This is a genomic window from Herbidospora galbida, assembly GCF_005233835.1.
Classification (GTDB): domain Bacteria; phylum Actinomycetota; class Actinomycetes; order Streptosporangiales; family Streptosporangiaceae; genus Herbidospora; species Herbidospora galbida.
Window position 1 is genome coordinate 56,832 of record NZ_SZQA01000018.1, and the last position, 54,609, is coordinate 111,440.

Below are 54,609 nucleotides of genomic sequence, written 5' to 3' on the forward strand. Positions count from 1 at the left end.
AGGCGGCGATTCCGTCTAGTTTCTCCATGGCGATCACGCTAGGGAGATCCCTTCGCCCGATTGAGCCGGAAAGCCACCGTTTCGTCCGGGGGACAGCCTCATCCCGCCAGCCCACAATCTGGACATATCACCATAAAGTACCCTGGAAGGGTGACGATCAGTGAGCTGATGCTCGCCGTGGCGCACGACGACCTGGATCGCGCCCGTGCGGCACTGCGGCGCGAACCCGACCTGAACCGCGGCCGTGGCACCCTGCCGCTCTACCGCGCGGCCCAGCGAGGCAACGCCGCCATGGTGACGCTGCTGCTCGAACACGGCGCCGACCCGAACCAGGCCTCCCATGGCGAAGAGGAGGGCCTGCCCCTGTGCGCGGCGGCCTGCTGGAACCACGAGGAGGCGCTCCGCGCCCTGCTGGAGGGCGGCGCCGACCCCGACCTGATCGAGTGCGACGAGTGGACCCCGCTGATGTGGGCGGCCACCCTCGGCCACCTGGAGACCGCCGACCTGCTGCTCGACTTCGGCGCCGACCCCGACCTGTGCTCCCCTCTGGTGGCCGCCGCCCGGTTCGGGGCCTACGGAGTGGTGTGGAGCCTGCTGGAACACGGCGCCACTCCCCTGTACGAGGCCCTGGAGGTCGCCCGCGCCCTCGCCGCCCGGGACCTGGCCGAACTGACGGAGGGCTGCGATCCCCCGGCCGAGGTGTCGCTGGCGGCCGACGGCACCACCCTGGTGTCCATCCCCTCCCCCGAGGGCGACGAGGTCTCCCAGCGCGGCCACGCGGCCATCGCGACCCTTCTCGAAGACGCTCTCGGCGAGCGCCCGCCGGTCGAGGACCTGATGCGGCGCGCGGTCCCCTACCGGGACGTCGACGAGGACGGGGAGACCTGGTGGGCGGCCGTGCACGCCATCCAGCGCCGCGCCGACGACGAGACCTTCTCCTCGGCGGTCGCCCTGGTCGGCCGCGACGACCCGATGGAGCGCGACTTCGGCGTCGACGTCCTGTCCCAGTTCGGCTTCACCGCCGGCACCCGCCCCTACCTCGACCGGACCCTGCCGGTCCTCCGCGACCTGGCCGAACGGGAGGAGGACCCCCGGGTGATCGACTCGATCCTGCGCGCCCTCGGGCAGCAGGGAGACCCCCGGGTGCTGCCCGACGTGCTGGCGCTGATCGGACGGCCGGGCCGGGTGCACACGGTCCGCGATCCGGTCGCGCTGTCGGCCGTGCTGCCCGGCGAGGACAGAGACGGCCTGGCGGCGCTGATCACCCTGTCGCGGGACCCTTCCGCGGACGTCCGCGACTACGCGACGTTCGGCCTGGCCGCCCTCGACGCCGACAACGGCGACCTCCGGACGGCCCTCGCCGAGCGGCTGAGCGACCCCGACCTGGTCACGGCGGCGGAGGCGACGCGCGGCCTGGCGATCCGGGGCGACGACCGGGCGGTGCGAGGGGTGCACCGGGTGCTCTCGGAGAGCGAGGACGCGTACGCGCGCGACGTGGCGCTCCAGGCGGCGGGCACGCTGGGCCTGGACCTGTAAGGGTCACGGCCCCGACAGCGCGGGCGCCGCCGCTCTGAGGTCGGCCGCCAGGGCGAGGTCACCCTCGGCCTGCCACGTGTGGTCCGCTCCCCGGCCGCCGAGCACGAAACAGTATTCGGCTGCGTCGGCCCGCAGCGACAGGGCGACCTCCTGGCCCTCGTACGCGGAAGAAGGCGTGCCCGGAAGCAGGGGGAGGTGCCAGTCTCCTCCCCCGTCGCCGGTCAGGGTCAGGCGGATCGACCGGTCGCCGAGGTCCAGGCCGCTCAGGACGGCCGTCATGGGCAGCAGCCGGGCGCACAGGTCGGCCATCGGGTGGAGTTCCCCGGCCGTCGGCGTGGGGAGGTTCAGGCCTTCGGACACGGCGGTGTCGTGGGTGTGGATCCACGTCTCCAGGGCGCGGCCGAGGATCTGGTCGCCGACGGGCAGGGGCAGGCCGCCGGGGGTGACCATCCGCGCGGGATCGGCATCGGACAGGGCGTGGCACAGGGCGTCGGCCTGGTCGCGCCACGACCGGTGGGTCTCCAGCAGGGAGCGGGAGCGTTCGTGGTCGTGAACGGCCGCGGTCCGGGCCGTGGGCTCGTCGTCGGTGATCGGCGGGCCGTGGACGGGCGCGCCGACGGCCGCCGCGACCAGGCCGTCCTTGGCCATGAGGTGCCCGAGGAGCTCCTGGAGGTTCCAGCCTTCGACGATCTCCACGTCCCAGGCCGTCGCCGAGGCGAAGACGGCGTCCATGGCGGCCACCCGGCCCGCGTAGGGGCGGGCCCAGGAGACGCACGGCGCGGCCGGGCGGCGGCGGGCGGCGGACGTGGCGAGCAGGCGGGCCCGGCCGCCCGGCGGCGGGGCGATGGGGGCCTCGTCGAGCAGGTCGAGGTAGAGGCGGTCGAGGCTCACAGCGCCTCCTCGTTCAGCGTCTCGGCCAGGCGGCGCAGGGCCAGCCGGATGCGGGACTTGGCGGTCCCCTCCGGTACGCCGATCTCCACCGCCACCTCGCGATAGGTGCGGCCTCCGTAGTAGGCCAGCTCTATCACCTGGCGCAGGGCGTCGGGTAAGCCCACCACGGCCTCGCGCACCCGCTTGATCTCGTCGGCGGCCACGACGCCCTCTTCGAGGTCGTGGGGGCGTTCGAACAGGCGGGGGGCGAGGGCGCCGACGCGGCGGCGCTCCTCCGACCTGACGTGGTCGACCGAGCGCCGATGGGCGACGGTCGCCAGGAAGGTGCGCAGGCTGCCCCGTGACGGGTCGAAGCCCAGCGGCCGCTCCCAGAAGGTCGCGAAGACCTCCTGGGTGATGTCCTCTGCGGCGACCCGGTCGCGGGTCACGCGGAGCGCCAGACCGTAGAGCAGGGCGGAGAAGTGGTCGTACAACTCCCCCAGCGCGGACTCGTCGCCGCTGACGACCCGGCGGTGGAACAGGTGGTCGTCCACGGCGGCTCCCCCACTCGTCGACCCGAGCATCGCATTATTCGCCCGAGATGGTCAGATGGATGACATGAGCCATGAAGTGATGAATCAGGTGCCGCCGCTGTCCGGTCACGACGTGGCGGCCGACCCGGCGCTGGCGGCGGCGCTGGCCCGGGAGGGCGCCGACTGGGCCGAGGGCGAGCTGCGGCAGCTCGGCACCCTGGCGGGCACCGCGAAGGCGCAGGAGTGGGGGCGGCTGGCCAACGAGAACGAGCCGGTCCTGAGGACGCACGACCGCTATGGCCACCGGATCGACGAGGTGGAGTTCCACCCGGCGTGGCACGAGCTGATGACCGTCGCCGTCGAGCACGGGCTGCACGCCGCGCCCTGGACGATGGCCCGGCCGGGCGCCCACGTGGCGCGGGCGGCCAAGTTCTACGTGTGGTCGCAGGTCGAGGCGGGGCACGGGTGCCCGATCTCGATGACCTACGCCTCGGTGGCCGCGCTGCGGCACGCCCCGGCGCTCGCGGCCGAGTGGGAGCCCGCGCTCGCCTCCCGTACCTATGACTTCGGCCTTCGCCCCCTGGCCGACAAGCGCGGGGTGCTCGCCGGGATGGCCATGACCGAGAAGCAGGGCGGGAGCGACGTCCGGGCGAACCTGACGACCGCCGAGCCGCTCGGCGACGGGACCTATGCCCTGACCGGCCACAAGTGGTTCAATTCCGCGCCGATGTGCGACGTGTTCCTGGTGCTGGCCCAGGCGCCGGGCGGGCTCTCCTGCTTCCTGCTCCCCCGCGTGCTCCCCGACGGGACCCGCAACGCGATCAGGCTCATGCGGCTGAAGGACAAGCTCGGCAACCGGTCGAACGCCTCGGCCGAGGTCGAGTACGAGAACGCGGTGGCCTGGCTGGTCGGCGAGGAGGGGCGCGGGGTCCGGACGATCATCGAGATGGTCAACATGACCCGGCTCGACTGCGTGATCGGCTCGGCGGCGGGAATGCGGCTGGGGCTGACCCAGGCCGTCCACCACGCCCGGCACCGCACGGCGTTCGGCCGGCTGCTCATCGACCAGCCGCTGATGCGGAACGTGCTGGCCGACCTGGCGCTGGAGTCCGAGGCGGCGACGGTGCTGATGATGCGGCTCGCCGGGGCCACCGACCGGGCCGTGGCCGGTCAGGCGCAGGAGGGGATGTTCCGGCGGGTGGCGCTGGCGGCCGGGAAGTACTGGGTCTGCAAGCGCGCCGCCGGGCACGCCGCCGAGGCGCTCGAATGCCTGGGCGGCAACGGCTACGTCGAGGAGTCGGGGATGCCGCGGCTGTTCCGCGAGTCGCCGCTGAACGGCATCTGGGAGGGGTCGGGCAACGTCGCCGCGCTCGACCTGATGCGGGCGCTCACTCGCGAGCCCGAGGCGGCGGAGGCGTTCTTCACCGAGGTCGAGCTCGCCACCGACCCCCGGATCTCCGAATCGGTGAGCCGGGTCCGCAAGACGCTCGCCCACGCCACCGAGGCCGACGCTCGGCGGCTCGCCGAGGAGATGGCGCTGGTGCTGCAGGCCTCGCTGCTGATCAGGTTCGCCCCGGCGAGCGTGGCCGACGCGTTCTGCGCCTCGCGGCTCGGCGGCGGCTCGGGCCGCGCCTACGGCGCCCTGGGGCCCGGCCCCGACCTGGACGCCATCCTGGCCCGGATCTGAGTCACCGGACCGCTACCGGCCGGAAACACGGAGGAAACGGCCCGGCGCTCTCATGAAGGGGACTCACCGGAGGGTGAGGCGCACCTAGGGTTCCGCTCTTCGTGAGGCCTGGTCCGAGAGGTGCAGGCGGCCGCAAGGCCGTTCCACGGCGGGGGAAAAGCCCGGGAGACAGTCACGACGGCTGCCTCTCCACCTGAGGCTTTTCCCCGAAAAGGAGTGCCCGTGGGACACCTCCACAACAACTACGGCCCCGAGGCCCGCTCGGCCGTGGAGCGCGAGGCCGCGCTGCCCACGACCATGCACCAGCGCGAGATCGCGCGCGGCCTCGAACTCGGGCTGCGGGGGGCCGACTCGATCGTCGACCGGACCATCCCCACCTTCTCCCGGGGCGAGCTGCCGCACTTCGCCGGGATCAACACCTTCCTCAAGGCCCCGTACGTCGAGGACGTCCGCACCTGCGGCGACTACGACGTGGCGGTGATCGGCGCGCCGTTCGACGGCGGCACCACCTACCGGTCGGGGACCCGGTTCGGCCCCCAGGGCATCCGCAAGATCAGCGCCCTCTACGGCCCCTACAGCTTCGAGCTCGGCGTCGACCTGCGGGAATCCATCACGATCTGCGACCTGGGCGACATCTTCACCATCCCGGCCAACATCGAGAAGACCTTCGACCAGATCAGCAAGGGCGTCTCGCACGTCTACGCGTCGGGGGCGTTCCCGGTGGTGCTGGGCGGGGACCACTCGATCGGCTACCCGACCGTCCGGGCGGTGGCCGAGCACCACACCGGGAACGTCGGGATCATCCACTTCGACCGCCACGTCGACACCCAGGAGACCGACCTCGACGAGCGGATGCACACCACGCCCTGGTTCCACGCCACCGACCTGCCGAACGTGCCGCCGAAGAACCTCGTCCAGATCGGGATCGGCGGCTGGCAGGCGCCGAGGCCGGGCGTGAAGGTCGGCCGCGAGCGCGGCACCACGATCATGACCGTCACCGACTGCGTCGAGATGGGCATCGAGGCCGCCGCCGAGCGGGCCCTGGAGGTGGCCTGGGACGGGGCCGAGGCCGTGTGGCTGTCGTTCGACGTCGACTGCCTGGACGCCGCGTTCGTGCCCGGCACCGGCTGGCCCGAGCCGGGCGGCTTCCTGCCGCGCGAGGTGCTGAAGTTCATCCAGCTCATCGCCGACGCCCGGCCGCTGGCCGGCATCGAGGTGGTCGAGTGCGCGCCGCCCTACGACAACGCCGAGATCACCTCCCTCATCGCCACCCGCGTGATCTGCGACACCCTCGGGTGCCTGGTCCGCGCGGGTCACCTCCCCAAGAAGAAGGGAGCGGCGTGATGTTCCGTCGCGTGCTCTTGGTCTTGCTGCTCTGTACGGCCTGCGCCGCCGCCCCGGCCGAACAGGCCGCGCCGACGGCCGCCCCGATCACCCTCGGGTTCAGCGCCTGGCCCGGCTGGTTCCCCTGGCAGGTGGCCCAGGAACAGGGCCTGTTCGAGAAGAACGGGGTGACGGTCGAGCTGAAGTACTTCGACAGCTACACCGACTCCCTGAACGCCCTGGCGACCGGCACGATCGACGCCAACAGCCAGACCCTCAACGACACCCTGGCCTCGGTGGCCGGCGGCGCGCAGCAGAGCATCGTGCTGGTCAACGACAACTCGACCGGCAACGACCAGATCATCGCCGCCCCCGGGATCAAGACCCCGGCCGACCTCAAGGGCAAGACGGTGGCCGCCGAGCAGGGCACCGTCGACCACTACCTGCTGCTGCTCGCCCTGGAGAAGGCCGGCCTGTCGGAGGCCGACGTGAACTTCACCCCGATGCTCACCGACGCCGCCGCCGCGGCCTTCGTCGCGGGCCAGGTCGACGCGGTCGGCGCGTTCGCGCCGTTCACCTCGACGGCGCTGGAACGCGAGGGCAGCGCGGCCATCTCGACCTCGGCCGACTTCCCCGGCGCGATCCCCGACCACCTGGTGGTCACCCGCGACCTGCTCTCCCGCGACGAGAAGGCGGTCCAGGGCCTGGTGAACACGTGGTTCGACACGATCGAGTGGATCGGCGCGAACCGGGCGAAGGCCGTGGAGATCATGGCCAAGCGGGGCGGGGTGACGCCGGCGGAGTACGAGACGTACGACAAGGGCACCACGATCTTCACCCTCGACCAGAACCGGACCGCCTTCACCGGCGCGCTCGACCAGCAGGCGAAGCTGATCTCCGACTTCCTGGTCTCGACCAAACTCGTCGACGCGGCCCCGCCGCTCGAGGGCCTGTTCATATCCAAATTCGTGGAGGCCGTCCAGCCATGACCCTCGCCAACCGCCACCGCGTCCGCGTGACCTCGCCGGGAACCCCCGCCCGCGACCGCCGAGACACCGCCGGCACGACGAACCTTGCCGGGGACGACCGCAGCCGGGTGACGTCCCTGACCGGCGTGCCTGGTATGGCCCACGAGTTCGCCCCGGCCCTGCCGCCCGGGCCGGTGGCCAACGCGGCCCGCCAGGTGGTCGTGGCCGTGACCGACGGGTCGTGGCAGGTCGAGCCGTCGGGCGGGGTGAACGATGGCTGACGTGACGACGGGACGGAGCGGCCGTAGAAGCGGAGACGCCGCCGAGACGCCATTCGGCACATCGGCAGGTCGAACCGATGGGGTCATCCGGGATTTCCTGACCTCACCCCTCCCGGCGGGAGGTCGGTCATGGTGAGCGTGGAGTCGCCTCCGGTCGAGCGGGCCACCGCCCCCGCCCCCCGTGTGAAGCTGCTCAAAACAAAGGTCTCGCGCCGGACCGCCTGGATCCTGCGGGTCGCCTCGGTGGCGGTGCCGTTCGCCTTGTGGTGGGCGGTCAGCGGCTCGGGGGTCGTCCCCGACCGGTTCCTGCCCGCGCCCCCGCAGGTCTGGGCCGCCTTCACGGACATGGTCGCCAGCGGTGACCTGCAGAACGATCTCCTGGCCAGCCTCGGCCGGATCGGGGCCGGGTTCGGGCTGGCGGTCCTCGTCTCCGTCCCGCTGGGGTTCCTGATGGGGACGGTCGGCTGGGCGCAGCCCCTGTTCGAGCCGATCATCGGAATCCTCCGCTATCTCCCGGCCTCGGCGTTCATCCCGTTGCTGATCATCTGGCTGGGCATCGGGGAGACGTCCAAGATCGCGCTGCTGGTGCTGGGCGTGGTGTTCTTCAACACGCTCATGACCGCCGACGTCGTCAGGCAGGTCCCGAGGAGGCTGCTCGACGTCTCGGCCACCCTCGGGGCCGGGCGGGCGCGGGTCGCCGCGCGGGTGGTGTTCCCCCATTCCCTCCCCGGCATCCTGGACGCCCTCCGCGTCAACGCCGCCGTAGCCTACAACCTCGTCGTCGTGGCCGAGCTGATCGCGGCGACCTCCGGCCTGGGCTACCGGATCACCCGGGCCCAGCGGTTCCTCCAGACCGACAAGATCTTCGCCATCCTCATCGTCATCGGCCTCATCGGCCTGACCATCGACGTCACGCTCAGACTCGTCCGGGCCCGGGTCGGCAGGTGGTCGGTGTGAGCCTGCGCTTCGAGAGCGTGTCGATGGCGTACACGCCCGGCACCCCGGTGCTGGAAGACATCGACCTGGACATCGCGCCCGGCGAGTTCGTCACGATCGTCGGGGCCAGCGGCTCGGGGAAGTCGACCCTGTTGTCGCTGGTGGCGGGCCTGACGAAACCCACGAAGGGCCGGATCGCCCTCGACGGCCGGACCGTCGGGGGGCCGGGCCCCGACCGGGGCATGGCCTTCCAGTCGCCCAGCCTCTACCCGTGGCGCACGGTGGCGCAGAACGTCGCGTTCGGGCTGGAGACGCGGGGTTTCTCCCGTCAGGCCAGGAAGGAGCGCGTCGCCTGGCTCCTCGACGAGGTCGGCCTCACCGAACACGCCGGGAAACTGCCCGGGAGCCTGTCCGGCGGCCAGCAGCAGCGGGTCTCGATCGCGCGGGCGCTGGCCCGCTCCCCCAAGGTCCTGCTCCTCGACGAGCCGTTCGGGGCGCTGGACGTCCAGACGAAGGAGGACATGCAGCTGTTCATCCGCCAGGTCTGGCGGGATCTGGGCACCACGGTGGTCATGGTCACCCACGACGTGGAGGAGGCCGTCTTCCTCGGCCGGCGGGTGCTGGTGCTGGCCAGCGACCCCGGCCGGGTCGCCCGCGACCTGCGGGTCGAGCCGCTCGGCGAGGGCCTGGAGGTGAAGCGGAGCGCCGAGTTCCTGGCGGTCCGGGCGCAGGTGGAAGACCTGGTCCGGCGCGAACACCGTGCCCACCTGGCAGCCGCGCACGCCTGAGGCGTTATGTTCGTCGGTGGCATCACCGTTATCGAAGGGATATCGCTATGGCGACCACTCGTACCGCGACGACCCAGTGGAAGGGCGCGCTCCTCGACGGCTCCGGCTCGGTGTCGCTGGACACGTCCGGCGTCGGCACGTTCGACGTCAGCTGGCCGTCGCGCGCCGAGGCGGCCAACGGTAAGACCAGCCCTGAAGAGCTCATCGCGGCCGCGCACTCCTCGTGCTTCTCGATGGCCCTCTCGCACGGCCTCGCCCAGGCGGGCACCCCGCCGCAGACGGTCGAGACCAAGGCCGACGTGACCTTCCAGCCCGGCCAGGGCATCACCGGCATCGTCCTGTCGGTCAAGGCCCAGGTCCCCGGCATCACCGCCGAGGAGTTCCAGGCCGCCGCCGAGAACGCCAAGGCCAACTGCCCGGTCAGCAAGGCCCTCACCGGCACCGAGATCACCCTGAACGCCGAGCTCCTCAGCTAGGCCGTTCCGCTGAAGGCCCCCGTCCACAAGGCGGGGGCTTTCTCCTTTCCGTTACGGCTCCGCCCACCCCGGCCCCGCCCCCCGTGCCCGGCCCGCCCCGCGACCGGCGCCAACCGGCCGCTCCCGCTGCGACTCACGACGCCGGATCACGGCCAGAACCGGAACCGCAAGACCTGGCCCCGCACCTCGTGCACGGCGAACTCCGGCCGGAGCGCCTCCCGCAACGACCACCAGTCGACCCGGACGTTCCACTCGGCCCCCGCCCGGCCGAGGTCGAACTCCTCGTAGGTCTCGTTCTCCTCGTCGAGTGTGTAGGCCGCGAGCCGCCCCGAGGCGAAGTGGACACGACCCGTCCAGCTCCGCTCGGCAGGGTCTCCCGGATCGGCGTCCCAGAGCTCGTAGCGCAGGTGGAACGGGCCCGGGCCATATTGCGTCATCAGCAGACCGTTGCGGCCGGGGGTGAGCCAGCTCGGCCCCTCGTCCTGCTTCCACTCGATCTCCCAGACGCCGGGCTCGCCGGGAAGGTCGAGCGCTCCGAGGTCGGTCACCCCGTAGATGGAATCGAGCGGGACGACGTCGGATAATCCGGCGATCAGTCTCATCGCGCGAGGATGTCGTCGAGGTTGTAGGCCACCGGGACCTCCAGCTGCTCATAGGTGCACGACTCGGGTGTGCGGTCGGTGCGCCAGCGGCGGAACTGGGCCGTGTGCCGGAAGCGGACGCCCTCCATGTGGTCGTAGGCCACCTCGATCACCAGCTCGGGCCGCAGCGGGATGAACGACAGGTCCTTGTTGGCGTTCCACCGCGAGACCGCCCCGGGCAGGCGCTGGCCCTCGGGGCCGCCGCCGACCCCGGCCGACGCCCACTGCGCCCACTCGCCCCACGGATGCCCGGCGGGGTCGTCGACCTTGTAGGGCGCCAGTTCGGCCACCAGTTCCTCGCGCCGCTTCATCGGGAACGACGCCGACACCCCCACGTGGTGGAGCTTGCCGTCGTCGCCGTAGAGGCCCAGCAGCAGGGAGCCCACGATCGGGCCCGACTTGTGCTCGCGGTAGCCGGCCACCACCACGTCACAGGTGCGTTCGTGCTTGACCTTGAACATGACGCGTTTGTCCTGCTCGTAGGGCAGCCCGCCCGGCTTCACGATGATCCCGTCGAGCCCGGCGCCCTCGAACATCTCGAACCATTCGAGCGCCTGCTCGTGGTTGGTCGTGATCGGCGTGAGCCGGATCGAGTCGCCCGCCTTGGCGGTCGCCTCGACGAGCAGCCGCCGCCGCTCGGAGAACGGCCGGGCCATCAGGTCGTCGTCGCCCAGGGCCAGCAGGTCGAAGGCGATGAACGAGGCGGGCGTCGACTCCGCCAACAGCTTCACCCGCGAGGCGGCGGGGTGGATGCGCTGCTGGAGCTGGTCGAAGTCGAGGGCGGGGCCGCGCATGACCACGATCTCGCCGTCGAGCACGCACCGCTCGGGCAGCTCGCGCTTCACCGCCTCGATGAGCTCGGGGAAGTAACGGGTGAACGGGCGCTCGTTGCGGCTGCCGAGGAACACCGTGTCGCCGTCGCGGAACACGATGCACCGGAAGCCGTCCCATTTGGGCTCGTAGAACAGGGTGCCGTCCTGCTCGGGCATCTTCTTGACCGCCTTGGCCAGCATGGGCGAGACGGGCGGCCGGACGGGCAGGTCGAGCGCGGCGGGATCGGGCTCGGCCGCCTTGGCGTCTTTGGGCTCGCGCGTGGTCATCGAGCCTCCTCCTGGTGTGGGTCACGGACGTAGCGGCAGAACAGCGAGCCCTCCTCCTCCAGCACCCCGGCCAGCGCGAACCGGGTGTGGGAGGCGGTGCCGTTGAGCACGCGGGCGGCGTCGCCGCCGATCATCAGGGGGGAGACGGTCAGGCAGAGCTCGTCGACCAGAGAGGCCGCCGCGAGGTGGGCGTTGAGACGCGGGCCGCCCTCGCACAGGATGCGCCCGAGGCCGCGGGAGCGCAGCTCGCCGATCGCCTCGGCCAGGTCGACCCGCTGCTCCCCGGCCACGATCACGTCGGCGTGGCGGGCCGCCTCGGCCCTGCGGTCGGCGGGGGCCGACTCGGTGGTGATCACGATGGTGCGGGACTCGGGGGCGCACTCGGTGAACAGGGCGCCGCCGAGGTCGAGGTCGATCTTGCGGGTGATCACGGCCACCGGCGGGGCGGCGAAGCGGCCCTCGCGCAGCGGACGCCACGTGTCACGGGGCTTCGACGGGCCGTAGCCCTCTATGCGGACGGTCGCGCCGCCCGCCAGCACGACGTCGGCGAGGCCGCGCAGAACCATGAAGATCCGCCGGTCGCCCGGCGAGGACAGCCCCTTCGACAGGCCCTTCAGCCACGCGCCGCCGTCGGCGCTGGCCACCATGTTGAGGCGCAGCCACTCGGCCTGAGGGTAGGCGTAGACCGACGGGAGGTCGGGGTCGTCGGCCGGCTCGGGATGTATCTGGCGCACGTCCCCACCCTGTCACAGCGGTCCGACAAGCTGGGAGGGCCTCCCGGGAGTAACGGTTTGATGTCAAGCGGTCGCCGATTGTCAGGTTCGGTGTTGGATCGAACCAGATGTGGTCGGAGGGGGTTTTCGTGCCGCTTGTCGTGTTGATCGTGTGGTTGGTCGCCGCATCCGTCGGGGTCTACCTGCTCTACCTGTGGTTACGCGGCGGGGGCCTGCGTCAGCAGGCCACCAAGGTGACCCGGTTCCCCAAAGCGCTGATCTTCAGCCATCCGCTGCTGGCGGTGACCGGGCTGGGGTTGTGGGCGGCCTTCATGGTCACCAGGACCGGCGCCTACGCCTGGGGGTCGTTCGGCGCGCTGTGCGTGGTGGCGCTGCTGGGGTTCGTGATGTTCACCCGCTGGCTCGGCGGCGGCCGGCACGCGCGCGGGGCCGAGAACCACTTCCCCGTGGTGGCGGTGGGGCTCCACGGGCTGGCCGGGGTGAGCACGTTCGTGCTGGTCTTGCTGACGGCGGCCGAGCTGACCCGCTAGCGGCGGACCGCCCGCAGCACCCGGAACGACCGCGCCGCGACGTCGATGTCGGCCCCCGTGTGCCGGACGTCGGCGGGGGGCTGCGCGGTGCCGCCCGAGGCGGTGGCGGTGTCGAACAGGGACTTCCAGCTCACCGCGAAGTCACGCCCGGGGAGGGTGAACGTCAGGCTCTCGTGGTGGGCGTTGATCAGCAGCAGGAACGAGTCGTCGGTGATGCGCTCGCCGCGCGGGCCCGGCTCGCTGATCGCGTCGCCGTTGACGAACACGGCCACGGCCTTGGAGTAGCCGGCGTGCCAGTCGGAGTCGTCCATCTCCTTGCCCGCCGGGGTGAGCCACACGATGTCGCGGACCCCGTCGGACTGCTCGCGCCCGGAGAAGAAGCGGCGCCGCCGGAACACCGGGTGGTCGCGCCGGAAGGCGGCGATCTCCCGGACGAACCCGAGCAGCTCCGACTCGGTGTCGGCCAGCGACCAGTCGATCCAGGAGACCTCGTTGTCCTGGCAGTAGGCGTTGTTGTTGCCGCCCTGGGTGCGGCCGAACTCGTCGCCGGCGGTCAGCATCGGCACGCCCTGCGACAGGAACAGGGTGGCCAGGAAGTTGCGGCGCTGGCGGTGGCGCAGCGCGGTGACGTCGGGGTCGTCGGTGGGCCCCTCGACCCCGCAGTTCCAGGAGCGGTTGTCGTCGGAGCCGTCGCGGTTGCCCTCGAGGTTGTCGTCGTTGTGCTTGCGGTCGTAGGAGACCAGGTCGGCGAGGGTGAAGCCGTCGTGGGCGGTGACGAAGTTGATGCTGGCGATGGGGCGGCGGCCGGAGGTGGCGTACAGGTCGGAGGAACCGGTCAGCCGGGAGGCGAAGTCGGGCAGCGTGGCGGAGGAGCCGCGCCAGAAGTCGCGGACCGTGTCGCGGTATTTGCCGTTCCACTCGGTCCACAGGGGCGGGAAGTTGCCGACCTGGTAGCCGCCGGGGCCGACGTCCCACGGCTCGGCGATCAGCTTGACCTGGGAGATCACCGGGTCCTGCTGGATGAGATCGAAGAAGGCCGAGAGCCGGTCGACGTCGTGGAGCTCGCGGGCCAGCGCGGCGGCCAGGTCGAAGCGGAAGCCGTCGACGTGCATCTCCAGCACCCAGTAGCGCAGCGAGTCCATGATCAGCTGGAGGGCGTGCGGCGAGCGCACGTTCAGCGAGTTGCCGCAGCCGGTGTAGTCGAGGTGGTAGCGGCGGTCGGCGTCCTGGAGCCGGTAGTAGGAGTTGTTGTCGATGCCGCGGAAGCCCAGCGTGGGGCCCATGTGGTCGCCCTCGGCGGTGTGGTTGTAGACCACGTCGAGGATCACCTCGATGCCCGCGTCGTGGAGCGACTTGACCATGGCCTTGAACTCCAGCACCTGCTCGCCGCGCTGCCCCGAGGAGGAGTAGGCGTTGTGGGGCGCCAGATAGGCCATCGTGTTGTAGCCCCAGTAGTTGGTCAGCCCCCGGGCGACCAGGAAGTGCTCCGGTACGTACTGGTGGATCGGCAGCAGCTCGACCGCGGTGACGCCGATCGACTTCAGGTGGTCGACGACGGCCGGATGGGCCAGCCCCGCGTAGGTGCCCCGCTGGTCTTCGGGCACGTCGGGGTGGAGCCGGGTCAGCCCCTTCACGTGGGCCTCGTAGATGACCGTCTGGTGGTAGGGGATGCGGGGCGGCCGGTCGTTGCCCCAGTCGAAGAAGGGCGAGACGACGACGTTCTTCGGCATGAAGGGGCCGGAATCGCCGAGATTCAGCCGGCGGGGGTCGGCGAAGTCATAGGAGAACAGGGCCTCGTTCCATTTGACCTCGCCCTCGATCGCCTTGGCGTAGGGGTCGAGGAGGAGTTTCGAAGCGTTGCTCCGGTGGCCCTGGCGCGGGCTGTAGGGGCCGTGGACCCGGTAGCCGTAGCGCTGGCCCGGGGTGATTCCGGGCAGGTAGCCGTGCCAGACGAAGCCGTCCATCTCGGGGAGGTCGACGCGGGACTCCTCGCCCGCGTCGTCGAAGAGGCACAGCTCGACCCGCTCGGCCACTTCGCTGAACACCGAGAAATTGGTGCCCACACCATCCCAGGTGGCGCCGAGCGGATAAGGCTCTCCAGGCCAGACGTCGCGCATGCAGGTCCCATTCTCGCTTCCCGGGATTTTCCCTACCCGTTCATCCGATTTAACACAGGTGGGAGCCCAGCCCAACAGGAGCCGGGAACGCCACATGAATGGATCAACGGTCGCGGTCCTTCGAAGGCTGGACCCGCTTGGGCTCACCGGGCATCTTCGGGTAGTTGGGCGGATAGGGCAGGTCGCCCCGGCCGTCCTTCTCGTAGACCTCCAGGAGGCCCGTCAGGTCGCAGGCCACCTCGTCGATGGCCTCGTGGGGGTCGCCGACCTCGGCGAACCGCGCCGGCATGGTGCGGAGCGTGAAGTCGGCGGGGTCGCACGACTCCAGTTCCTCCCACGTCACCGGCGCCGAGACCTGCCCGTCGGGCCGGGCCCGCACCGAGTATGCCGCCACGACGGTCCGGTCGAGGGCGTTCTGGTTGAAGTCGATGAAGACGCGCTCGCCGCGCTCCTCCTTCCACCAGGCCGTGGTCGCCAGGTCGGGAATCCGTTTCTCGACCTCCCGGGCGAACCCGATTCCGGCGTATCTGACCTCGGTGAACGTCCATCGCTGCTGGACCCGGACCGAGATGTGGATCCCCCGGTTCCCGGACGTCTTCGGGAAGCCGATCAGGCCCAGATCGGCCAGCACCTCGCGGGCCGCGAACGCGACCTTGCGGGCCTCGGCGAAGCCCGTGCCGGGCTGCGGGTCGATGTCGATGCGCAGTTCGTCGGGGTGGTGGAGGTCGGGGACCCGGGCCGCCCACGGGTGGAAGTCGATCGTGCCCAGATTGGCGCACCAGGCGATGCCGGCCACCTCGGTCGGGCGGAACGCGTCTGCGGTGCGCCCGCTCGGGAAGTGGACCTCGGCGGTCTCCAGCCAGTCGGGGTGCTTGGGCATGCGCTTCTGGTAGATCGCGTCGGTCTGCACGCCGTCGGGGTGCCGTTTGATGTACGTCGGCCGGTCGCGGACCGCGCGCATGATGCCGTCGCCGACGCTCAGGTAGTACTCGACGAGGTCGCGCTTGGTGGCGCCGATGCCCGGGAAGTAGACCTTGTCGGGGTTGGTGACCTTGACGGTCCGTTCCCCGGCCTCGATTTCGATGAACGGCGAAGGCATGTTCGAACCCTACCCACCGGGAAGGTTCCACCCCTCTTGTGGGTTGGATCAGGTGGAATCCCGTCCAGAAAAGGCTGGTGGCTGATGAACAAGGTCATGAAGACGGACGCCGAGTGGCGCGCCCAGCTCAGCCCCGAGGAGTACCGGGTGCTGCGCCAGGCCGGCACCGAGCGGCCCTTCACCGGGGAGTACGTCGACACCAAGACCGAGGGCGTCTACTCCTGCCGCGCCTGCGGCGCGGAGCTGTTCACCTCGGACACCAAGTTCGAGTCGCACTGCGGCTGGCCCTCGTTCTACGAGCCCAGCGCGGGCGACCACGTGACCCTGATCGAGGATCGCAGCCTCGGCATGGTGCGGGTCGAGGTGCGCTGCGCCTCCTGCGACTCCCACCTGGGCCACGTCTTCCACGGTGAGGGCTACCCGACGCCCACCGACGACCGCTACTGCATCAACTCCGTCGCGCTCACGCTCAGGACTTCGGCTTCGGATAAGTGACCCGGCAGTCGTCGTCCTTCGGGCCGAGCACGTTGGCCAGCACCGGGTTGCCGTTGCCCCCGGTGCGGGCCTGCACGAACACCACCCGCTTCTTGACGCCGAGCTCCGCCAGATACTCCATCCCCCGCTCACAGAGCCGGAGCGAGACCGGGGAGTTGTCTTTCGAATCGGGTAAGTCGGTGTAGATGCGCAGGTAGGTGCCGGTGGTGCGGATGTCGGTGATGTGGCGGTGCGTCTCGTCGTCCCAGCGCTGGTCGAAGTAGGCGAGCGCGTCCTTGTCGGAGTACTTCGACTCCTTGCGCTTCGCCGCCTTCTTCTCGTCCTTCTCCGCCGGCGGCGGGGCCTGCGCCGCCGGGACGACCGACGCCGTCGTGGGCTCCTCGATCGAGGCGGTGCGTACGGGGGCCTGTTCCCCGCGCGCGGCCAGGAGAGGCACCACGACGGCCGTCACTCCGAGCCCCAGGCACGAGACACCGACGACCACTTCGGCCGTCCGAGATCGCGACCTGCGGCGTTTCCCCGTGGATCGTGCCATTTTCATCATTTGCCCACGAGTATGCCAAGAACTGAGGCTTACGGCAGGGCGTTGACCAGTTCGGCGATGGGTTTGCGCGATCCCGTGTAGAAGGGGATCTCCACCCGGGTGTGCTCACGGGCCTTGGCGCCACGCAGGTGACGCATGAGGTCGACGATGCGGTGCAGCTCGTCGGCCTCGAAGGCGAGCATCCACTCGTAGTCGTTCAACGCGAAGCAGGCGACCGTGTTGGCGCGGACGTCGGGGTAGTCGCGGGCCATCTGGCCGTGCTCGGCCAGCATCGCCCGGCGCTCGGAGTCGTCGAGCAGATACCACTCCAGCGACCGCACGAACGGGTAGACGCACACGAAGCCGCGCGGCTCCTCCTCGGCCAGGAACGCCGGGATGTGGGACTTGTTGAACTCGGCCGGGCGGTGCAGCGCCATCGCCGACCAGACCGGCTCGCTGGCCCGCCCGAGGGCGGTGCGGCGGAACCGGGCGTAGACCTCCTGGAGGTCTTCGGGGGTCGGGGCGTGCCACCAGAACATGAAGTCGGCGTCGGCGCGGAACCCGGCCACGTCGTAGGCGCCGCGGGTCACCACGTCTTTCTGCCCGAGCTGGTCGAGCAGCTCGGCCACCTCTTCGGCCACGGCGTCGCGTTCGGCCGGGAGGCCCTCGCGCAGCCGGAAGACCGACCACATGGTGTAGCGGATCACATTGTTGAGGTCACGCGCCTTGAGCCGCGGGGTGCCGTCCGTCATGCCGCCATTCTGCCCGGGGATCCAGGTGGTCGAGAATCCGGGAGGCCGCCGCGCGGGCGGTCGCGGCCGTGGCGGGGATGCCGACGCCGTCGTAGGCCGCGCCGCAGACGGCCAGGCCGGGGACCGCGGCCACGGCCGCGCGGATGCGGGCGACCCGGTCGTTGTGGCCGACCTCGTATTGCGGCAGGGCGCCGCCCCAGCGGGTGACCCGGGTGTCGGCCGGGAGGCCGCGTACCCCCATGATCTCGGTCATCTCGTTCATGGCCAGGGCGACCAGCTCGGTGTCGTCGCGCTGGAGCAGGCGCTCCTCGCCCAGGCGGCCGAGCGAGCAGCGGGCGAAGACGTAGCCGTGACCGGCCAGGTGGGGCCACTTCACGCTGGAGAAGGTGACCGCCTTCACCGCGCGGCCCTCGACCGGCGGGGTCAGGTAGCCGCTGCCCTCGGGGAGCCGCGGGAAGGCCTCGATGGGGTAGGCGAGGGTGACGATCGCCATGCTGGCGTAATCGATCCTGGCCAGTTCGGCGGCGGCCTTGGGGACCTCGCGTTCGAGGAGGCGGGCGGCCGGGGTCGCCGGCACGGCCACCACGACCGCGTCGGCGTCGAGGGCGTGCTCGTCGCGGGTGGGGCCGGTGGTCAGGCGCCAGCCGCCGGGCGTACGGGACAGCTCCCGCACCATCACCCCGGTGCGGACCTCGGCGCCGGACGCGGCGGCCAGCGCGGGCGGCAGGCTCCCCATCCCGTTCTTCAGCGACGTGAACACGTGCCCGGCGTTCTTGGGCGCGGCGCCGGCGATCTCGCGCGCGGCCCGCAGCAGCGACGCCTCGGACCGGGCCGCCGCGGCCACCGCCGGCATGGTCGCCTCCAGCGAGAGCCGGTCGGCGAACCCGGCGTAGACGCCGCCGAGCAGCGGCTCGACCAGCCGGTCGACCACCTCGTCGCCCATCCGCGCCCGGATGTAGGAGCCGACCGAGACGTCGGTGGTCACGAGGGTCGCGGGCAGCACCTGGTCGAGCGGCACCCGGGCCAGCCCCGCGGCGGACAGCACGCCCGAGCGGGCCAGCGCCACCAGATCGGACGGCACGCCCATGACCTGGCCCTTCGGCATCGGCCGCAGCTCGCCCCTGGACAGGATGGAGGCGCTGGTCGTGCCGGGATCGACCAGTTCATCGCCGAGCCCGGCCAGGCGGGCGAGCTCGACGCCCTCGGGGCGGCGGGCCAGCAGCGCCTCGGCGCCCGCGTCGACCGGCACCCCGGCCACCTCGGTGGCGACCAGCTTGCCACCGATCCGGCTCGCGCCGTCGAGCACGGTCACCCGCACGCGGTCGTTCCTCAGGTGCCATGCGGCGGCGAGACCGGCGATGCCGCCACCCACGACGACGACGTGAAAGCGCTCCATGAGCATCACCCTAAGGCCGTGACTGAGTCGTGACGCGCCGTCCAAAACCGTTCACGCGCGAAGAACGTCAATGGGTCATGAACACTTTGCGCTCACGCGCGGTACTGCCGCTTGTGATGGCGGCGTTCCTCCTGACGGCGTGTGGCGGCGGCGGCGAGTCGGCGAGCGGCGTCGCCGACATGCCGGCCTCGGCACCCTCGGTCGCGGGCGAGGAAGCCGCCGCCCCCGCCCCGGCGGCCCGGGAGAACCTCGCCGGCGGCTCCGACGAAGGAGATGCCAAGGCGGCCCCCGCGACCACCAATGTGACGGTCGCCCCCGCCGACCGGTCGATCATCTACACGGCCGAGATGACGGTCCGGGCCAAGGACGTGGCCGCCGCCGCCGAATCGGCCAAGCGCATGGTCACCGAGGCCGGCGGCTACGTCGCGGAGGAGCGCTCCAACTCCTTCGCCTCGCGGCAGGAGTCGCAGCTCACGTTCAAGATCCCGCCGGGTCAGTACCCCGGCACGCTGAGCCGCCTGGGCAAGGAACTCGGTGAGACCGAGTCGCTGCACCAGGGCACCCAGGACGTCACCGGCGAGGTCGCCGACGTCGCGGCCCGGGTGAAGTCGGCCGAGGCCGCGGTGGCGCAGTTCCGCACGCTGCTCGGCAAGGCCGAGAAGATCGGCGAGATCATGGACATCGAGCGGGAGATCCAGTCCCGCACCGCCGACCTGGAGGCCCTCCAGGCCCGGCAGAAGTCGCTGGCCGAGCAGACCGGCATGGCGACGGTGACGATCACCCTCGTCGGCCCGTCGGCGCCGCCGGTCGAGCCGGTGGAGGAGGAGACGGGCTTCCTGGCCGGTCTGAAGGCGGGCTGGACCGGCCTGAAGAACTTCGCCGAGGCCCTGTCGACGATCGTCGGCGCGCTGCTGCCGTGGCTGGTCGTGCTGGCCGTCCTGGCCGTGCTCGCGCTGCCGTGGTGGCGGCGGATGCGCCGGCGTCAGCAGCCGGTCCCGGCTCCCGTCGCGGCCTCGCCGGCGCGGGACGAGGAGCTAGTCGAAAAGGAATGACCTCCAGTGCGGTGGTCCGGCGTCGCGGGACTCGTACCAGCCCTGCTGGTTGCGGATCCGGGCGTCGGACCACAGCAGCACCCAGGAGGCGTGGCTCGGCATCAGGTGCCGGTCGGCCGGGTTGTAGACGACGAACTCCCTGGTCCCGAACGCGTCGAAGAAGAACCTGGGGAGCTCGAAGGAGATGTCGTACGACTCCCCGCCCTTCGCGTAGCGATACCCCTCGACCCCCCGCACCCCCGGCCGGTAGTCGGGCCAGACGGCGGTGAGCGCGTCGGGGTAGCCGCCGTGGTCGGCGTGCCGCTTCTCGACGGCGGCGATCATCTCGGCGGCGTTGGCGACGGCGGTGTCGCGGGCGTACGCCGTCAGCGGGCGGTTGAGCACGGCCTGCCCGGCCAGCGCGACCAGCGGCAGCGCCACGAAGTAGACGGGCGAGGGCCGCCGGGCGAGCACGGCCACCCACAGCACGAGCGCCCCCAGCCCCAGGAGCGGCCCCGACTCGGCCGCCGCGGCGGCCGAGACCGCCAGCGCGGTGATCGTCAGGGCGACCGTCTGGGCGACCCGCCAGAACCGGTTGCGCGGCCACACGAGCAGCGGGACCGAGGTGACCACGGCGAGCAGGCCCACCGCCCCGAAGATCTGCGCCAGCGTCGAGAGGGGCAGCGCCAGGGGATCGTGTCCGCCGGGCAGGAAGGGGGAGGCGATCAGCAGCAGGAGCAGCGCCGAGAGGAGGACGACCCGCATGGCCTCACCCTGTCAGCTCAGGGTCCTCGTCATGAAGACGCTGAGCGGATCGGGCCGGTAGTCGGCGAAGGGTTCGCAGTAGGTGAAGCCGAACTTCTCGTACAGGGACCTCGCCGGTGCGAAGAACTCGGCCGAGCCCGTCTCCAGGCTCAGCCGGGTGAAGCCCATGCGCGCCGCCTCGGCGATGAGGTGGCCGAGGAGCAGTGAGGCGACCCCGCTGCGCTTGCGCGCCGCGGCGGTCCGCATCGACTTCACCTCGGCGTGGACGTCGTCGAGCGCCTTGATCGCGCCGCATCCGACGATCACGCCCTCGTCGCGGACCGACCAGAAGGTCACCTCGGGGCGGCGCAGGCCGTCGAGGGCGAGGGCGTGCTTGCTCTCGGGCGGGGTGGTCGCCCGCATCTCCCGGATGTGCTCCTCCAGGAAGGCCGCGATCTCCGGCCCCGAGAGGTCGTCGACCACGATTCTCATCAGCGGGCGCTGAACTCGTGGACGAACTCGGTCAGCCGGGCCACCTGGCCGGGGTCGGTCGAGGGGAGCACGCCGTGGCCGAGGTTGAACACGTGGCCCTCGGCCACCCGCCCGGCCTCGATCACCCCGCGGGCCTGCTTCTCGACGACCTCCCACGGCGCCAGCAGGATCGCCGGGTCGAGGTTGCCCTGCAGCGCCTTGCCGGCGCCGACGCGCGTGGCCGCCTCGTCGAGCGGCACCCGCCAGTCGACCCCGACGACGTCGGCCCCGGCCTCGCCCATGACCGGCAGCAGCTCGCCGGTGCCCACCCCGAAGTGGATGCGCGGGACGCCGAGCTCTTCGAGCCCGGCGAAGATCTTCGAGGTGTACGGCAGCACGAACTCGCGGTAGTCGCGCGGCGCGACCGCCCCGACCCACGAGTCGAACAGCTGCAGCGCCGAGGCGCCCGCGTCGGCCTGCACCTTCAGCCAGGCCAGCGTGATGGTGGTCAGCCGGTCCATGAGCGCGTGCCAGAGCTCGGGGGCGCCGTACATCATGGCCTTGGTGTGGTCGTGGTTCTTCGAGGGCCCGCCCTCGATCAGGTAGGACGCGAGGGTGAACGGCCCGCCGGCGAACCCGATCAGCGGGGTCGCGCCGAGCTCCCTGACCAGTTCGGTCACGGCCTCGGTGATGTAGGGGACGTCGTCGGGCGACAGCGGGCGCAGCCGCCCGACCGCGGCCGCGTCGCGGATCGGGTCGGCGACGACGGGGCCCACGCCGGGCTTGATGTCGATGTCGATCCCGATGGCCTTGAGCGGCACCACGATGTCGCTGAAGAAGATGGCCGCGTCGACGCCGTAGCGGCGGACCGGCTGCATCGTGATCTCCACGACCAGGTCGGGGGTGGCGCACGCGGCGAGCATCTCGGTGCCCTCGCGGACCTTGCGGTATTCGGGCAGCGAACGCCCCGCCTGACGCATGAACCAGACGGGCGTGTGGGGCACTGGCTGGCGGCGGCAGGCCAGCAGGAAGGGCGACTCGGCCAGCTGGGGATTCACCCCACCAGAGTCCCACGCCCGGGCGTCGGTCCGTGCCAGGACCCCGGGTACAGGACCACCCAATGATCGGTATCGTTGGGCCCTCGCGACACCCCGGTCAAACGCCTCGCGAGCGCCGCTCTAGGCAAAGTGTTCGCCAAATGGGGCTCCGGCATCGATTCCAATACCACTTTCGAGACACGCCGAGCGCGATGCGGGGTTTTGTCGGCGCGACGTGCCACCGTCGGACGCACCGGTTCCGATGAAAGGGCGATGACTTCGATGTGGAGTTCCCCCGAACACCGCACTGAGCGCTGTGCCTCCTGCGACACCGAGCGCGAGTTCACGCAGCCGCCCTGCGAGGAGGGTCACGAGGTGTGCCCCGAGTGGTCGTGCGTGACCTGCGGGAGCGCCCTGTTCTTCGAGATAGGTTCACAACGCGCGCCACAGGCGGCCTCCGGCCGGCCGCGTCCCGTTCAGGCAGTGGCGGCGGCTTGATCACCACCGATGACCGCGACGACCACCCCCCTGCTCCGTCTCGTTCCGCGACCCGCCTCCGCGCCCGTCATGTCGATCGGTGACCGCCCGGGGCCGCCGGAGGCGTTCACCCGTGCCATGGCCACGCTGCGCCCCGCGACCGTGCGCCCCGAGATCGAGCTGGAGGACATCCCCGCGCCGCAGCGGCTGGCCCCCTATTCGGGCGCCGTGGGCGCGTCGGTCTACCGCGACGACGACGAACTGGCCATGGGCCGGCTCATCGTCCTGTTCGACCCCGACGGCCAGCGCGGCTGGGAGGGCCCGTTCCGGCTGGTGGCCTACGTGCGCGCCGACATGGAGCCGGAGATCACCTCTGACCCGTTGCTCGGCCCGGTGGCGTGGAGCTGGCTCACCGACGCGCTGGAGACCCACGGCGCCGGGTTCGCCGCCGCGGGAGGTACGGTTACCAGAGCGGTGTCGGAGGGTTTCGGGAACAAGGACAACGATCCCGTCACGACCGAGCTGGAACTGCGCGCGTCATGGTCGCCTCTGGACGAGGATCTTTCCGCGCACGTCGCCGCCTGGTGCGACCTGATGTGCATCGCCGCCGGGATACCTCCCCTGCCGCCCGATGTCACGGCCCTGCGGCCGAGACGCACCGATGAAGAGACAGACCGGAAGACCAGTACGTGACCGATGAGACAGCCGTTCAGCCTCTGCTGGAACCTCGCGAAGGGATCCCGCCCGTCATAGCGGAGGCCGCCGACCTCGCGGCGGCCGTGAGCGCTTTCGCGGGCGGGTCCGGCCCCGTGGCCGTCGACGCCGAGAGGGCGTCCGGCTACCGCTACAGCGGCCGGGCCTACCTCGTGCAACTCCGGCGATCGGGCAGTGGGAGCGCGCTCATCGACCCGATCGCCTGCCCCGACCTGTCGCAGCTCGACGCCGCCCTGTCGGGCGCCGAGGTCGTGCTCCACGCCGCGACGCAGGACCTGCCGTGCCTGGCCGAGATCGGCTTCCGGCCACGGCGGCTGTTCGACACCGAGCTGGCCGGCCGGCTGCTCGGCTACGAACGCGTCGGCCTCGGCACCATGGTCGAGGTCGTCTTGGGCTTCGGCCTGGTGAAGGGCCACTCGGCCGCCGACTGGTCGACCCGCCCGCTGCCCGAAGACTGGCTCCGCTACGCCGCCCTCGACGTCGAGGTCCTGATCGAGCTCCGCGACGCCCTGCACGCCGAGCTGACCGAGACCGGGAAGCTCGACTGGGCCATGGAGGAGTTCGCGGCCATCCTGACCGCCCCCACGGCTCCCCCGCGCACCGACCCGTGGCGCCGCACCAGCGGCATCCACCGCGTCCGCGCCCTGCGCGGCCTGGCGGTGGTCCGCGAGCTGTGGACCATCCGTGACGCATTGGCCCGCGAGACCGACCTGGCCCCGGGCCGGGTGCTGCCCGACTCGGCGATCGTCCAGGCGGCTCTCGACCTGCCCCGCACGACCAAGGGCCTGACCGAGATCGCCCCCTTCACCGGCCGCAGCGCCCGCCGCCACCTGCGCGAATGGCTGGCCGCCATCACCCGCGGCCGCACCATGCCCGAGTCGGAGCTGCCCCAGCCGCTGGGCCCGGGCGACGGCCCGCCCCCGGCGAACCGCTGGGCCGACCGCGACCCGGCGGCGGCCAAACGCCTCGCCGCCGCCCGCGCCGTGGTCGCCGCCCTGGCCGACGAACACCGCATGCCGACCGAGAACCTCCTCCAGCCCGACGCCGTCAGGCGTCTGACGTGGGAGCCCCCGGCCGACCTCGACGAAGACGCGATCTCCGACCGGCTCCGGGCGCTTGGGGCGCGCGAGTGGCAGATCGGGCTGGCGGCCCACCCGATGTCACGGGCGCTGCAGCGACTGGAGACCAAGGGCGAGATCTAAGGGTGCTGGTGGCGGGGTCTGCCCGTCACGGTTTCGGAGCCGGTGAAATAGGCCATCCAGCCGGTCGAATTGAAATAGAGCACGGTGACTCCTCTGCCATAAAAGTCCGTCTGCCAGTCAAAGGCCACGCCAGGATAGAGGGCCCGGCTGCCGCATAAAACGGCGCCCGCCGAAAGGCCCAGGAGGTCCTCCCCGAAGCAGCCGATGGAGCCGGGGCGACTGGTCGACGTGCACCTCCGAGTCGGCGAGCGTCCGATCTGATCGGCCGCGTCAGAGGGCCACCCGACCGCCGCCCGCGCCACGACATGACCTCGACGCGACATTCACCTTTCTGGGCGGACATCCATTCCTGCATTCGCCATTTTCTGATCCTTCGCAATGCCGGGCCGTTCTGTCGGTGCGGGGTGTTTCCATGTCTCTCAGCGCCGATCGGCGGAAACACACCCCCATGAAATGAGGATCAGTCATGCCCACGGGAAAGCATTGGCGAAAGGGCCACTACGTGAGCAACCCGCGCCGGAGGAAGCACGCCTCGGGGTGGGGCGTCGCCGCCGTCATCGCCCTCGTGGCGCTGGTGGTCGTCCAGGGCCGGACCGATGACGGCGATCAGGGCACCCAGCCGGGCTCCGTCATCCCCGCCTCCGCTCCCCCGGCCGACGGCGGGGCTCCGTGAGACCTCGCCTGCTCAAGCGACTTCCCGACTTCGGGTTGGGCACGCCCCAGACCGTCGGACAGTGGACGGCCTTCGCCATAGCCGTGGGCGTCACGGGCTGGCTGGCCTTCCGGCTGATCCTGGCCGTGATCGGATTCCTCCTCGACCACTGGTACCTGGCGCTTCTGCTCTCGCTGGTCCTGATCGGCACGACAGTCGCGTGGTGGCGACAGCGGGTGCGCGCCGAACAGATCCGCAGGAGGCGCCTCGGCCAGCTCCGGCTGACCCTGCCGCAGATCGACGGCATGCGACCGGTGGAGTTCGAACTCGCCGTCCGCGACCTCATGGATCGTGACGGCCTCACCGCCCGGCACACCGGCCGCAGAGGCGACAAGGCCGCCGACGTCATCGCCCGAGACGCCGGCGCCAGAACGATCGTGGTGCAGTGCAAGCACACCACCATGGGGCGCAGGGTCGGAGCCCCTGTCCTTTACGCGGTCAACGGCACCGCGGCCGCCCTCCACCGGGCCCAGCTCGCCGTGATCGTCACGAACGGCGGCTTCACCCGCGACGCACGGCAGACCGCCCGCGAGCTCGGCATCCATCTCGTCGGGCGCGACGACCTCGAACGATGGGCCACGCACGGCGTCGGCTTCCATCGTCTCCTCAGGCTGCGCGACCCCTCAGCCGACCGTGACGCCGTCCGATGGCCGTTCTCCGCCTGGCCGGCCGACAGATTCGGCGTCAAGCCATAGCGCTCGACCTATCGAATTTCGGGCGGCGCGAGCCGCCCGAAGCCTCGGCTATGACCTGACCCAGACCGCCGTGTCCGGCGGCAGGCCGCCCTCCAGCGGCCCGCTCGCCAGGATGACCTCCCCCTCCACCGGCAGCGTCTGCGCCGACAGGTTGACCACGCACGTGAACCCCTCGCCCCGGGTGAAGGCGATCACGTCGTCGCCCCGGTCGAGCCAGGCGAAGGCGCCCCCGCGCGGGCGCGCCGCGATGGCCCGCTTGTAGAGGTTCAGCGTCGAGCCGGGGTCGGCCTGCTGGGCTTCCACGGTCAACCCGCCCCAGTTCGTCGGCTGGGGCAGCCAGGTCGACTCCGCTTCGGTGAAGCCGTAGGGCTTGGCCGTGCCGGACCACGGGATCGGCACGCGGCAGCCGTCGCGGCCCAGGCGGGCGCCCCCGGTGCGGTGGAAGACCGGGTCGTCGCGGAAGGCGTCGGGGATGTCGATGACCTCCGGGAGGCCGAGTTCCTCGCCCTGGTAGACGTAGGAGGAGCCGGGAAGCGCGAGCAGCAGCAGGGCCGCGGCGCGGGCGCGGCGGGTGCCCAGGGCGACGTCCACGTCGAGGTCGCGGCTGGCCAGGGGGCCGCCGCCGTAGCGGGTCACCGGGCGGACCACGTCGTGGTTGCTGATCACCCAGGGGGCGACCACGTCTGATTCGGCGGCCAGGCCGATCGAGGTGGTGATGGTGTGCTTGAGGGCGGCGGCGTCCCAGGCGGTCTGGAACAGGAAGAAGTTGAAGGCCTGGGGCATGCCGCCGGGGCGGAAGTAGGGCTCCAGGTGGGTGATCTCGGTGCCCCAGAACTCGCCGACGGCCGTGCGTTCGCCGGGGAAGACGTCGGGCGAGTAGGAGTCGAGGATCGCCCGCCACGACGCGTAGTGGCCGATGAGCTCGGGGCGGTGGAACCAGGGCGAGGGGCGGTCGGAGGGCGCCGGGTCGGGGACGCTCGGCAGTTCGGGGTCTTTGAACAGGCCGTGGGCGACGTCGACGCGCAGGCCCGCGACGCCCCGGTCGAGCCAGAAGCGGATGACCTTCTCGAACATCGCCGGGACGGCCGGGTTGCGCCAGTTCCAGTCGGGCTGGGAGGAGTCGAACAGGTGCAGGTACCACTGGCCGTCGGCGACCTGCGTCCAGGCGGGGCCGCCGAAGATCGACTGCCAGTTGTTGGGCTCGTCGCGGAACATGAACAGGTCGCGCTCGGGGCTGCCCGGACCGGCCTCCAGGGCCGCCTGGAACGCCGGGTGGGCCGACGAGCAGTGGTTCGGGACGATGTCGACGATCACCCGGATGCCGTGGGTGGCCGCCGCGGCGACGAAGGCGTCGAAGTCGGCGAGGGTGCCGAAGCGGGGGTCGACGTCGCAGTAGTCGGCGACGTCGTAGCCGCCGTCGGCCAGCGGCGAGGGGTAGAAGGGCGAGAACCAGACGGCCTCGACGCCCAGATCGGCCAGATAGGGCAGCCGGGCCAGGGCTCCGGCGAAGTCGCCGGTGCCGTCGCCGCTGCCGTCGGCGAAGCTCCGGGGGTAGACCTGGTAGACGACGGCGTCACGCCACCACTGACTCAACACGCACTCCCTTTTTGCTGGTCGTTTGCCTAGTTAACCAGACCCCTTGCGTTCCCGGACGGAAGCGACGTACCGTGCGGAAAGCGCTTTCCACTGAAGGAGGACCGCATGGCCGAGCTTGGCGTGGTGATGAACGGGGTCACCGGGCGGATGGGATACCGGCAGCATCTGGTGCGGTCGGTGCTGGCGATCAACGCCGAGGGCGGGGTGGTGCTCGCCGACGGCTCGAAGGTCAGGCTGCGGCCGGTGCTGGTCGGGCGGAGCGAGGCCAAGCTCAAGGAGCTGGCCGCCAAGCACGACGTCGCCGACTGGACCACCGACCTCGACGCCGCCCTGGCCGACCCCGCGAACACGATCTATTTCGACGCGCAGATCACGCAGGCGCGCGTCGAGGCGACGAAGAAGGCGATCGCGGCCGGCAAGCACGTCTACTGCGAGAAGCCGACCGCCGAGACCTCGGCCGAGGCGCTCGAACTGGCCGCCACCGCCGAGGCCGCCGGGGTGAAGAACGGCGTCGTCCAGGACAAGCTGTTCCTGCCGGGCCTGCTGAAGCTGAAGCGGCTCATCGACGGCGGGTTCTTCGGGCGGATCCTGTCGATCCGGGGCGAGTTCGGCTACTGGGTGTTCGAGGGCGACTGGCAGGCCGCGCAGCGTCCGTCGTGGAACTACCGCGCCGAAGACGGCGGCGGGATCGTGCTCGACATGTTCCCCCACTGGGCCTACGTGCTGGAGAACCTGTTCGGCTCGGTGACCTCGGTCTACGCCCACGTCACGACGCACATCCCCGAGCGGTGGGACGAGCGCGGGCAGGCGTACCGGGCGAGCGCCGACGACGCCGCCTACGCGGTGTTCGAGCTCGACGGCGGCGCGGTCGCGCAGATCAACTCGTCGTGGGCGGTGCGGGTGAACCGCGACGAACTGGTGGAGTTCCAGGTCGACGGCACTCACGGCAGCGCGGTCGCCGGGTTGCGCGACTGCCGCGTACAGCACCGCAGCGCCACCCCCAAGCCGGTCTGGAACCCCGACCTGCCCGCGACGGCCCGGTTCCGCGACGGCTGGCAGGAGGTCCCCGACAACGCCGAGTTCGACAACGGCTTCAAGGTCCAGTGGGAGCGGTTCGTCCGCCACGTGGCCGACGACGAGCCGTTCCCCTACACGCTGCGCTCCGGGGCGCGCGGCGTCCTGCTCGCGGAGCTGGGCCTGAAGTCGGCGGCCGAGGGCCGCCGCATGGCGGTGTCGTCGTGAAGACCTTCAAGAGCCGGGTCGTGTACGCCGCCGCGCACGTCGTGGCCGATCCCCTCGCCGACAACACGCCCGGCAGTCCCGCCAAGGTCGACTGGGAGGCGACCCTGCGCTTCCGCAGGCACCTGTGGTCGCACGGCTTCCGCGTCGCCGACGCCATGGACACCGCCCAGCGCAACGCCGGCCTCGACTGGGCGGCGACGAAAGAGCTGATCAGGCTGAGCGCGGCCGAGGCCCCCGACCTGGTGGCCTGCGGCGCCGGCACCGACCAGCTGACCGGCCCGGCCGACCTGACCGACATCCTCGGCGCCTACCTGGAGCAGATCGCCACCGTCCAGGAGGCCGGGGCGGGCGTGATCATCATGGCGTCGCGCCAGCTGGCGGCGGCCGCCCGGCACCCGGAGGACTACCACCGGGTCTACGGCCGCCTGCTGGCCGAGGTCGACCGCCCGGCGATCCTCCACTGGCTCGGCGAGATGTTCGACCCCAACCTGGCGGGCTACTGGGGTTCCCGGGACGTCGAGAAGGCGACCGCCGAGTTCCTGACCCTGGTGAGGGAGAACGCCGCCAAGATCGAAGGGGTGAAGGTCTCGCTGCTCGACGAGGCCCACGAGGTGGCCCTGCGCGCCGCGCTGCCGGAGGGGGTGCGCCTCTACACGGGCGACGACTTCAACTACCCGTCCCTCATCAAGTCGGGCTCCCACGCCCTGCTGGGCATCTTCGACGCCATCGCCCCTGTGGCCTCGGCGGCCCTGACCGCCCTGGACGACGGCGACCTCGACGCCTACGACCGCATCCTGGCCCCCACGGTCGACCTGTCCCGGAAGATCTTCGAAGCTCCCACCTTCCACTACAAGACGGGCATCGTCTTCCTGGCCTGGCTCAACGGCCACCAGGACGCCTTCGTGATGGTCAACGGCGCCCAGTCGGCGCGCTCCCTCCCCCACCTCCGCGAGGTGCACCGCCTGGCCGCCCGCGCCGGGCTGATCGCCGACCCCGACCTGGCCGCCGCCCGCATGCGCTCTCTTGAGGCGGTGTACGGCCGGTGAGCCTGTCACTGAACCAGTGGACGACGAAGCGCTGGACCGTCCGCGAGGCGGTCGACGGCTGTGCCCGGCACGGTCTGGAGGCCATCGGCCTGTGGCGGCAGAACGTCGCCGAACAGGGCCTGGAGGCGTCGGCGAAGCTGGTGCGCGACGCGGGCCTGCGGGTCTCCTCCCTGTGCCGGGGCGGCTTCCTGACCGGCGACGACGCCCTCGACGACAACCGCCGCGCCATCGACGAGGCGGCCGCGTTGAACGCGTCGTGCCTGGTCATGGTGGTCGGCGGCCTCCCGGGCGTGGTCCCCGGCGAACCTCTGGGCCGGTTCTCGCGCGACCTGCCCGCCGCGCGGGCGAAGGTCGCGGAGTCACTGGAGGTCCTCGCCCCCTACGCCGCCGAGGCGGGGGTACGCCTGGCGCTCGAACCCCTCCATCCCATGTACTGCGCCGACCGGGCCGTGCTGTCGACCCTGCGGCAGGCCAACGACCTGGCCGAGCCGTTCGCCAACGTCGGGGTGGTGGTCGACACCTTCCACGTGTGGTGGGACCCGGAGGTCCTCACCGAGATCGCCCGCGCCAAGATCTTCAGCTACCAGGTCTGCGACTTCCTGGTCCCGCTCCCGGCCGACGTCCTGCTGGGCCGGGGCATGATGGGCGACGGCGTGATCGACTTCGGCCCGCTGACCGAGGCGGTCGGCGCGGCCGGCTACGACGGCGACGTCGAGGTCGAGATCTTCAACGCCGACGTCTGGGCGCGCGACCCCGACGAGGTCGTGGCCGAGATGATCACCCGCTACGAACGACTGATCGCACCCACTCCCGCGCCCCGGGGATGACCTCGTCGAGGGGTTCGACCTCGGGGTGCCAGGCCTTCTCCCACTCCAGGGAGAGCCACCCCGGATAACCCCGGAGCAGGTCGCCGACCACGTCCAGTGGCACCTCCCCCAGTCCCATGGGCCGGGGCGTGGTGCCGGCGGCGTCCTTGATCTGGACGTAGGCGAGGTGCGGCCGCAGGGCCTCGTACGTGGCGGCGGGCTCCTCGCCGTTCCGCCAGGGATGCAGGACGTCCCAGATCGCCCCGGCGGCCTCGGGCCGCCCGAAGCGGTCGAGCAGCGCCCCCACGGCGGCCCCGGTGGCCATGTGGTCGTGCGTCTCGACGAGCACGCGCGCCCGGGTCTCGCCTGCGACCGCGTCGAGCCGCCGCAGCGCGGCCTCGACGTCTGAGCCGCCGGGGAAGACCCGCACCCCGAGCGCCCCGAACCGATCGGCCAGCACGAGCTGCTCCCGCAGCGCGGCGATCACCGGCCCGTCCGGCCCGGACTCGGCGATCCGGACGTATCCGCAGATCGAGACGGCCTCCAGACCCGCGTCGCGCGGATCGAGGTCCAGCGGCATGTCCTCGTGCAGCCGCAGCTCCAGCCCGTCGACCCCGTGCCGGACCGCCAGTTCGACCGCCTCGGCGAGGGAGGAGCCCGGCAGCCCGAGCGTGCTGACCGCGAACCTCATCGGGCCCGCACGCTTTCCCTGATCACGACCTCGCCCTCGACGTGGACGACCGACGGCCCGGCCTCCTCCGACAGCGCCAGTTCCACGGCCCGTGCCCCCATCTCGGCCAGTGGCAGCCGGACCGTCGTCAGGGCCGGGACCAGGTCGCGCAGGGTCGCGATGTCGTCGAACCCGGCCAGCGACACGTCGTCGGGCACCCGGATCCCCCGGTCGCGGAAGGCCGCCAGCGCGCCCACCGCCATCACGTCGTTGACCGCGAACACGCACGTCACCCCGGGGTCGATCGACAGGGCGGCGCCGTAGCCGCCGTCGCGGTCGAAGGGGCCGTGGATGATCTGCGGCGAGAGGCCGGGCAGCGCCCCGGCGAAGCCCTCGCACCGCTCGACGGCGGTGATCAGGCGCGGCGGGCCGGCCAGGACGGCGAACTCCCGGTGGCCCATCGCGTGCAGGGCCTCCGCCAGGGCGGCGGCGCCCGCCCGGTTGGCCACGGCGACGGTGTCGGCGCCGAGGAGGTCCTGCCCGACGACCGCGACCCGGCCGCCCCCGGCCCGGTAGCGGTCGAGTTCGGCGCGCAGGCCGGCGGCCGAGGGGTCGTCCATCCGCGAGCCGGCCAGGATCACCGCCCTGGCGCGCTGCGCCCCCAGAGAGGACACGTAGGCGATCTCCTTGGCGGGGTCGCGGTGGGTCGTGCCGACCATGACGACCATCCCGTGGTCTTCGGCCGCCTTCACCGCCCCGTCGGCGATGGCCGCGAAGTAGGGGTCGACCAGGTCGTGGACGACCAGGCCGATCACGTTCCCGGCCCCGCGCGCGAGCGTCTGGGCCGCCACGTTGGTGCGGTAGCCCAGTTCGGCCGCCGCCTGCTCGACCTTGGCCCGGAGCCCGGCGCCGACCTGGCGGGCGCTCCCGTTCAGGACGCGCGAGGCGGTCGCGAGGGACACCCCGGCGTGTCGTGCGACGTCTTCCAGCGTGACCACGAAGAATCCTCCCGGAAAGCGATTTCCCAGTATGCCGCACATCCGGCTAGTTACTCGCGAGTAGCATTAGGGTGTCAGCCCACGCAGATAGGGAGATACCGTGCCCGCGTCACGTGAAGTCGTCTTCGTCGACGGCGTTCGCACGCCGTTCGGCAAGTCGGGCCCGAAGGGCCTCTACGCCGAGACCAGGGCGGACGATCTGGTCGTCCGCGTCATCCGCGAACTGCTGCGCCGCAACCCGTCGCTGCCGCCCGAGCGCGTCGACGAGGTCGCCGTCGCGGCCACCACCCAGATCGGCGACCAGGGCCTCACGATCGGCCGGTCGGCCGCGATCCTGGCGGGCCTGCCCAAGACCGTCCCCGGCTACGCCGTCGACCGCATGTGCGCGGGCGCGATGACCGCCGTGACGACCGTGGCGGGCGGGATCTCCTTCGGCGCCTACGACGTCGCCATCGCCGGCGGCGTGGAGCACATGGGCCGCCACCCGATGGGCGAGGGGGTCGACCCCAACCCGCGTTTCCTTTCGGAGCAGCTGGTCGACGGCTCCGCCCTGGTCATGGGCATGACGGCGGAGAACCTCCACGACCGCTACCCCGAGATCACCAAGCAGCGGGCCGACGCCTACGCCGTGCTCTCGCAGGAGCGCGCCGCCAAGGCCTACGCCGACGGGGTGATCCAGCCCGACCTGGTGCCGATGGCCACCCGGAAGGCCGCCGAGGGCTGGGGCCTGGCCACGGCCGACGAGGCCATGCGGCCCGGCACCTCCATGGAGGGCCTGGCCAGGCTCAAGACCCCCTTCCGCCCCCACGGCAACGTGACGGCGGGCAACGCCTCCGGCATCAACGACGGCGCCACCGGCTGCATCGTCGCCGCCGAGGACGTCGCGGCCGAGCTCGGGCTGACCGGGCGGATGCGCCTGGTGTCCTACGCCTTCGCGGGCGTCGACCCCGAGCTGATGGGCGTCGGGCCGATCCCCTCGACCGAGCGGGCGCTGCGGCTGGCGGGGCTGTCGATCGGCGACATCGGGCTGTTCGAGATCAACGAGGCGTTCGCGGTCCAGGTGCTGGCCTTCCTCGACCACTTCGGCATCGCCGACGACGACCCCCGGGTGAACCCCTACGGCGGCGCGATCGCCTACGGCCACCCGCTCGCGTCGAGCGGCGTGCGGCTGATGACCCAGCTGTCGCGCAGCATGGCCGAGCACCCCGAGGTCCGCTACGGCATCACCACCATGTGCGTCGGCCTCGGCATGGGCGGCACCGTCATCTGGGAGAACCTGGCATGAGCGAACTCGTCACCCACGCGCTGGTCCGCGACGTCGAGCTCCCCTACGGCGCCGGCACGATGGCGCTGATCACCCTCGACAACGGCGAAGACCACACCAAGCCGAACACGTTCGGCGAGGGCGGCCTCAACGAGCTGCGCAACGCCCTCGACGCGATCGAGAAGCGCACCGACCTGACCGCCGTCGGCGTCACCGGCAAGCCGTTCATCTTCGCCGTGGGGGCCGACCTCAAGGAGGCCTCCACCATCTCCGGCCGGGAGCAGGCCCACCTCGTCGGGCAGCTCGGCCACGCCGTGTTCCGGCGGCTCGGGGAGCTGGCGATCCCCTCGTTCGCGTTCGTGAACGGCGCCGCGATGGGCGGCGGCCTGGAGCTGGCGTTGCACTGCACCTACCGGACGATCTCCGCCGGGGTCCCCGCGGTCGCCTTCCCCGAGTGCTTCCTCGGGCTGGTGCCGGGCTGGGGCGGGACCTACCTGACGCCCCGGCTGATCGGGCCCGAGAAGGCGATCAAGCTGATCGTCGAGAACCCGCTGTCGCAGAACCGCATGATCAAGGGGCCGGAGGCCTACGGGCTGGGGCTCGCCGACGCCCTGTTCGAGCCGGCCGACTTCCTGGAGGAGTCGCTGCGCTGGGCCGCCAGGGTGGTCAACGGCGACGTCGTGGTCGACCGGCCGGGGCACGAGGCCGCCGACTGGGCGCCCGTCGTGGCGCAGGCCCGTCAGCTGGTCGACCTGAAGCTCCGGGGGGCGGCGCCGGCTCCGTACCGGGCTCTGGAGCTCATCGAGAAGGCCCGCACGAGCGACCGCGACACCGGTTTCGCGGCCGAGGACGACGTGCTGGCCGACCTCATCATGAGCGACGAGCTGCGCGCCGGGCTCTACGCCTTCGACCTGACGCAGCGGCGGGCCAAGAAGCCGGCCGGGGTGCCCGAGGTGCCGGGCCGCGCGATCACCAAGATCGGTGTGGTCGGCGCCGGGCTGATGGCCTCGCAGTTCGCGCTGCTGTTCGCGCGGCGCCTGCAGGTGCCGGTCGTGCTGACCGACCTCGACCAGGAACGCGTCGACATGGGCGTCGGTCACGTCCACCGGGAGGTCGACGCGCTCCGGGCCAAGGGCCGCGTCACCGCCGACCAGGCCACCCGGCTCAAGAAGCTGGTCACCGGGTCGATGACCAAGGAGGCGTTCGCCGACGCCGACTTCGTCATCGAGGCGGTGTTCGAGGACCTGAAGGTCAAGCAGAAGGTGTTCGCCGAGGTCGAGGAGGTCGTCTCCGACACCTGCGTGCTGGCGACCAACACCTCTTCTCTGTCGGTCACCGAGATGGCCTCGCAGCTGCGCCACCCCGAGCGGCTCGTCGGCTTCCACTTCTTCAACCCGGTCGCGGTCATGCCGCTGCTGGAGATCGTGCGCGGCGACGCGACCGACGACGTGACCGTGGCGACCGCGTTCACGGCGGCCAAGCAGCTGCGCAAGTCGGCGGTGCTGGTCAAGGACGCGCCCGCGTTCGTGGTCAACCGGCTGCTCACCCGGTTCATGGGCGAGGTGCTGGCCTCGGTCGACAGCGGCACCTCGGCCGACGTCGCCGACCACGCGCTCGACGGGCTCGGCCTGCCGATGACGCCGTTCACGCTGCTCAAGCTGGTCGGCCCGGCGGTCGCGCTGCACGTCGCCGAGACGATGAACGCCGCCTACCCCGAGCGCTTCCCGGTCTCGGCCGCGCTGGCCACGATGGTGTCCACCGGCGGCGACACGCTCCACCCGGGCCGGGGGTTCGTCTCGAACGAGCAGGAGGTGCGGGAGCGGGCGCTGCGCGGGCTGGCGGAGGAGATCCGCATCATGCTCGACGAGGGGGTCGTCTCCGCGCCGCAGGACATCGACCTGTGCCTGATCCTGGGCGCGGGCTGGCCGTTCCACCTGGGGGGCATCACGCCCTACCTCGACCGGACCGGCGTCTCCGAGGCGGTCAACGGAGCCCGGTTCCTCCCCTAGGCTCCCGTGATGTGCGCGAACTGATGCTCGGAATCGGCCTCGGCCTCGGCGCCGGGGTCGCCCCGGGCGCGCTGCTCGGCCTGGTCATCACCGCGAGCCTTCGCGGGGGTTTCCCGGCCGGGCTGCGCATGGCGTGCGTGCCGCTGCTCTCCGACCTGCCCGTCGTGGTGCTCTCGATCGTGCTCGCGGGCGCGCTCCCCTCGGGCCTGCTGCGGGGTCTGTCGATCGCCGGGGGTCTGTACGTCGTCTACCTCGGCGCCGAGGCCGTCATGGCGGCCCGCACGGCCGTCGTCCCGGCCCCCGGCGAGAAGGTGCCCTCGCAGGTCGGCAAGGGCGTGCTGGTCAACCTGACCAACCCGCACCCGTGGCTGTTCTGGATCACCGTGGGCGGGCCGCTCGTCGTGGCCGCCTGGGAGAAGGGCGTCGGCCCGGCCGCCGCGTTCATGATCGGCTTCTACCTGCTCCTCGTCGGCGCGAAGGTGGTCTTGGCGGGTCTCGTCGCCGCCGGGCGGCACCGGCTCGGCCCGCGCGCCTACCGCGCGACCCTGGCCGCGAGCGGGTTGCTGCTGGCCGGGGCCGGGGTGTGGCTGGTGGTCCAAGGCGTGACCGGGTAGCCGCTGGGCAGAGAAAGACGATGTTCGATGCCGTGGACCAGCTCCTCGACTGGCTGACCAACCAGAGCCCCCTCCTCGTCGCCACCGTCACCCTCTTGTACGTCGCGCTCGAAGGCATGCTGCTCATCGGCGTGATCGTGCCCGGCGACCTGTCGTTGATCATCGCCGGAACCACGGTCGACAGCATCCCCGAAGTCCCGCTGGTGGTCGCGGGCGGCCTGGGCGGGGTCGCGGTGAGCGCGTTCTCGGGCCACTGGATCGGCAGCCACTTCGGTCCGCGCGTACGGGCGAGCAGGCTGGGCCGGTGGGTCGGCGACGAGAAGTGGAAGCAGGCCGAAGAGCTGCTCCAGGGCACCGGCTGGCTGATCGCGCTGACCTATTTCGTGCCGGGCCTGAACGCGCTGACCCCGGTCTTGGCCGGGATCCTGAACATGCCGCGCCGCCGGTTCGGCTTCTGGGCCATGATCGGCGGCGCGATCTGGGTGGTCGGCTACGTGTCCCTCGGCGCGCTCGCCGGTGAGGCGGCCCGCCAGAACGAGGGGCTCATCATGCCGATCGCGGCCGGGGTCGCGGTGGTCGCGGCCACGATCGGCTTCGTCGTCAGGCGCGTGGTCGAGCGCCGTTAGTACTCGATTAGTACTCGATCGAGGCGCGGCGGCGCAGCGCGTCGGCCAGCTCGCCCGCCAGGTCGATCGCGGTCAGCCCGGCGTCGGCCAGGATCTTCGGCCGCTTGGCGTGGTCGAGGAACTCCTGGGCCAGCCCGAAGTTGCGCACCGGCACGTCGATGTCGTGGTCGCGCAGCAGCCGCGAGACGGCGTCGCCGACCGCGCCCACGCGCCCGTTGTCCTCCACCACCGCGACCAGCTTGTGGGCGGCGGCCAGCAGCGTCAGCGACTCGTCGAGCGGCTTGACCCAGCGCGGGTCGACGACCGTGACGGAGATGCCCTGGGCGGCCAGCAGCCCGGCGGCGTCGAGGCTGACCTCGGCCATCGGGCCGACCGCGACGATGAGCACGTCGGGCTCGCCCTCGCCCTCGCGCAGCAGCTCCATCGAGCCGATCTCGCCGATCGCCTCGACCTCTTTGACCAGGGCGCCCTTGGGGAAGCGCACCACGGTCGGGCCGTCGGTGACCCGCAGCGCCTCGCCGAGCAGCTCGCGCAGCCGGGTGGCGTCGCGCGGCACCGCGACCTGGATGCCGGGCACGACCTGGAGGATCGACAGGTCCCACATGCCGTTGTGGCTGGCGCCGTCGTCGCCGGTCACGCCGGCCCGGTCGAGCACCACGGTCACCGGGAGGCGGTGCAGGGCGACGTCCATGAGCAGCTGGTCGAAGGCGCGGTTGAGGAAGGTCGCGTAGATCGCGACGACCGGCTTCAGGCCGCCGACGCACAGGCCCGCCGCGCTGGTCAGGGCGTGCTGCTCGGCGATGCCGACGTCGAAGATGCGGTCGGGGTAGAGGGCGGCGAAGTCGGCCAGGCCGGTCGGGTGGAGCATCGCGGCGGTGATGGCGACGACGTCGGGCCGCTCGGCGCCGATGCGGACCATCTCCTCGCTGAACACGTTGGTCCAGCCGAGCTGCTTGGGCCGCTCCTCGCCGGTGACGATGTCGAACGGCTGCGGCGCGTGGAAGCAGTCTTCGTCGTGGTTCTCGGCCGGCTCGTAGCCCTGGCCCTTCTTCGTCACGACGTGGACGATGACCGGCCCGCCGTAGGACTTGGCCTTGCGGAGCGCGGTCTCCATCGCGGGCTCGTCGTGGCCGTCGATCGGGCCGACGTATTTGATGCCGAGGTCTTCGAACATGACCTGCGGGGCCAGGACGTCTTTGAGGCCCTTCTTGATGCCGTGGAGGGTGTCGTAGAGGACCGGCACGTTGCCGAACTTGTCTTTGACGAACTCCAGGACCTGCTCGTAGCTCTGGGTGACGCGCAGCTTGGCCAGGTGGGTGGCCAGGCCGCCGATCGTCGGGGAGTAGGAGCGGCCGTTGTCGTTGACCACGATGACCAGGGGCAGGTCTTTGGTCAGCGCGATGTTGTTGAGCGCCTCCCAGGCCATGCCGCCGGTGAGGGCGCCGTCGCCGATGACGGCGACGACGTGGCGGTCGCTCCCGGACAGGCGGAAACCCTTGGCGATGCCGTCGCCCCAGGACAGGGCGGTGGAGGCGTGGGAGTTCTCGACGATGTCGTGGGGCGACTCGGCCTGGCTCGGGTAGCCCGACAGGCCGCCCTCCTGGCGCAGGCCGTCGAACTGGTCGGCCCGGCCGGTCAGCATCTTGTGGACGTAGGACTGGTGCCCGGTGTCCCAGACGATGCGGTCGTGGGGGGAGTCGAAGACCCGGTGGAGCGCGATCGTCAGCTCGACCACCCCGAGGTTGGGACCCAGGTGACCACCTGCCTTCGAGTTCGCGACGGAGCGGACCAGAAGGTCACGGATCTCCTCGGCGAGCCGGGGCAGCTCGCTCGCGTCGAGTGCTTTGAGGTCGGTCGGTCCGCTCAGGGACTCCAGAAGGCCCACTGCGATTCCTTTCCCGTTCGCCGTCGAACAGTAGGAGTGTAGTTCGACAGTGCCCGGCTTCCTGCCCCAAGGGCGGGGGAATCCCTTTACGCGTGGTTGGCTTGTCCCCTACTCTCCTGAATTCGTGCGAAAAATCATTCCCTTACTCCTCGCGGGCTTGGTAGCGCCACTGCTGGCGCCCGGAACGGTCCACGCACGGCCTGTTCCTACCGGTCTGTCCGCTCTCACGAAGAACCCTATCTACTCGTCCGGCAAGCTGCCGGTGCGGTCGTGTCCGGAATACTCCACGACGATCGAGGACTTCCTGACCGCGCAGAACTACCTGCGCGAGGGCGCCGAGTGCCTCGACGCCACCTGGACGTCCTTCTTCAAGAAGGCCAAGCTCCCGTTCCGCAAGCCGGGCATGGAGTTCATCAGCAAGCCGACCAAGACCCGTGCGTGCGGGAACATGGACGGCTTCTGGGGCGGCGCCTACTGCCAGGACACGCAGGGCCTCGTGGTCCTCGTCGACGGCTGGATGCTCGAGTACGAGGGCACCCCCTTCCTCTTCTATGTGCTGGCGCACGAGTACGGCCACCACGTGCAGCAGCGGTCGGGCATCATCAAGGCCCACTACAAGCTGATGCCGAAGAGCACGAAGGCGGCCTACAAGTGGCACGCCCGCCTGGAGCTGCAGGCCGACTGCCTCTCCGGGGCGTTCCTGCGCAGCATCTGGGCCTCCACCGGGCGCGACTCCCATGACTGGCAGCAGCTCCTGACGTACATCAAGGAGGACATGGGGGACCCCACGCACGGCGGCGGCAAGAGCCGGGCGGCGTGGACCGACCGCGGCTTCAAGGCGGGTTCGCCCAGCGTGTGCAACACCTATAAGGCTCCGGCCTCACAGGTGGCCTGACCTGCGGTGCGGCGGTCATCCACGGGGGGTGGCCGCCGTAAATATCCGTATTTACCCGACTTTACTCGTCATTAAGACCTGCAATATGGTCTGCAGACCATGCGAAAACCCCTGATCGCACTGGCCTCCGGCGCGCTCTCCGTCCTCGTCGTGACGGGCTCCGCCGCTCAGGCCACCTCCTCCCCCCCGCCCTTGGCCGCCGCGCCGTCGGCCGCGACCGCCCAGGCCCCGCTGGCCGCGCCGGCCGCCGCGAAGCGCGTGTTCCCCACGGTGCTGACGAAGAACCGGCTCTACCGGTCGGGCGCCGTCGACTCGTTCACGTGCTCGCCCGGCGAGCCACGCCGGGGCAGCGCGAACTCCCTCAAGACCTACCTGCTCAAGGTCGCCCGCTGTGTGAACGGGATGTACGCCCGCCAGTTCAGGGCGGCCGGTCTGGGCACGTACCGGGTCCCGAAGATCATCATCCGGGCCAGCGGCACCAAGACGCCGTGCGGCAAGCTCACCAACACCTACACCGCCCACTACTGCCCGTCGTCGCAGACGATCTACCAGTTCCTCCCGAAGGCCACGATCCGCAACCCGTGGGGCCTGACGCTGGCCAAGACCATGGCCCACGAGATCGGCCACCACGCCCAGCAGCGCGCCGGCATCGTGCCGGCGTTCAACCGGCTCTACGCGCAGGCCCGCACCAAGACGGCCCGCAACTACCTGAGCCACCGGGTCGAGCAGCAGGCCGAGTGCATGGCCGGCGTCTTCCTCGGGGCGACGCAGGAGAGCCTGCCGGTCATCTTCGAAGAGTGGGACCAGGTCGTCGACTGGGCCGCCAAGCACGCCTCGGACACCGTCCACGGCAAGGGCCGCAACCAGGCCTTCTGGCTGGAGCGCGGCTTCGACTCGCAGTCGTTCCTGTCGTGCAACACCTGGACCGCCCCCAACGCGCGGGTCGCCTAGTCCTCCCCAAACGGACGATCCGGTACGGGAAGCGAGACGCGGGCGGCCGAAGGCCGTCCGCGTCTCGCGCTGTGAACCTGCCACCGAAAGCAGGTTGTCTATCCTGGGGAGATGACCGCGATGGCGCCCTCCCGTACCGAACCGGATCTGTCCTTCCTGCTCGACCACACCAGCCATGTGCTGCGGACCCGGATGGCGGCGGCGCTGGCCGAGATCGGGCTGACCGCCCGGATGCACTGCGTGCTGGTGCACGCCCTCGAAGAGGAGCGCACCCAGATCCAGCTCGCCGAGATCGGCGACATGGACAAGACCACGATGGTGGTCACCGTCGACGCCCTGGAACAGGCCGGCCTGGCCGAGCGGCGGCCGTCGAGCACCGACCGCCGGGCCCGGATCATCGCGGTCACCGACAAGGGAGCCGAGGTCGCCGCGCAGAGCCAGCGCATCGCCGACCGCGTCCACCGCGAGACCCTCGACGCCCTCTCCGCGGAGGAGGGGCGGACCCTCGTCGGGCTGCTGACCCGGCTGACCGAAGGACATCTCGCCACCCCCGTCGAAGCGCCGCAGGGCGCCCGGCGCGCACGCCAGCGCGCCAAGTAGGTCCGCAAGGGATCGTCTACAACAAAACTATCTGCTACGGTCGCTTCCGTTCCCCCCGAACAGGAGACGACCATGTCCCGTTGGCCCGCGTTGGCGGTCCTGTCGACCGCCATGCTGATGACCATCCTCGACGGCAGCATCGTGACCGTGGCGCTGCCCGCCATCCAGCACGACCTCGGCTTCTCCTCGGCCGCCCTGAGCTGGACCGTCAACGCCTACCTGATCCCCTTCGGCGGACTGCTGCTGCTGTCCGGACGACTCGGCGACCTGATCGGCCGCAAGCGCGTGTTCCTGGCCGGCAACGCGGTCTTCGTCGCGGCCTCGCTGCCGGCCGGGCTGGCCGGCACCCCCGAACTGCTGATCGCCGCCCGGTTCCTGCAGGGCGCGGGCAGCGCGCTGGCCTCCTCGGTCGTGCTGGGCATCCTGGTGACGCTGTTCACCGACCCCGCCGAACGGGCCAAGGCGATCGGGGTGTTCAGCTTCACCGGCGCGGCCGGGGCCTCGATCGGGCAGGTGCTCGGCGGGGTGCTCACCGACGCCCTCGACTGGCACTGGATCTTCTTCATCAACGTGCCGATCGGGCTGGCCACGATCGCGCTCGCGGTCAGGGCGCTGCCCGCCGAGCGCGGCACCGGCCTGTCCGCCGGGGCCGACGTCGCCGGAGCGGTGCTGGTCACCGCCGGGCTGATGCTGGGCGTCTACACCGTGGTCGGGACCGAGGGCCACGGCGCCGGGCAGACCCTCGCCTACGGCGGGCTGTCGGTCGCGCTGCTGGCCGGGTTCTTCGCCCGCCAGGCGACCGCGCGCACCCCGCTGATGCCGCTGCGGGTGTTCCGGTCGAGGAACGTGTCGGGCGCGAACGCGGTGCAGATCCTCGCGCTGTCGGCCATGTTCTCGTTCCAGATCCTGGTCGCCCTCTACATGCAGCGGGTCCTCGGCTACGGCGCCCTGGCGACCGGCCTGGCCATGCTGCCGGCCGCCGTGGCCATCGGCGGGGTGTCGCTGTTCGTCTCGGCCCGGCTCAACAACCGCTACGGCGCGCGGACCGTGCTGCTCGCCGGGCTGGTCCTGCTGGTGGCCGCGATGGGCTGGCTGACCCGCGTGCCGGTCGACGCCGACTACGTCACCGACCTGCTGCCGGTGATGCTGCTCATCGCCGGGGGCGGGCTGGTGCTGCCGGCCCTGACCAACCTCGGGATGTCGGACGCCCGCGACGACGACGCCGGGCTGGCCTCGGGCCTGTTCAACACGACCCAGCAGATCGGCATGGCCCTCGGCGTGGCGGTGCTGTCGACGCTGGCGGCGGGCCGCACCGAGGGCCTGCTGGCCGGGGGCGCGGCGGAGGCGGTCGCGCTGACCGAGGGCTACCGGCTGGCGTTCACGGTGTCGGCGGGGCTGCTCGCGGTGGCCTTCGCGGTGGCCGTCGCGGTGCTGCGCCCGGTCAGACGCTCATCCGCGCGAGCACCTCGAGCGGGTCGGCGAGTACCTTCGTGAAGGCCAGCTCGGCGGCCCCGACCAGCGTCGCGTCGTCGCCGAGCTCGGAGGTGCGCAGCCGCAGGGTCTCCCGCAGCGCGGGATGGGTGGCCAGGTTGAGGCGGCTGCGGACCTGCGCGGCCGAGCCGAGATAGATCTCGCGCAGGGTGCCGCCGAAGATGACGACCTCGGGGTTGAAGACGTTCACCAGGTTGGCGACGCCGATGCCCAGCCAGTCGCCCACCCGGTGGAGCGCGTCCTGAGCGATTATGTCGCCGCGGTCGGCCGCCTCGACCACCGCGTGGATGCCGTCGCGGCCCCGGCCCGCCGCCAGGCGCTGGATGCCGGAGCTGCCCGCGTGTTCGAGCAGGGCCCGCTCCCCCACCTCGGCCTCCAGGCAGCCGTGGGAGCCGCAGCCGCAGGCCCGGCCGCCGGGGTTGACCACCATGTGGCCGACCTCGCCGCCGTAGCCGGCCGCGCCGCCGAGCAACTGGCCGTTGACCACGATGCCGCCGCCGATGCCGACGTCGCCGTGCAGGTAGACGAGGTCGCGGCAGCCCGTGCCGGTGCCCCGGGTGTGCTCGGCGAGCGCGCCCAGGTTGGCGTCGTTGCCGACGGTCACCGGCAGGCCCATCGCCAGGCGCTTGGACAGCTCCTCGCCGAACGGGCCGTCTTCCATCTCCAGGTTGGGGCTGAAGCGGACGACGCCGTCGGTCTTGCGGACCGCGCCGCAGAAGGCCGCCGCCGCGCCGACGCAGACGGTGTCGGCCCGCGTCTTGCGGTGCATCTGGCGGGCGAACCCGGCCAGCGTGGCGACCGACTCGTTGAGGTCGAAGGCGCCGCGCGGGCGCACCGCCCAGCGGCGGTCGAGGATGACCCCGCCCAGTCCGACGCGGGCGGCGACCAGCCGGTCGACGCCCACGTCGAAGGCGAGCACGTAGACCCGCGAGGACTCGGGCCGGACCACCAGTGAGGGGCGGCCGGCCCGGCCGGTCTCCTTCGGCAGTTCCTCGCGCACCAGACCCGCCGCGGTGAGGTCGGCCGTCAGCGCCATGATGGTGCTGCGGTTCAGCCCCATGCGGCTGGTCAGTTCGGCACGCGAGGTCGGACCGCCGAGGTGGACGTGGCGCAGCAGGGTGCCGAGATTGTGCCTGCGGATCTCCTCCTGAGAGGGACCTGCGCGCAGCATGCGTCCTGCCTCTGGTGCCGGGGGGTCGTCGTTCGCGCCCACCCTATCGGCGGCCGGATGCCGACGCCCGCTTACGGGAGAGGGCGTCCACACCCGCCGCGAGCAGCAGCACCGCGCCGGTGACCACGTACTTCACGCTGGAGCTGTAGCCCATCAGGCCCATGCCGTTGATGACGACCGCGACGACCGCGCCGCCGAGGACGGCGTCGAGGGCCCGGCCCTTGCCGCCGAACAGCGACGTGCCGCCGATGACCGCCGCGCCGACGGCGAACAGCAGCACGTTGCTGCCGCCCGTGTTGGGGTCGACGGAGTTGGCGCGCGAGGCGGCGATGATGCCGCCGACGGAGGCCATGAAGGAACAGATGACGAACGCGGAGATCTTGATCCGGTCGACGTTGATACCGGCGCGGCGGGCCGCCTCGGCGTTGCCGCCGACGGCGTAGATGTGCCGGCCGAAGCGGGTGCGGCGCAGCACGAACGTCCAGACCAGCAGCAGCACCAGGATGATCGGCACCACGACCGGCACGCCCGTGAGGGAGATGACGCCCGGGTTGCGGCTGCGCTCCAGGTTCAGCACGTACACCGCGAAGCCCGACGCGACGGCGAGGGCGCCGACGCGGACGGCGATCAGCGACAGCGGGTCGGCGACCAGGCCGCGGCCCGCCCTGCGGCGGTTGTTGAGCAGCTGGAGTCCGGCGTAGGCGAGCACGCCGACGACCACGAGGGCCCAGCCGAGCCACGGGTACATGTTCTCGTTGGCGATGGCCAGGATGACCGAGTCGCGGATCGAGATGTTGGTGCCCTCGTCGAGCAGGATCAGCACGACGCCCTGGAAGGCCAGGAACGCGGCCAGCGTCACCACGAACGACGGGATGCCGAGCTTGGCCACCAGCCAGCCGATGACCAGGCCGATGACGACGCCGACGACCATCGCGGCCAGCACGGCGGCGTACCAGGGCCAGCCCTCGTTGGTGAGCAGCACGCCGAGGAAGGCCGCGCAGACGCCGGACGCGAAGCCCGCCGACAGGTCGATCTCGCCCAGCAGCAGGACGAAGACCAGGCCCATCGCGATGACGGTGACGCCCGCGCCCTGGGTGAACAGGTTGGCGAAGTTGACCGGCGACAGGAAGACCGGCGAGAGGATCGCGAAGACCGTGCACAGCACGATGAGCCCGATGACCGCCGGGAGGGCGCCGAGTTCACCTCCGCGCACCCGCTCCACGTAGTCGCGGACCTGCTTGTTCAGCCCGGCGGATGGCGCGACGGCCTTCTCCTCCGGGGCGGTTGTGGTGGTCATGCGGTCGCTTCCTTGCCGTTCTGCAGGCCGAGCTCCCCGCTGCGCCCGGCCGTGATGAGCTCCACGATCTGGGAGTGGGTGACGTCGGAGGTCTTCACCTGGGCGGCCATGCGGCCGAGGTACAACGCGGCGATCCGGTCGGAGACCGCGAAGACGTCGTTCATGTTGTGCGAGATGAGCACGACCGCGAGGCCCTTGTCGGCCAGACGGCGGACCAGCTCCAGGACCTGCGCGGTCTGCGCGACGCCCAGAGCGGCGGTCGGTTCGTCGAGGATGACGACCTTGCTGTTCCACAGGACGGCCTTGGCGATCGCGACCGTCTGCCGCTGGCCGCCGGACAGGCTGGAGACGTGCTGGCGGAGGGACTTGACCGTCCGGACCGACAGGCCCACGAGGGTCTTGGCCGCCATCTCCTCCATCGTGTCCTCGTCGAGGACCAGGCCGCGCTTGCGCTCCCGGCCGAGGAACATGTTCTGGACGATGTCGAGGTTGTCGCAGAGCGCGAGGTCCTGGTAGACGATCTCGACGCCGAGCGCGGCCGCGTCGCGGGGGCCGCCGACGCTGACCTGCCTGCCCTCGAAGTAGTACTCGCCCGAGTCGAAGGGGTGGATGCCCCCGATGCACTTGACGAGGGTGGACTTACCGGCGCCGTTGTCGCCGACAAGAGCGGTCACCTCTCCGGGATACACCGAAAAGGCGACATCGTGAAGGACCTGCACGGGGCCGAAACTCTTGTCGATTCCGCGCAGTTCCAGAACGGGTGCCGTGGACACGATGGGCTACTCCTGGTTCCAGAGAGAGGGGTACGGCCCACGCGTCGAGCGTGCGTGGGCCGTACCCCCGGAATGACTTAGCTGATTCCGGCTTCGGTGCACAGGGCGGCGAAGTCGCCGGTGCAGAGCTCTTCCTTCGTGACGTAGCCGTCGGCGACGACGTCCTTCACGTTGTCCTTGTAGATGGCGACCGGGGTCAGCAGGACGGCCGGCACGTCGGCGCCGGTCTCGCTGTCCTTGACGGTGCCGGTGGCGGCGGGCTTCTCACCCTTGGCCAGCGCGATGGCCAGCTGCGCGGTGGCGTCGGCCTCCTGCTTGACGGCCTTGTAGACGGTCATGCACTGGTCGCCGGCGAGGATGTTCTGCAGGCCCTGCGCGGTGGCGTCCTGGCCGGTGACCGGGACCTTGCCGTTGAGGTTGTTCTTCTTCAGCACCGCGATGGCGGCGTTGCCGAGGCCGTCGTTCGCGGCGAGCACGCCGGCGATCTTCGGCTCCTTGGTGAGCTGCTGCTCGAAGAGGGTGCCGGCCTGGGCGTTGTCCCAGTCGGGAACCGAGTCCTCCGGGCCCTTGACGTAGTCGCCCGAGTCGAACTTCGGCTTGAGCACGCCGTCGTAGCCCTCCTTGAAGAGGGTGGCGTTGTTGTCGGTCGGCGAGCCGTTCAGGTAGGAGATGATCGGCTTCTCGGCCTTGGCGTCGTCGAGGCACTTCGACAGGCCCTCGCCCTGGAGCTTGCCCACGGCGGTGTTGTCGAAGGAGACGTAGTAGTCGGCCTTGCCGCCGAGGGTGAGGCGGTCGTAGTCGATGGTGGCGATGCCCTGGGCCTTGGCCTTGTCGAGGACGGCCTTGCCGGTGCCCGAGTCGAGGTTGACGATCGCGAGCACGGTCACGCCGCCGGTGATCATCTGGTCGGCGATGGTCTGGAACTGGGTCTTGTCACCCTGGGCGTTCTGGATGTCGTAGGCGACACCCGCGGCCTTGAACGCCTCTTCGAGGTACTTGCGGTCGGCGGTCTCCCACCGGGCGGAGGACTTGCTGTCGGGGAGGATGACGCCGATCTTGCCCTGGGGAGCGGCGGCGGACGTCGCGGGGGCGGCGCCGGTCGTCTCGGGAGCTGCGCCGGTGCCCTCGTCACCCCCGCCACACGCGGTGAGACCGAGGGAAAGGGCCGCGAAGGCGGCGCCGATGCTGAGGATCCCCTTGCGCATGATGCGTGGGTCCTTTCTGGCCGGGGGTCTATCGGGGGGTGTGACTCACCTAATGGGTGAATGTTGTTTGAGACAACGTAAGCCCAAGGGAACTTGGGGGAAAGACACGGGACGGTAACGTTTGTTGCCCGGGGTAACAATGGAGAAACGTACCCGCAAAGAACCCCGCCACCCCACCAAGGCCGGGTAAAAAGCATCGAGCCGCCCAGGTCACAGACCTGAGCGGCTCGCGGTGAGACGCGTCAGCGCGTCCGGACCGCCGCGCGCAGCAGCATCACCCCGAAGATGACGGCGACGAGCGCCGCCGATCCCACGGCGGCCAGCATGGGCGGCACCCAGAACGCCGCCACCGCGCAGACCGCGCCCAGCGCCACCATCGCGACCCCGCCCCAGCGCTGCGACCGCTGCCAGGCCAGCGCCCAGCGGCCCCGCGCGTCGTCGGGTCCGACGGCCGACGGGGCGATCTTCGGCAGCACGTTGCCGAGTCCCATGAGCAGCACCCCGAACCCCACCGCGACCGCCCGCTCCAGCGGGAAGCCGTGCCCGGCCGCGGTGAGCAGGAACCCGGTGTGCACCACGATGAGGAACAGCGGCAGCAGCGTGAACAGCGTGTTCATGGTCCGGACCTGCGCGTCGGGGCTGGCCACCAGGCGGGGGTCGACGTGCGGCTTGAGCCGGTTGCCGAGCTTCGTGGACGCGACCATGACCCCCGCGATGACCAGCAGCACCCCCGGCGTCGCGGCCACCGCGACGAGTTTGGGCACCGCCGAGCCCGCCCGCGTCGGAGTGGGGTCACGGGTCACGACGAGGTCGGGGAGGGAGTCCCACAGCGCCACGCCCACGCCGGCCATGACGGCCACGCTCAGGGCGGACACCGCGATCCCCGTCCACGGCCGCTGGTTCATACCGCCTCCTTCATCGGCCGCAGGGCGCCCAGGCGGGCGACGGTGGCGTGCTCCTGGCTCATCAGGCCGAACACCAGGCAGAGCACGTCGTCCATGACGGAGGTGTTGAGCCGGTACCAGATCGTGGTGCCGTCGCGTTCGCCGACGATCAGGTCGGCGTCCTTCAGCACGTTGAGGTGTCCGGACAGAGTGGGCCGGGCGATGGTCAGGTGGTCGGCGATCTCGCCGGCCGACAGCTGGTCGTGTTCGTGCAGGATCCGGAGGACCTCGCGGCGCCGGGTGTGCGCGAGTGCCTCGAACGTGCGGCCGGTAACCATGGACAGCTCCCCGATCTGCCGGAAACTGATCACGACTCTAGGGAGACGCCGCACGGGGCACATCCGGCCCGCGACATGTGCGGGTCACGTCGTCGACCATGACGATCGTCATTGCCGCAGATGGGCACAGATGGGCACGTCTGCGCCCTGTGCCCCCTCCTCCGGCGCCGTTATGCTCCGCCTATGCCGGACGTCATGCCATTGGCCCAAGTCGGGCCGTGGGTGAATTTCCCGCAGGGTCGTCCCCCGATCGTGTTCAAGATCTTCTTCTGGGGGTCGGCCCTCGTCAGCGCGCTGGTCGTGGGCATCAACCTGCTCGCGCTCGACCGCGTGGCCGGCGACGGGCCGATGCGGGCGTTCTTCGTGCTGAGCGCGGTGGCGCTGCCGGTGACCTGCCTGCTCTGGCCGCTGCTGCCCTGGCAGGCGTCGGTGTCGCCGCTGCGGAAGACGGCCACCGTGGTCTTCCTCGGGTCGAGCCTGCTGCTCATCTCGGGCGGCGGGGTGGCCGCGCTGCTGGTGGTCAGCGTGGCGGTCGGCAACGCGCTGGTGGTGTACGGCCTGCGCGGCGGCATCGCCTTCGCCGCCATCACCGGCCTGTTCTACCTCGTGCTCGGCCTGCTCAACCCCGGCCAGAGCCTGGTCGCCTCGATCGTGTCGGGCGCGGTCGTGCTGCTGCTCTGCCTGATCATCCTGGTCGTGGTGGTGGCGATGATCGAGGCCAACCGCCGCTCGGAGGAGACCGCCGCCCTGCTGGCCGAACTGGAGGAGGCCCACGCGGAGCTGCGCGGATACGCCGACCGGGCCCGCGAGCTGGCCATCGCCGAGGAGCGCGCCCGCCTCGCCCGCGACATGCACGACTCCGTCGGTCACTACCTGACCGTCATCAACCTGGGGCTGAGCAACGCCCGCCGCTACCGCGACCGCGACCCGCAGGAGGCCTGGAACGAGGTGCACCAGGCCCAGGACCTCACCCGGGAGGCCCTGGCCGACTCCCGCCGCTGGGTCAGGGCGTTACGCCCGCTGCGCATGGACGGCAAACGCGGCGTCGAGGCGCTGGCCACCCTGGTCGAGTCGTTCGGCGGCGCCGACACCACGCTGACCTTCACCGCCCGCGGCGACTGGCCCGGCCTCGACGGCGACCGGGAACTGCTGTGCTTCCGCGCCGTACAGGAGGGACTGACCAACGTGCTGCGGCACGCCAAGGCGGCCAACGTCGAGGTCACCCTCGACTGCACCCCCGAGAAGGTGACCATCGTCATCTCCGACGACGGCCGCGGCGCCGACCGCGCGGCCCGCACCGACGGCGCCGGCCTGCGCGGCCTGCGCGAACGGGCCGAAGCGGTCGACGGCACCGTCGAGTCGTGCACCGCGCCCGGCGAAGGGTTCACCCTCCGCGTGACGGTGCCCGCATGATCCGTGTGCTCCTCGTGGACGACCAGCTCCTCATGCGCGAGGGCCTGCGCAAACTGCTGGAGATCGAGCCCGGCATCGAGGTCGCCGGGGCGGCCGACGACGGCGTGGAGGCGCTCGACCTGCTCGACCGGCTGCCGCCGGAGCACTATCCGCACGTCGCGCTCATCGACGTGCGGATGCCGCGGATGAACGGGGTCGAACTGGTCGCCCGGCTGCGCGAGGAGCACCCCGACGTCGCCCCGGTGATGCTGACGACCTTCGACGACGACGACTTCATCTTCGGCGGGCTGCGCGCCGGCGCGCAGGGCTACCTGCTCAAGGACATCGCCCCCGACCAGCTCGTCGACGCGATCGGCCGGGCGGCCAGGGGCGAGACCGTGCTCGGCGGCCCGGCCGCCGAGCGGGTGGTGGCCGCGCTGCGCGGCCTGCCCGACGAGCCGGCCCGCGACGACGAACCGGCCCCCCTCTCCGATCGCGAGTTCGAGGTCGCGCAACTGGTGGGCGAGGGCGCGTCGACCCGCGACATCGCCAGGAAGCTGCACATCACCACCGGCACCGCCAAGAACCACATCTCCAGCTGCCTGCGCAAACTCGGCCTGCGCGACCGCACCCAGCTGGCGGTGTGGGCCGTTCAGCACACCGGCGAGGCCTGAGCTCCGACGAGTTCGGCGTAGAGCGGCGAGGCGGCGACCAGCGTCTCGTGCCGTCCGAACCAGGCCCGCGCGCCGTCGAGCAGCAGGATCTCGTCGGCCCGCAGCGCCGAGGCGGCCCGGTGGGCGATCACGACGAGCGTGCCGGGCCGCTCCCGGAAGGCCCGCTCGGCCCGCGCCTCGGCGGCGGGGTCGAGATGGCAGGTGGCCTCGTCGAGCACGACGAGGCGGGCACGGCTCGCGTGGGCGCGCGCGAGGGCGACCAGCTGCCGCTGCCCGAGCGACAGCGCGTCCGGATCGAGCCGGGCGTCGAGGTCGTCGCCCAGCAGGGCGTCCGCGCCGACCGCGCGGACCGCCTCGCGCAGTTCCGCGTCGGTGGCCTCCGGGTGCAGGTAGCGGAGGTTGTCGCGGACCGTGCCGGTGAAGACGTAGGACTCCTGCGGCAGCAGCGCGACGTGTTCGCGGGCCGGGGGCGACCCGCCGACGGTGACGAGGCCGCCGTCAGGGGCCCCCAGCCCGGCCAGCAGCAGGGCGAGGGTGGACTTGCCGATGCCGCTGGGACCGATGACGGCCAGGTGGCCGCCGTCGGGGACGTGGAAGCTCAGGTCGCGCAGGACGGGTTCGGCGCCGGGGTCGTAGGCGAAGGTGAGCCGGTCGGCGCGCACCTCCGCCGTCGCCGGAGCCGGCGCCGTCGCGGGCGGGGCGGCCGGGGTGGCCCTGATCGTCTCGGTCAGCCGGCCGAGTGTGACCGAGAGCTGCAGGCCCGAGCCGCCGACCAGGTCGGTGAGGGTCTTCATGGCCGGGTCGAGGTGCATCGTCAGGTAGGTGGCCGCGCCGATGACCAGGCCCACGGTCAGCCCCCGGCCGAGCAGCCACGGCGTCGCGACGATGAGCGACAGCAGTGGCAGGTAGCCGCCGATCGCGGTGACGACGCTCCGCGCGGCCAGCGCCCGCGCCATCCGCTGCTGGGCGTGCCGTTCGGCCGCCATGGCCGCGCCCACCTCGGCGGTGACCTGGCCGGCGCGGCCGAACGCGGCGATGTCGCGGTGCCCGGCGAACGCGGCGGCGGCGTCGGCCGAGACCCGCTCCCCCGCCGTCAGCGCCGCCCGCTGCCGCCGCGCGAGGCTGGGCAGCAGCAGCCCGAACAGCGCCGCCGACACGATCACCGGCGGGATCGTCACCCAGACGACCTCCCCGGCCAGCGCGCTCAGCCCGAACACGGCCGCCGCCGTGGTGAAGACGAACCGGCGCAGCCCGTTCAGCAGAGCCGTCACGGTCCGGCGCACCGACTCGACCTGCTGGGTGATCCGCGCGGTCGACGCCCCGTCGGGCAGCGCGTGTTCCGGCCCGTGGACGAGTCCCGCCACCACCGCCCGCAGCAGGTCGTCGCGTAAGGGCTCGATGACCGAGCCCAGCAGCGGATAGGTGAACCGCGACGCCACCGCCCCCACGGCGTACGCCGCCAGCACCCCCGCCAGCCACCACAGCCCGGTCGCCAGGTCGCCGGCGAGGAAGCCCCGGTCGACCGCCCTGGCCATGAACAGCCCCGACGCCATCGCGGGCAGCGCCTCCACCGCCGACCAGAACCCCAGCAGGACGAGCTCCCGCCTCCTGGCCCGCAGCGACCGGCCGAGCAGCCGGAACCCGGTTTCACGCCCGGTGTCACGCCCGGTGTCAGACATGGATCGGCTCCCGTTCCGCGCCGAACAGGCCGCGATAGTCGGCCTGTTCGAGCAGGTCGGCGTGGGGGGCGACGGCGCGGATCCCGGTGCCGTCGAGCCAGATGACCAGGTCGGCGCGGGCGGCCAGGGAGGCGCGGTGGGTGGCCACCAGCCGGGTCGCCGGATGCGCCGCCAGGGCGCGGCTGATGTGCAGTTCGGTCACGCTGTCGACGCTGGAGACGGCGTCGTCGAGGAGCAGCAGCCGGGCGGGGCGGGCCAGCGCCCGCGCCAGGCCGAGCCGCTGGCGTTCCCCGCCCGACAGGGGCGCGTCGGCGCACGGGGTGGCGTATCCGGCGGGCAGGCGGCGGACGAACGTGTCGGCCCTTGCCAGCCGCGCCGCCTCCTCAGCGCCGCCGCCCGATCCGAACCCGATCGCGTCGGCGACGGTCCCCGGCAGGTACGCGGGCCGTTCGAAGGCCCAGCTCACCGCGCCGGCCAGGGCGGGCGGCGACAGGTCGCGCAGCGGCACGCCGTCGAGCCGCACCTCGCCCTCCTCGGGGTCGAGCAGGCGTCCGGCGAGCATGAGCAGGGTGGATTTGCCCGCGCCCGACTCCCCCACCACGGCGGCCATCGCGCCGCCGGGGATCGTGAGGTCGGCGTACCGGCCGGGACCGCAGACCCCCCGGAAGGTCAGTTCGCCGGGACCGGCGGGCAGCTCCCGGGTGCCGCGCGCGGTCGCCCCGACGGTCAGCACCTCGGCGAGGCGGCGGGCGCCGGCCCGCGCCTGGGCCAGCGCCATGAAGGCGTTGGCCTGGTTGAACAGGCCGAAGGCCATGCCGGCGTAGGCGGTCGCCGCGGTGAACTGGCCGGGGGTCAGCGAGCCCGCCAGCAGCGTGTATCCGGCGGTGGCCACCACCGCGACCTGGATGAGCGGCAGCACCAGCGACGCGTGCAGGTTCATCCGGCCCTGCAGCAGCCACGACGCCCGCCCGGCGCGGTGGAGCTCGGGCAGGCCGGTGAGGATCCGGTCGATCTCGCGGCCCTCTGCCCCGGCGGCGCGGACGCTGCGCAGGCCGGTCAGCACCTCGGTCAGCCGGCCCGCGATCGAGCCCTGGACGGTCATGTAGTCGGTCATCAGCGGCGAGGCGCGCCCGACGAAGAACCGGATGATGAGGGTCACGATCGGCGCGCCGACCGCGAAGGCGACGCACAGCCGCCAGTCGATCAGGAACAGCGCGACCAGCGCGCCGCCCGACATCAGCAGCGACCCGATCCACCCGGCGGCCAGCGGCACCACCGAGGCGACCTCGCCCGTGTTGGTCAGGAGCCGGGTCGTCAGGTCGCCGGTCGAGAACGCCGCCCGTTCGCGCACCCCGAGCCGCAGCACGTGTCCGAGCAGGTCACGCCGCAGGCCCAGCACGAGCGTGTTGACATGCCATGGCGACACGAGCAGGCTGGCGATGTCAAGGAGGATCAGGACGGCCACCAGTCCGGCCAACCGGCCGACGGTGCCGAGATCACCCCCGGTGGTCTGGGCGTCGACGGCCGCGGCGAGCAACGCCGGCAGGGCGAGTGCGGCGGCCGAACGGCTCAGGTCGAGGAGCAGCAGCACGACGCTCCAGGCCGGGTTGGCCGTCACCGTCTCGATCAGCAGCCGGGCGGCAGGGGTGCGCGGCATGATGAGATGTCCTCCGATAAGCGGCGGGAGCCGGGGCGTTACGGTCGCCCCGGCTCACGCTGACGGTCACGTCACATGCGGGTCGCTCACATGCAGACGACGAGGCTCGCGGTGCTCGTGGTGAGGCAGGCCGAGAAGCTGGCGGTGCTGCCGAGGCAGACGCCCCCGGCGCTGACGGTGCTGTAGATGCTGTTCGGTCCGGCGCCGGCGTCGCCGGAACCCTGGCCCTGGAGGTTGAGGACGTATCCCATGGTCTTCTCTTTTCTGGTGAGGGAGATGGACTAGCAGAGGGCGAGGCTGGTGGTGGAGAAGCAGGTGACCGGGCTCAGGAAGCTGAGCCAGGAGTCGGCGCCGTCGCCGGGGGCCTCGGCGGCGACCTTGGTGGCCTGCAGGTTCAGGACGTAGCTCATGAGTGGGGTTCCCTTCTCGGGGTCTCAGGTCCAGGGGCAGAGGAAGAGGCTGGCGCCGCTCTGGCAGTTGATCCAGCTGTTGGTCGAGAACGACAACGCCGCGTTGCGGTCGGCGTGGGCCGAGCGGGTGGTGTTCTGGAGGTTCAGGACGTAACCCATGGGTGGTGCCTCGCTTTCGCTAGCAGATGGAGATGCTCCAGTTGGAGAAGCAGAGCGACAGGCTGGGCGTGCTGGGCATGAGCGCGGTCTGGTCGGCCGACTCGGCGGCGATGCCCTGCAGGTTCAGGACGTACGACATGGCGGTTCCTTTCCGGTCAGCAGAGGAAGAGGGTCAGCCCGCTGATGCAGAACGACGGGCTGAGGCTGGACGGGCCCATGAGCTGGGCGGGTTCCTTGGAGACCTCGCGGGCCTGGAGGTCGAGCACGAAGGCCATCGGGGTGTTCCTTTCTGTGACGGGTGGAGCGGTGGGGTGGTCACCTCCCCGTGAACGGCCGCAGGAAGGGCAGCAGCTCCAGGGAGGGGTCACGGAGCGCGGCGAGCGCGTGGAGGATGCCGGCGGCGCCGGTG

The 54,609-nt window shown here is 71.5% G+C and carries 60 protein-coding genes and 1 riboswitch (2 of these 61 running past the window's edge); of the genes, 28 read left to right on the top strand and 32 right to left on the bottom strand.

Features of this window, described 5'->3' with window-relative positions; translation table 11 throughout:
* A protein-coding gene (locus FDA94_RS19370; RefSeq protein ID WP_137248482.1) for a DedA family protein crosses the window boundary here: on the bottom strand, positions 1–28 show its 5' end (the start). The gene continues 587 nt to the left of window position 1, outside the view; 28 of the gene's 615 nt are visible here — the first part of the coding sequence; it begins with the start codon at positions 26–28; its stop codon lies off the left edge, out of view.
* Between the two features lie 122 nt (positions 29–150).
* On the opposite strand from FDA94_RS19370, the gene FDA94_RS19375 reads away from it, so the two are divergent.
* Complete coding sequence (locus FDA94_RS19375) at positions 151–1,536, top strand: ankyrin repeat domain-containing protein (RefSeq protein ID WP_137248483.1); 1,386 nt, start codon at positions 151–153, stop codon at positions 1,534–1,536.
* Positions 1,537–1,539: 3 nt separating this feature from the next.
* Here FDA94_RS19375 and FDA94_RS19380 read toward each other — a convergent pair whose 3' ends face one another.
* Together FDA94_RS19380 and FDA94_RS19385 are read right to left on the bottom strand one after the other, a co-directional pair.
* Positions 1,540–2,427, bottom strand: coding sequence for a DinB family protein (locus tag FDA94_RS19380; RefSeq protein ID WP_137248484.1), 888 nt, complete (start codon positions 2,425–2,427; stop codon positions 1,540–1,542).
* Complete coding sequence (locus FDA94_RS19385) at positions 2,424–2,960, bottom strand: sigma-70 family RNA polymerase sigma factor (protein ID WP_212735394.1); 537 nt, start codon at positions 2,958–2,960, stop codon at positions 2,424–2,426. Before FDA94_RS19385 ends, FDA94_RS19380 begins: the two co-directional genes overlap by 4 nt.
* A gap of 64 nt (positions 2,961–3,024) precedes the next feature.
* Here FDA94_RS19385 and FDA94_RS19390 point away from each other — a divergent pair, with 64 nt between their 5' ends.
* The 7 genes from FDA94_RS19390 to FDA94_RS19420 all read left to right on the top strand — a co-directional run bounded on the left by FDA94_RS19390 (position 3,025) and on the right by FDA94_RS19420 (position 9,398).
* Positions 3,025–4,626 (top strand): isovaleryl-CoA dehydrogenase, encoded by a 1,602-nt coding sequence (locus FDA94_RS19390; protein WP_137248486.1) that lies wholly within the window; start codon positions 3,025–3,027, stop codon positions 4,624–4,626.
* A 73-nt stretch (positions 4,627–4,699) separates the two neighbouring features.
* Positions 4,700–4,796, top strand: a riboswitch (guanidine-I (ykkC/yxkD leader).
* Positions 4,797–4,848: 52 nt separating this feature from the next.
* Positions 4,849–5,970 carry an agmatinase family protein gene (locus FDA94_RS19395; protein WP_212735395.1) on the top strand — a complete coding sequence of 374 codons (1,122 nt, stop codon included), beginning with the start codon at positions 4,849–4,851 and terminating at the stop codon, positions 5,968–5,970.
* Between the two features lie 11 nt (positions 5,971–5,981).
* The gene (locus FDA94_RS19400) at positions 5,982–6,938 is read left to right on the top strand and encodes an ABC transporter substrate-binding protein (RefSeq protein ID WP_212735396.1); all 957 of its coding nucleotides are present in this window, start codon (positions 5,982–5,984) and stop codon (positions 6,936–6,938) included.
* The gene (locus tag FDA94_RS19405; protein WP_137248488.1) at positions 6,935–7,198 is read left to right on the top strand and encodes a hypothetical protein; all 264 of its coding nucleotides are present in this window, start codon (positions 6,935–6,937) and stop codon (positions 7,196–7,198) included. The genes FDA94_RS19400 and FDA94_RS19405 overlap by 4 nt, the downstream gene beginning before the upstream one ends.
* A 129-nt stretch (positions 7,199–7,327) precedes the next feature.
* The gene (locus FDA94_RS19410; RefSeq protein ID WP_137248489.1) at positions 7,328–8,155 is read left to right on the top strand and encodes an ABC transporter permease; all 828 of its coding nucleotides are present in this window, start codon (positions 7,328–7,330) and stop codon (positions 8,153–8,155) included.
* Positions 8,152–8,922, top strand: coding sequence for an ABC transporter ATP-binding protein (locus FDA94_RS19415; protein WP_212735397.1), 771 nt, complete (start codon positions 8,152–8,154; stop codon positions 8,920–8,922). Before FDA94_RS19410 ends, FDA94_RS19415 begins: the two co-directional genes overlap by 4 nt.
* Before the next feature lie 47 nt (positions 8,923–8,969).
* A complete protein-coding gene (locus FDA94_RS19420) occupies positions 8,970–9,398 on the top strand; it encodes an OsmC family protein (RefSeq protein ID WP_030454323.1) in 429 nt (142 codons plus the stop codon).
* A 146-nt stretch (positions 9,399–9,544) separates the two neighbouring features.
* Here the strand turns inward: FDA94_RS19420 and FDA94_RS19425 are convergent, their stop codons facing one another.
* From FDA94_RS19425 to FDA94_RS19435, 3 genes are read right to left on the bottom strand one after another with little or no spacing between them, the layout of a single operon-like run.
* Entirely contained in the window at positions 9,545–10,000 is a 456-nt protein-coding gene (locus FDA94_RS19425; RefSeq protein ID WP_137248490.1) for a hypothetical protein, read from the bottom strand.
* Entirely contained in the window at positions 9,997–11,139 is a 1,143-nt protein-coding gene (locus FDA94_RS19430) for an ATP-dependent DNA ligase (protein ID WP_137248491.1), read from the bottom strand. The genes FDA94_RS19425 and FDA94_RS19430 overlap by 4 nt, the downstream gene beginning before the upstream one ends.
* Positions 11,136–11,873, bottom strand: a complete 738-nt coding sequence (locus FDA94_RS19435; RefSeq protein ID WP_246060043.1) for a pyrimidine reductase family protein — start codon at positions 11,871–11,873, stop codon at positions 11,136–11,138. The genes FDA94_RS19430 and FDA94_RS19435 overlap by 4 nt, the downstream gene beginning before the upstream one ends.
* Positions 11,874–12,001: 128 nt before the next feature.
* Between FDA94_RS19435 and FDA94_RS19440 the strand changes: the two genes are divergently transcribed.
* Positions 12,002–12,403, top strand: coding sequence for a hypothetical protein (locus FDA94_RS19440; protein WP_137248492.1), 402 nt, complete (start codon positions 12,002–12,004; stop codon positions 12,401–12,403).
* Here the strand turns inward: FDA94_RS19440 and glgX are convergent.
* Together glgX and ligD are read right to left on the bottom strand one after the other, a co-directional pair.
* Positions 12,400–14,520 (bottom strand): glycogen debranching protein GlgX, encoded by a 2,121-nt coding sequence (gene glgX, locus FDA94_RS19445; RefSeq protein WP_137248493.1) that lies wholly within the window; start codon positions 14,518–14,520, stop codon positions 12,400–12,402. The genes FDA94_RS19440 and glgX overlap by 4 nt on opposite strands.
* 103 nt (positions 14,521–14,623) lie before the next feature.
* Positions 14,624–15,619, bottom strand: coding sequence for a non-homologous end-joining DNA ligase (gene ligD / locus FDA94_RS19450; protein ID WP_137248494.1), 996 nt, complete (start codon positions 15,617–15,619; stop codon positions 14,624–14,626).
* Between the two features lie 84 nt (positions 15,620–15,703).
* Here ligD and msrB point away from each other — a divergent pair, with 84 nt between their 5' ends.
* Entirely contained in the window at positions 15,704–16,114 is a 411-nt protein-coding gene (gene msrB / locus FDA94_RS19455; RefSeq protein WP_137248495.1) for a peptide-methionine (R)-S-oxide reductase MsrB, read from the top strand.
* On the opposite strand, the gene FDA94_RS19460 is transcribed toward msrB, so the two are convergent.
* The 3 genes from FDA94_RS19460 to hemG form a co-directional block, all read right to left on the bottom strand.
* Positions 16,089–16,598: a hypothetical protein gene (locus FDA94_RS19460; RefSeq protein WP_137248496.1), complete on the bottom strand. Its 510-nt coding sequence runs from the start codon at positions 16,596–16,598 to the stop codon at positions 16,089–16,091. The genes msrB and FDA94_RS19460 overlap by 26 nt on opposite strands.
* 89 nt (positions 16,599–16,687) lie before the next feature.
* On the bottom strand, positions 16,688–17,389 hold the full coding sequence (hemQ, locus tag FDA94_RS19465) for a hydrogen peroxide-dependent heme synthase (RefSeq protein WP_137248497.1): 702 nt from the start codon (positions 17,387–17,389) through the stop codon (positions 16,688–16,690).
* Positions 17,355–18,785 carry a protoporphyrinogen oxidase gene (gene hemG, locus FDA94_RS19470; RefSeq protein ID WP_425460158.1) on the bottom strand — a complete coding sequence of 477 codons (1,431 nt, stop codon included), beginning with the start codon at positions 18,783–18,785 and terminating at the stop codon, positions 17,355–17,357. Before hemG ends, hemQ begins: the two co-directional genes overlap by 35 nt.
* A gap of 116 nt (positions 18,786–18,901) precedes the next feature.
* On the opposite strand from hemG, the gene FDA94_RS19475 reads away from it, so the two are divergent.
* Positions 18,902–19,837 (top strand): DUF4349 domain-containing protein, encoded by a 936-nt coding sequence (locus FDA94_RS19475; RefSeq protein WP_170991025.1) that lies wholly within the window; start codon positions 18,902–18,904, stop codon positions 19,835–19,837.
* Here the strand turns inward: FDA94_RS19475 and FDA94_RS19480 are convergent.
* Genes FDA94_RS19480 through hemE form a run of 3 tightly spaced genes read right to left on the bottom strand, consistent with a single transcriptional unit; the run spans position 19,820 to position 22,089 of the window.
* Positions 19,820–20,581, bottom strand: coding sequence for a hypothetical protein (locus FDA94_RS19480; protein WP_137248499.1), 762 nt, complete (start codon positions 20,579–20,581; stop codon positions 19,820–19,822). The genes FDA94_RS19475 and FDA94_RS19480 overlap by 18 nt on opposite strands.
* Positions 20,582–20,593: 12 nt before the next feature.
* Entirely contained in the window at positions 20,594–21,052 is a 459-nt protein-coding gene (locus FDA94_RS19485) for a GNAT family N-acetyltransferase (RefSeq protein ID WP_137248500.1), read from the bottom strand.
* Complete coding sequence (gene hemE, locus FDA94_RS19490; protein ID WP_137248501.1) at positions 21,052–22,089, bottom strand: uroporphyrinogen decarboxylase; 1,038 nt, start codon at positions 22,087–22,089, stop codon at positions 21,052–21,054. Before hemE ends, FDA94_RS19485 begins: the two co-directional genes overlap by 1 nt.
* Positions 22,090–22,635: 546 nt before the next feature.
* On the opposite strand from hemE, the gene FDA94_RS19500 reads away from it, so the two are divergent.
* The 4 genes from FDA94_RS19500 (at position 22,636) to FDA94_RS19515 (ending at position 25,868) form a co-directional block, all read left to right on the top strand.
* On the top strand, positions 22,636–23,238 hold the full coding sequence (locus FDA94_RS19500) for a DUF3000 domain-containing protein (RefSeq protein ID WP_137248569.1): 603 nt from the start codon (positions 22,636–22,638) through the stop codon (positions 23,236–23,238).
* Positions 23,235–24,461, top strand: coding sequence for an HRDC domain-containing protein (locus FDA94_RS19505; protein ID WP_137248503.1), 1,227 nt, complete (start codon positions 23,235–23,237; stop codon positions 24,459–24,461). The genes FDA94_RS19500 and FDA94_RS19505 overlap by 4 nt, the downstream gene beginning before the upstream one ends.
* Positions 24,462–24,927: 466 nt before the next feature.
* A complete protein-coding gene (locus tag FDA94_RS19510; protein ID WP_137248504.1) occupies positions 24,928–25,134 on the top strand; it encodes a hypothetical protein in 207 nt (68 codons plus the stop codon).
* Positions 25,131–25,868: a restriction endonuclease gene (locus FDA94_RS19515; protein WP_137248505.1), complete on the top strand. Its 738-nt coding sequence runs from the start codon at positions 25,131–25,133 to the stop codon at positions 25,866–25,868. The genes FDA94_RS19510 and FDA94_RS19515 overlap by 4 nt, the downstream gene beginning before the upstream one ends.
* A gap of 48 nt (positions 25,869–25,916) precedes the next feature.
* Here FDA94_RS19515 and FDA94_RS19520 read toward each other — a convergent pair whose 3' ends face one another.
* On the bottom strand, positions 25,917–27,464 hold the full coding sequence (locus tag FDA94_RS19520) for an alpha-amylase family glycosyl hydrolase (protein ID WP_137248506.1): 1,548 nt from the start codon (positions 27,462–27,464) through the stop codon (positions 25,917–25,919).
* A 105-nt stretch (positions 27,465–27,569) separates the two neighbouring features.
* Between FDA94_RS19520 and FDA94_RS19525 the strand changes: the two genes are divergently transcribed.
* Genes FDA94_RS19525 through FDA94_RS19535 form a run of 3 tightly spaced genes read left to right on the top strand, consistent with a single transcriptional unit; the run spans position 27,570 to position 30,579 of the window.
* Positions 27,570–28,706: a Gfo/Idh/MocA family protein gene (locus tag FDA94_RS19525; protein ID WP_137248507.1), complete on the top strand. Its 1,137-nt coding sequence runs from the start codon at positions 27,570–27,572 to the stop codon at positions 28,704–28,706.
* Positions 28,703–29,752, top strand: coding sequence for a dihydrodipicolinate synthase family protein (locus FDA94_RS19530; RefSeq protein ID WP_137248508.1), 1,050 nt, complete (start codon positions 28,703–28,705; stop codon positions 29,750–29,752). The genes FDA94_RS19525 and FDA94_RS19530 overlap by 4 nt, the downstream gene beginning before the upstream one ends.
* Complete coding sequence (locus FDA94_RS19535) at positions 29,749–30,579, top strand: sugar phosphate isomerase/epimerase family protein (RefSeq protein ID WP_137248509.1); 831 nt, start codon at positions 29,749–29,751, stop codon at positions 30,577–30,579. Before FDA94_RS19530 ends, FDA94_RS19535 begins: the two co-directional genes overlap by 4 nt.
* Here the strand turns inward: FDA94_RS19535 and FDA94_RS19540 are convergent.
* Together FDA94_RS19540 and FDA94_RS19545 are read right to left on the bottom strand one after the other, a co-directional pair.
* Positions 30,530–31,249 (bottom strand): sugar phosphate isomerase/epimerase family protein, encoded by a 720-nt coding sequence (locus FDA94_RS19540; protein ID WP_137248510.1) that lies wholly within the window; start codon positions 31,247–31,249, stop codon positions 30,530–30,532. The two genes, FDA94_RS19535 and FDA94_RS19540, sit on opposite strands and share 50 nt — an antisense overlap.
* On the bottom strand, positions 31,246–32,226 hold the full coding sequence (locus FDA94_RS19545; protein WP_425460159.1) for a LacI family DNA-binding transcriptional regulator: 981 nt from the start codon (positions 32,224–32,226) through the stop codon (positions 31,246–31,248). Before FDA94_RS19545 ends, FDA94_RS19540 begins: the two co-directional genes overlap by 4 nt.
* Positions 32,227–32,326: 100 nt before the next feature.
* Between FDA94_RS19545 and FDA94_RS19550 the strand changes: the two genes are divergently transcribed.
* The 4 genes from FDA94_RS19550 to FDA94_RS19565 are packed head-to-tail and all read left to right on the top strand — an operon-like array spanning position 32,327 to position 36,739.
* On the top strand, positions 32,327–33,511 hold the full coding sequence (locus tag FDA94_RS19550; RefSeq protein ID WP_137248512.1) for a thiolase family protein: 1,185 nt from the start codon (positions 32,327–32,329) through the stop codon (positions 33,509–33,511).
* A complete protein-coding gene (locus FDA94_RS19555) occupies positions 33,508–35,499 on the top strand; it encodes a 3-hydroxyacyl-CoA dehydrogenase NAD-binding domain-containing protein (RefSeq protein WP_137248513.1) in 1,992 nt (663 codons plus the stop codon). Before FDA94_RS19550 ends, FDA94_RS19555 begins: the two co-directional genes overlap by 4 nt.
* Positions 35,500–35,510: 11 nt before the next feature.
* Complete coding sequence (locus FDA94_RS19560; RefSeq protein ID WP_137248514.1) at positions 35,511–36,113, top strand: LysE family translocator; 603 nt, start codon at positions 35,511–35,513, stop codon at positions 36,111–36,113.
* A 20-nt stretch (positions 36,114–36,133) separates the two neighbouring features.
* On the top strand, positions 36,134–36,739 hold the full coding sequence (locus FDA94_RS19565) for a DedA family protein (protein WP_137248515.1): 606 nt from the start codon (positions 36,134–36,136) through the stop codon (positions 36,737–36,739).
* A gap of 7 nt (positions 36,740–36,746) precedes the next feature.
* Here the strand turns inward: FDA94_RS19565 and dxs are convergent, their stop codons facing one another.
* On the bottom strand, positions 36,747–38,624 hold the full coding sequence (gene dxs / locus FDA94_RS19570; RefSeq protein ID WP_137248516.1) for a 1-deoxy-D-xylulose-5-phosphate synthase: 1,878 nt from the start codon (positions 38,622–38,624) through the stop codon (positions 36,747–36,749).
* A 262-nt stretch (positions 38,625–38,886) separates the two neighbouring features.
* Between dxs and FDA94_RS19575 the strand changes: the two genes are divergently transcribed.
* The 4 genes from FDA94_RS19575 (at position 38,887) to FDA94_RS19590 (ending at position 42,564) form a co-directional block, all read left to right on the top strand.
* The gene (locus tag FDA94_RS19575; RefSeq protein WP_170991026.1) at positions 38,887–39,519 is read left to right on the top strand and encodes a neutral zinc metallopeptidase; all 633 of its coding nucleotides are present in this window, start codon (positions 38,887–38,889) and stop codon (positions 39,517–39,519) included.
* A gap of 99 nt (positions 39,520–39,618) precedes the next feature.
* Positions 39,619–40,470, top strand: coding sequence for a neutral zinc metallopeptidase (locus tag FDA94_RS19580; RefSeq protein ID WP_137248518.1), 852 nt, complete (start codon positions 39,619–39,621; stop codon positions 40,468–40,470).
* Between the two features lie 111 nt (positions 40,471–40,581).
* Positions 40,582–41,070: a MarR family winged helix-turn-helix transcriptional regulator gene (locus FDA94_RS19585; protein ID WP_137248519.1), complete on the top strand. Its 489-nt coding sequence runs from the start codon at positions 40,582–40,584 to the stop codon at positions 41,068–41,070.
* 72 nt (positions 41,071–41,142) lie between these two features.
* Positions 41,143–42,564: an MFS transporter gene (locus FDA94_RS19590; RefSeq protein ID WP_212735398.1), complete on the top strand. Its 1,422-nt coding sequence runs from the start codon at positions 41,143–41,145 to the stop codon at positions 42,562–42,564.
* On the opposite strand, the gene FDA94_RS19595 is transcribed toward FDA94_RS19590, so the two are convergent.
* From FDA94_RS19595 to FDA94_RS19620, 6 genes are all read right to left on the bottom strand, one after another.
* Positions 42,512–43,732, bottom strand: a complete 1,221-nt coding sequence (locus tag FDA94_RS19595; RefSeq protein WP_137248520.1) for an ROK family transcriptional regulator — start codon at positions 43,730–43,732, stop codon at positions 42,512–42,514. The genes FDA94_RS19590 and FDA94_RS19595 overlap by 53 nt on opposite strands.
* A 43-nt stretch (positions 43,733–43,775) precedes the next feature.
* The gene (locus FDA94_RS19600) at positions 43,776–45,029 is read right to left on the bottom strand and encodes a sugar ABC transporter permease (RefSeq protein ID WP_137248521.1); all 1,254 of its coding nucleotides are present in this window, start codon (positions 45,027–45,029) and stop codon (positions 43,776–43,778) included.
* On the bottom strand, positions 45,026–45,802 hold the full coding sequence (locus FDA94_RS19605) for an ATP-binding cassette domain-containing protein (protein ID WP_062334077.1): 777 nt from the start codon (positions 45,800–45,802) through the stop codon (positions 45,026–45,028). The genes FDA94_RS19600 and FDA94_RS19605 overlap by 4 nt, the downstream gene beginning before the upstream one ends.
* 77 nt (positions 45,803–45,879) lie before the next feature.
* Positions 45,880–47,007: a sugar ABC transporter substrate-binding protein gene (locus FDA94_RS19610; protein ID WP_137248522.1), complete on the bottom strand. Its 1,128-nt coding sequence runs from the start codon at positions 47,005–47,007 to the stop codon at positions 45,880–45,882.
* A gap of 242 nt (positions 47,008–47,249) precedes the next feature.
* Positions 47,250–47,912 (bottom strand): SdpI family protein, encoded by a 663-nt coding sequence (locus FDA94_RS19615; RefSeq protein ID WP_137248523.1) that lies wholly within the window; start codon positions 47,910–47,912, stop codon positions 47,250–47,252.
* Entirely contained in the window at positions 47,909–48,262 is a 354-nt protein-coding gene (locus FDA94_RS19620) for a metalloregulator ArsR/SmtB family transcription factor (protein ID WP_212735399.1), read from the bottom strand. The genes FDA94_RS19615 and FDA94_RS19620 overlap by 4 nt, the downstream gene beginning before the upstream one ends.
* A 162-nt stretch (positions 48,263–48,424) precedes the next feature.
* On the opposite strand from FDA94_RS19620, the gene FDA94_RS19625 reads away from it, so the two are divergent.
* Both FDA94_RS19625 and FDA94_RS19630 read left to right on the top strand, forming a co-directional pair.
* Positions 48,425–49,642 carry a sensor histidine kinase gene (locus FDA94_RS19625; protein ID WP_170991027.1) on the top strand — a complete coding sequence of 406 codons (1,218 nt, stop codon included), beginning with the start codon at positions 48,425–48,427 and terminating at the stop codon, positions 49,640–49,642.
* Positions 49,639–50,295: a response regulator gene (locus FDA94_RS19630; RefSeq protein ID WP_137248525.1), complete on the top strand. Its 657-nt coding sequence runs from the start codon at positions 49,639–49,641 to the stop codon at positions 50,293–50,295. Before FDA94_RS19625 ends, FDA94_RS19630 begins: the two co-directional genes overlap by 4 nt.
* Here the strand turns inward: FDA94_RS19630 and FDA94_RS19635 are convergent.
* The 8 genes from FDA94_RS19635 to lanKC all read right to left on the bottom strand — a co-directional run.
* On the bottom strand, positions 50,274–51,974 hold the full coding sequence (locus tag FDA94_RS19635) for an ATP-binding cassette domain-containing protein (protein ID WP_137248526.1): 1,701 nt from the start codon (positions 51,972–51,974) through the stop codon (positions 50,274–50,276). The two genes, FDA94_RS19630 and FDA94_RS19635, sit on opposite strands and share 22 nt — an antisense overlap.
* The gene (locus FDA94_RS19640; RefSeq protein WP_137248527.1) at positions 51,967–53,631 is read right to left on the bottom strand and encodes an ABC transporter transmembrane domain-containing protein; all 1,665 of its coding nucleotides are present in this window, start codon (positions 53,629–53,631) and stop codon (positions 51,967–51,969) included. Before FDA94_RS19640 ends, FDA94_RS19635 begins: the two co-directional genes overlap by 8 nt.
* Before the next feature lie 86 nt (positions 53,632–53,717).
* Entirely contained in the window at positions 53,718–53,882 is a 165-nt protein-coding gene (locus FDA94_RS39310) for a hypothetical protein (protein ID WP_156045839.1), read from the bottom strand.
* Positions 53,883–53,912: 30 nt separating this feature from the next.
* Positions 53,913–54,041, bottom strand: coding sequence for a hypothetical protein (locus FDA94_RS41140; RefSeq protein WP_269321516.1), 129 nt, complete (start codon positions 54,039–54,041; stop codon positions 53,913–53,915).
* 24 nt (positions 54,042–54,065) lie between these two features.
* Entirely contained in the window at positions 54,066–54,200 is a 135-nt protein-coding gene (locus FDA94_RS41145; RefSeq protein WP_269321517.1) for a hypothetical protein, read from the bottom strand.
* Between the two features lie 19 nt (positions 54,201–54,219).
* Positions 54,220–54,339 carry a SapB/AmfS family lanthipeptide gene (locus FDA94_RS41360; RefSeq protein WP_342778504.1) on the bottom strand — a complete coding sequence of 40 codons (120 nt, stop codon included), beginning with the start codon at positions 54,337–54,339 and terminating at the stop codon, positions 54,220–54,222.
* Positions 54,340–54,355: 16 nt separating this feature from the next.
* A complete protein-coding gene (locus tag FDA94_RS41575; protein WP_425460160.1) occupies positions 54,356–54,475 on the bottom strand; it encodes a SapB/AmfS family lanthipeptide in 120 nt (39 codons plus the stop codon).
* Between the two features lie 40 nt (positions 54,476–54,515).
* Positions 54,516–54,609, bottom strand: partial view of a class III lanthionine synthetase LanKC gene (gene lanKC / locus FDA94_RS19645; protein ID WP_137248528.1) — the end only. It continues 2,492 nt past the right edge of the window; only the last 94 of its 2,586 coding nucleotides appear in the window; its start codon lies beyond the right edge, outside the window; its stop codon occupies positions 54,516–54,518.

Bases quoted from the DNA above. Each gene is read 5' to 3' on its own strand.
- FDA94_RS19390 (WP_137248486.1), top strand. From the start codon at position 3,025: ATGAGCCATGAAGTGATGAATCAGGTGCCGCCGCTGTCCGGTCACGAC.
- FDA94_RS19405 (WP_137248488.1), top strand. From the start codon at position 6,935: ATGACCCTCGCCAACCGCCACCGCGTCCGCGTGACCTCGCCGGGAACC.
- FDA94_RS19410 (WP_137248489.1), top strand. From the start codon at position 7,328: ATGGTGAGCGTGGAGTCGCCTCCGGTCGAGCGGGCCACCGCCCCCGCC.
- FDA94_RS19420 (WP_030454323.1), top strand. From the start codon at position 8,970: ATGGCGACCACTCGTACCGCGACGACCCAGTGGAAGGGCGCGCTCCTC.
- FDA94_RS19425 (WP_137248490.1), bottom strand. From the start codon at position 10,000: ATGAGACTGATCGCCGGATTATCCGACGTCGTCCCGCTCGATTCCATC.
- FDA94_RS19430 (WP_137248491.1), bottom strand. From the start codon at position 11,139: ATGACCACGCGCGAGCCCAAAGACGCCAAGGCGGCCGAGCCCGATCCC.
- glgX (WP_137248493.1), bottom strand. From the start codon at position 14,520: ATGCGCGACGTCTGGCCTGGAGAGCCTTATCCGCTCGGCGCCACCTGG.
- ligD (WP_137248494.1), bottom strand. From the start codon at position 15,619: ATGCCTTCGCCGTTCATCGAAATCGAGGCCGGGGAACGGACCGTCAAG.
- msrB (WP_137248495.1), top strand. From the start codon at position 15,704: ATGAACAAGGTCATGAAGACGGACGCCGAGTGGCGCGCCCAGCTCAGC.
- hemQ (WP_137248497.1), bottom strand. From the start codon at position 17,389: ATGACGGACGGCACCCCGCGGCTCAAGGCGCGTGACCTCAACAATGTG.
- hemG (WP_425460158.1), bottom strand. From the start codon at position 18,785: ATGGAGCGCTTTCACGTCGTCGTCGTGGGTGGCGGCATCGCCGGTCTC.
- FDA94_RS19475 (WP_170991025.1), top strand. From the start codon at position 18,902: ATGGCGGCGTTCCTCCTGACGGCGTGTGGCGGCGGCGGCGAGTCGGCG.
- FDA94_RS19480 (WP_137248499.1), bottom strand. From the start codon at position 20,581: ATGCGGGTCGTCCTCCTCTCGGCGCTGCTCCTGCTGCTGATCGCCTCC.
- FDA94_RS19485 (WP_137248500.1), bottom strand. From the start codon at position 21,052: ATGAGAATCGTGGTCGACGACCTCTCGGGGCCGGAGATCGCGGCCTTC.
- FDA94_RS19500 (WP_137248569.1), top strand. From the start codon at position 22,636: ATGTCGATCGGTGACCGCCCGGGGCCGCCGGAGGCGTTCACCCGTGCC.
- FDA94_RS19510 (WP_137248504.1), top strand. From the start codon at position 24,928: ATGCCCACGGGAAAGCATTGGCGAAAGGGCCACTACGTGAGCAACCCG.
- FDA94_RS19525 (WP_137248507.1), top strand. From the start codon at position 27,570: ATGGCCGAGCTTGGCGTGGTGATGAACGGGGTCACCGGGCGGATGGGA.
- FDA94_RS19540 (WP_137248510.1), bottom strand. From the start codon at position 31,249: ATGAGGTTCGCGGTCAGCACGCTCGGGCTGCCGGGCTCCTCCCTCGCC.
- FDA94_RS19555 (WP_137248513.1), top strand. From the start codon at position 33,508: ATGAGCGAACTCGTCACCCACGCGCTGGTCCGCGACGTCGAGCTCCCC.
- FDA94_RS19565 (WP_137248515.1), top strand. From the start codon at position 36,134: ATGTTCGATGCCGTGGACCAGCTCCTCGACTGGCTGACCAACCAGAGC.
- FDA94_RS19580 (WP_137248518.1), top strand. From the start codon at position 39,619: ATGCGAAAACCCCTGATCGCACTGGCCTCCGGCGCGCTCTCCGTCCTC.
- FDA94_RS19585 (WP_137248519.1), top strand. From the start codon at position 40,582: ATGACCGCGATGGCGCCCTCCCGTACCGAACCGGATCTGTCCTTCCTG.
- FDA94_RS19590 (WP_212735398.1), top strand. From the start codon at position 41,143: ATGTCCCGTTGGCCCGCGTTGGCGGTCCTGTCGACCGCCATGCTGATG.
- FDA94_RS19595 (WP_137248520.1), bottom strand. From the start codon at position 43,732: ATGCTGCGCGCAGGTCCCTCTCAGGAGGAGATCCGCAGGCACAATCTC.
- FDA94_RS19600 (WP_137248521.1), bottom strand. From the start codon at position 45,029: ATGACCACCACAACCGCCCCGGAGGAGAAGGCCGTCGCGCCATCCGCC.
- FDA94_RS19610 (WP_137248522.1), bottom strand. From the start codon at position 47,007: ATGCGCAAGGGGATCCTCAGCATCGGCGCCGCCTTCGCGGCCCTTTCC.
- FDA94_RS19615 (WP_137248523.1), bottom strand. From the start codon at position 47,912: ATGAACCAGCGGCCGTGGACGGGGATCGCGGTGTCCGCCCTGAGCGTG.
- FDA94_RS19625 (WP_170991027.1), top strand. From the start codon at position 48,425: ATGCCATTGGCCCAAGTCGGGCCGTGGGTGAATTTCCCGCAGGGTCGT.
- FDA94_RS19630 (WP_137248525.1), top strand. From the start codon at position 49,639: ATGATCCGTGTGCTCCTCGTGGACGACCAGCTCCTCATGCGCGAGGGC.
- FDA94_RS19635 (WP_137248526.1), bottom strand. From the start codon at position 51,974: ATGTCTGACACCGGGCGTGACACCGGGCGTGAAACCGGGTTCCGGCTG.
- FDA94_RS19640 (WP_137248527.1), bottom strand. From the start codon at position 53,631: ATGCCGCGCACCCCTGCCGCCCGGCTGCTGATCGAGACGGTGACGGCC.
- FDA94_RS39310 (WP_156045839.1), bottom strand. From the start codon at position 53,882: ATGGGATACGTCCTCAACCTCCAGGGCCAGGGTTCCGGCGACGCCGGC.
- FDA94_RS41140 (WP_269321516.1), bottom strand. From the start codon at position 54,041: ATGAGCTACGTCCTGAACCTGCAGGCCACCAAGGTCGCCGCCGAGGCC.
- FDA94_RS41145 (WP_269321517.1), bottom strand. From the start codon at position 54,200: ATGGGTTACGTCCTGAACCTCCAGAACACCACCCGCTCGGCCCACGCC.
- FDA94_RS41360 (WP_342778504.1), bottom strand. From the start codon at position 54,339: ATGTCGTACGTCCTGAACCTGCAGGGCATCGCCGCCGAGTCGGCCGAC.
- FDA94_RS41575 (WP_425460160.1), bottom strand. From the start codon at position 54,475: ATGGCCTTCGTGCTCGACCTCCAGGCCCGCGAGGTCTCCAAGGAACCC.